Below are 57,671 nucleotides of genomic sequence, written 5' to 3' on the forward strand. Positions count from 1 at the left end.
ATTCTTTGGTCAGAACTATTTTGAGTGTAGCACAAATGGCTTTTTTAGTTGTCTAGCTTAATTTTACAATCGGCGAGGATAAAAAATTATTCTAAGCAATTTTTTTTACTGTGGTAATAATAAGAAGAAATTATTTTATTTATTGAAAAATAGCGAAAAGTGCTTAGGTATCCGCGGTGTAGCTTGTGAATATACTGAGAAATTTGATATGATTTAGTTATTTAGTTATTTTTGAACAAGTAAAAATGAAAAGCATTTAAGCTGAACATTTGGCAATTTATTTCATAAGGATTATAGTTATTGTAGAACGGAAATTATTCTAGTTTTGTTATTCACAAATAGTAGGGGAGGAATTAAAATGGATATAGTGACGTTGGCCCGTTTTCAGTTTGCCATGACAACGGTTTTTCACTTTTTCTTTGTGCCATTCTCAATCGGAATGGTCTTGGTTGTTGCCATTATGGAAACATTATATGTTAAAACGAAAAATGAAAAATACCGTCAAATGGCGAAATTTTGGGGCAATATTTTTCTATTAAGTTTTGCGGTGGGCGTCGTGACCGGAATCATCCAAGAGTTTCAATTTGGGATGAACTGGTCAGATTATTCTCGTTTTGTAGGGGATATTTTTGGCGCACCATTAGCTGTGGAGGCTTTATTGGCCTTCTTTATGGAGTCGACTTTCTTAGGACTCTGGATTTTTACATGGGATCGAGTAAAACCAGGACTGCATCTTGTTTTTATTTGGTTAGTAACGATCGCATCAATGTTATCGGCTTTCTGGATCTTAGCCGCCAACAGCTTCATGCAACATCCGGTAGGTTACGTACTTCGGAACGGTCGAGCAGAAATGACCGACTTTGCGGCGGTGATTGCTAATCCAAAAGTTTGGTATGAATTCGGTCATGTTATCGCAGCGGCCATTACAATGGGTGGGATGATCGCAGCAGGACTTGCGGCTTTCCAATTGTTAAAACGGAAAGAACCAAAAATGCGTGAGTTTTTCAAGAAATCGATGCGCATCGGTTTAGTGATCACGTTATTTGGTTCGGTTATGGTCTTAGGTGCAGGGGATGCCCAAATGAAGGCCTTGATTGAAGGCCAGCCAATGAAGTTTGCGGCAATGGAAGGAACTTATGAGGATACCGGTGACCCGGCTGCCTGGACCTTGATTGCTTGGGACAATGAGCGGGAGCATAAACAAGTCTTCGGTGTTCAAATTCCCTATATGTTAAGTATCCTGTCTTATAATAAACCATCTGGTTCAATCAAAGGGATGGATACCATCAATAAAGAGCTAGTCAAAAAATATGGCGATCGCAATTATTATCCACCAGTAAATGTCTTGTTTTGGAATTTTCGGATCATGGCCGGTTTTGGCATGCTAATGCTGTTAGTAGCGATTCTTGGCTTATTCTTTACACGTAAAAAGAATCCGATCTTGTATGAAAAACGTTGGATGCTGCGGGTAGTGGGACTTTGTACTTTCGCGCCTTTCATAGCAAATACTGCCGGTTGGCTAGTGACTGAATTGGGTCGCTATCCGTGGACAGTCTATGGCTTGTTCACCATCGAAGACAGTGTTTCACCAAACGTTTCGGTGACTTCTTTATTAATTTCAAATACGATTTACTTCTTGTTGTTCTCAGGTCTGGCTATTACAATGATTTATTTAGTGAAGCGCGAGTTAAACAAAGGACCAGAGTTAGACGAAGGGAAAAATATGGATCTAAAATCTGTCGATCCTTTTGATAAGGAGGCATTCACTCATGAGTAATCTACAATTATTATGGTTTGTCTTAATTGGTGTTCTATTTTCCGGCTTCTTCTTTTTTGAAGGCTTTGACTTTGGTGTGGGGATGTCTGTTCGTACTTTGGCTCATGATGAAGGGGAGCGGGATCAGATCGTCGAAACGATCGGACCGGTTTGGGACGGAAATGAAGTCTGGCTATTAACCGCCGGCGGAGCGATGTTTGCTTCATTCCCTTATTGGTATGCTTCATTGTTCAGTGGTTTCTATTTGATTCTGTTCATTATTTTGTTTGGGTTGATTATCCGCGGGGTTTCTTTTGAGTTCCGTAGTCATATGCCAAAAGAACGCAAACAATTGTGGAATTGGACTTTGGCCATAGGTAGTTTTATCGTACCATTTTTCTTTGGGGTGCTATTTATTAGCATGGTTCAAGGGATGCCATTGGATGCGGACCACAATATGATGGCAACTTTTACAGACTACATTAATTTATACTCGATTGTCGGAGGCGTAGCGTTGACTTTGTTGTGTTACTTGCATGGGTTGAACTATATCGCTTTGCGGACGGAAGGCCCCATTCGTTATCGGGCAAAAAACTACGCGAAGTTTTTATATGGCGTATTGTACGTGGGCCTAGTCATCTTCGCAATTTTAATGTATTTCAAAACGGATTTCTTCCAGAATAATTTTGCGGTGACGTTGGCCTTGTTGGCACTAATCGTTCTCTTGACGGTGATTGCCAATGTGTCAGTCTTTAGAGACAAAGAGCTTATCGCACTGATCGCTAGTGGTTTCACCTTGATCGCTTTAGTAGCATTATTATTCAGTGGTTTATTTCCACGGGTTTTAATTAGTTCAATTCCAGGAAATGATTTATTGATCGAGAATGCTTCTTCAAGTCCTTATACTTTGAAGATCATGTCTTATATTTCATTGACGATCTTACCATTTGTTTTGGCTTATACGGCTTGGACCTATTACATCTTCCGTAAACGGATTAAACACCCGCATGCCGTGGGGGTTGAACAATGATCGACAAGAAGTTATTACAACTTCCCGGGATCAAAAAAATTCTTGGATTGCTTGCAGGATCTGCTGTCCTGCAAGCAATCTTTATAATTGGGCAGGCATTCGGTTTAGCACTTACCATTACCCATTTATGGAACGGTGCCAAGCTGGAAGGACAAGTGGCGTGGATGGCGCTGTTTTTTATTTCTTTTGCCTTGCGTCATTTAATGACCTATTTACGGGAACGCGTATTAGAAGAATATGCCTATCAGCAAGCAAAAACATTACGTAGTCAACTACTGCAAAAGATTTTTCGGCTAGGACCACAAGTTGTTCAAAAACAAGGAACGGGCAGTCTGGTCACGACGACTTTAGATGGAATCAATCAAGTAGAGGAATACCTCCATTTGATTTTACCGAAGATGTTGAACATGATGATCATTCCGTGGATTTTATTGGTCGCAGTATTTGTCTTAGATTGGAAGTCGGGGGTTGTACTGCTCGTTGTTTTTCCTTTGATTATTATTTTTATGATCATCTTGGGCTATGCTGCCCAAAGTAAAGCTGATAAACAATACAAAAGTTTTCAATTGTTGTCGAATCACTTTATTGATTCCTTGCGGGGCATTGATACGTTGAAATTCTTTGGTATCAGCAAACAATATAGCAAAAGTATCTTCACCACCAGTGAACGTTTCCGCAAAGCGACGATGAGTACGCTGAAGGTTGCGATCCTTTCCACATTTGCTTTGGATTTCTTTACTACCCTTTCTGTGGCGGTAGTGGCGGTGTTGTTAGGTCTGCGTTTAATCAACGAAACGATCTTTTTATTCCCAGCGCTGACTGTTTTGATCTTAGCACCAGAATATTTTTTACCGATTCGTGATTTTTCTAGCGATTATCATGCCACTTTGGATGGAAAAAATGCAATGGATGATGTCCAACAGATTTTAGATTTAGAAGAAACACAAGATGAAGTGTTAGACTTAGCAACCTGGTCTGCCGATAGCCAACTAGCGGTCCATCTGACTCATCATTATGAGGGGAAATTAGGTGCAGCGGTAGATTTTAATGTAAAAGGCTATCAAAAAATCGGTGTAATTGGCATGAGTGGGTCAGGAAAATCCACGTTGATTAATTTACTTAGCGGATTTTTACGACCGGATGAAAGCCAAATTCAGCTTGATGATCAGCCTTTGAGAGCGTTTGATCAACCGAAGTGGCAGGAACAATTGATTTATATTCCGCAAAATCCCTATATTTTCCAGCGCTCTGTGCGAGAAAATATCGCCTTTTATCATCCTGATGCTAGCGAGGAAGAAATCTTGCAGGCTGTGGCGGTGACGGGGTTGAGGGAACTGTTAGCGGAATTACCAGAGGGGTTGGAGACAATATTGGGAGAAGGCGCTCGAACATTAAGCGGCGGGCAAGCACAGCGAATTGCTTTGGCACGGGCGTTTCTTGATCAAGAGCGGAAAATTTTGTTATTCGACGAACCGACTGCTCATTTAGATATTGAGACAGAGGTTGAGTTGAAGGAACGAATGTTGCCGTTGATGGAAAATCGTTTGGTTTTCTTCGCAACCCATCGTCTCCATTGGTTGGCTGAGATGGATTATTTATTAGTGATGGATCACGGCCAATTAGTCGAGCAAGGAACGTTAGAAGAATTGAAACAAAAAAATGGTGCCTTTACAAAATTAAGTCAGGCATTGCGAGGTGAAAAGGAATGAACCGAATCGGATTATTTACAGCATTAAAACATGACGAATGGGTCAAGCCTTTTTTCAAGCAATACAGAAAATCCTTAATCTTAGCTCTGACGTTAGGAGTCATTACCTTTTTCTGTGCGGGTGCGTTAATGTTTAATTCAGGCTATTTGATCAGTCGAGCGGCATCTTTACCAGAAAATATTTTGTTGATTTATATTCCTATTGTTTTGACACGGGCCTTTGGGATCGGTCGACCGGTCTTTCGCTATGTAGAACGCTTAGTCAGTCATAACTGGGTTTTGAAGATGACCTCGAATCTGCGGGTGAAGCTTTATGATTCGTTAGAGCAAGATGCCATTTTCTTTAAACAAAAACACCGGACGGGGGATATTCTAGGGTTGCTATCGGAAGATATCAATCATATCCAAAATTTGTATTTACGAACGATTTTTCCTACGATCATCGCTTGGTTATTGTATGGTTTGATCATTCTCGGCATCGGTTATTTCTCACCATTTTTTGCTTTAGGAATGCTGCTGCTTTTAGGTGTAGTTGTATTCTTGTTGCCCTTGTGGTCTGTCTTAGTTAATGGTGCTCGCCAAGAACAACAGAAGCAAATGAAAAATCAGTTGTATAGTGATTTGACGGATAATGTTTTAGGCGTGTCCGATTGGATCTTTAGTCAACGAGGGCAGGATTATGTGAACCACCACGAAGAATCTGAAGAAGCCTTACGAGGAATCAATCGTAAATTGCAAAGCTTTCAACGAAAACGCAATTTTCTATTGCAATTAATGTTTGGCGTGATTACACTGGCATTAATTCTTTGGACAAGTCAGCAATTTCCTGGCAATCACGGTGGAGCTGCAAACTGGATTGCTGCTTTTGTTTTGTCAGTCTTTCCATTAATCGATGCCTTTGCACCATTACCAGCGGCTGCTCAAGAAACAAATAGTTATCAAGATTCCATTGTTAACTTGAATCAGTTGCCAAAGGTTGAAAAAGAGCAAGGCGAAGCGCCTACTCTTGAAGGTCCAAAAACCTTGACGATAGAAAATGTTTCTTACTATTATCCTGATAGTCCCAAAGAAGTTTTAGCCGGGATTGATTTGACCCTTAAACCCGGTGAAAAAATCGCGATCCTTGGCCGTAGCGGGTCGGGGAAAAGCACATTAGCCAATTTGATTCGTGGTGATTTACGGACAACGAAAGGAAAAATTACTCTAAACGGTGTTGAGACCTATCGCTTTCAAGATGATATTAGTAATTACCTTGGCGTCATTCACCAAACGCCGTATCTTTTTCACACAACGATCATCAATAATTTACGAATCGGTCGGGAAACGGCGACGGAAGAGGAAGTCTGGCAAGTACTTCAGCGGGTCGGTTTGAAAGAATTGGTTGAGAGACTACCAGAAAGACTAGAAACGATGGTAGATGAAGCCGGTCTGCGGTTTTCTGGTGGTGAGCGGCAACGGATGGCCTTGGCACGGATTCTATTACAAGAAGTGCCAATTATTTTATTAGATGAGCCAACGGTTGGCCTCGATCCAGTGACAGAGCAAGCATTGATCGATACCTTCTTCAATCAACTACAAGATAAAACGATCATTTGGATTACCCATCACTTGCAAGGAATTGATGAAATGGACCAAGTTATTTTTATTGAAGATGGCAAATTAACGATGCAAGGCAGTCCTAATGAACTAAGAAAAACCAATAACCACTATCGAAAACTGCAACAAATCGATAAAGGAATCTTATAGACCATAGGGAAAAGGAAACTTCGCTAGTTAAATGCTAGGGGAGTTTTTTTTTTGTACTTAGATTAGCACTAACTAGCGAACTAAAAATATCGCATACGAAATTAGTGCATTTCTACTTCCCAGCAGCTAGAGCACTACTGCTTAAGTGCTTTTCTCAAGACGACTGTATGAAAAAGCCCGTTCTTCATGTAGCTGTACTCGGTGATGTATCACCCACAATTTATAAGCTTCAAAAAATGAAATTATCACCAACCAGTTGATTCCCCATTAGTATCGTACAGAAGTTTAGTAGATCAGAGTCATTTGGAAAAGCAGCTAACTTTCAATCAGTGGGAAACGCGTACTATATTAATGGTAAATCTGGAAGAATTAAATGATTGTCCAAAGAAATTTTGGCTCCAAAAGAGTTCCGCAAGCTGCTTGAAATCGTCTAGAAGATTGAAGTCTCATAAAAGTCTTTTTAAATAGTTAATAAAAAACTTTATAATGACTCTTTGGTTTTAAATTAGATGAAAATGTACCATCAAAAGGCAGATAAATTCTTAATCTGTCAGAAGATGTTAACGCTTAGGAGCTTTTAAAAAACCATTTAAAAACTTTATTTGAGTCGCTTATTCGGGATTTTTTTCGAACCACAAAATAGGTATCGATGAAGATAATTTGATTTCAACTAATTAAAAGTATCCAGATTCTATTAGATTGTTTCCACAAATTATTTGCTCACACAGAATTGTTTAGCTAAAGGAAAGTTATGATAAAAAGTCGCTACCCCTTATTTTAGACTTTCCTTATTCAAAAATAGATACTATTAGTTATTTAACGAGCAGTTTCTACTTAAACACTAGTTTTCCCCTTATTCTATAAATGAAAGAGAAAGTAGACCTACTTAAGGGGGAACACGAATGGGGACTTTTTTTAAATTGATGGTGGTTGTCACTTTGTTTCTAGCATCTAACGGAGCTTCGGTCTTCGGTTACTCAGAGCAAAGTAAGAAAGGAGAAACCAGCCAAGCAAAAGGGCAACAAACAATTTCGAAAAGTAGCGAGTATCATGAAACTAAAAAAGGCAGGCTGTCCAGGATAAAACAACTTCATCAGAATCTACCAGCTTACACATTGGATCAACTCAAGCAAAAACTATCACTGAAGAATCTACTGCTTCAACAACAACCCAGACAGTAGAAGAACCAGTAGCAGCAACTCAAGCAACGGAAACACAACAAGTTATGCAGTTAAAAATAAACGGACAATTCATCTCTTATACGAATGCAGGTCAGGAAAATGGGCAAGCAATCATTGACGCAAACCCAAATGAGGGAGCAACTTGGGGCGGTGTTCCCACTCAATCAGGCCAGGACAATGCCAACACGCATTTCATTGGTCATAATCCCGGTATTTTTAAGGTACTCTTTTCACTAAACCCAGGTGCAACCATCAGTGTAACTGACGTGACAGGTGTTATTACCCACTATCATGTCACACAAATCGTCACAGTTGACGATAGTGGGTATACATCCGCCGGTAAGGATTATTGGAATCAAATTACTGGTACTGACGGTGGTGAACGAATTACCTTGCAAACCTGTATCAATGCTGATTACAACTTGATAGTTTTTGCAAATGCTTAATTAAACCATGCTAGGCCTCTTTTGGCTTAGCATTTTTTGCACAAAAAAGAGCTAAGCATCGATGCCTTAGCTCATTAAAGTTATTGTTGCGCGGATAGTTAGGAATAATAAATTTCTTTTGCCGATTTTGATTTGATATTACCCAATTTGGTTAATTGTATTTGGGCAGCCCTTTTCTGCGTCACTACTATGAAGTTCCATAGGTTTTCACGATCGGAGGCCGAAAAGAAGTTGTTTACAATCAAGCAATTTTCGTTTTCATAGCCGTTGATGGGGTTATTACTAAGAACGATATCGTATTGAGTAAAATCAGTAAAGTCTTCAGCGCTTAAAGAAATAACCGACTCATTGTAAATTGAAAGAGTAACTCGTCCGTGGTAATTCGTACTTAAAAAGTCTTTTAACATTTCCGCATGCTTGCGCCCCAAATCGCTAACAATCAGAATTGAAACCTTGCGTCGTAAATGCTCCAAGTGGATCGGCAGATGAGCCCATTCCTTCATTAGTAGAAAGAAAACATTGTTTAGCCGAATATCCGTCCAAAGCTTCTGATTCTTTTTCTCAATATCCTCTAAATGACTTTTTACGATACTAGAGAAAATAGGGTAGACTAGCTGTATTTCGCGCGCGAACTTCTGATACTTATCAAACAGCAGATTCTGCTGATAGGGATAGAAATTGTATTCTACATACCATGACATCATCTCCTGAACGATTTTCCGGCGATCTTCCTCCATTAATGGGAAATCGATCGACTCAGACACGTTGTCTAAAAAAGTATTAATCTTCGCATCCATTCGCACGCTTTGTTGCGGGTTGTCCCAGTTATAGAATTCATGAAAAACAGTATGGCTGATCTCCTTATACCATTTTTTAGGTAGAGTGAAGGGCATTTCGTCTAACAAATGTTCTGCGAAGGGGCGACTATACTCTAGGACTTTTTCAATCGTGTCGTATTCCTCTTGATAAATCTTATCCGGCAAATAAAAGCCTTGCTGCATTCGATTCAGCGTAACCAAAAGCAGATAAGCAGACTCCTGAATCTCGCGATCGTCGAGGGACACATCAAAATCAGTTGATGTCCGCATAATAAAGCAGGTGGCGGCTTCATGGTCTACAGTAAAGGGCCACTGGTTGACACCATAGGCTTCTGTAAAATATTCTTGATAAAAAAAACGAACCCATCGTTCATCTTTTGCAGTAATTCGAAAAGGTGCTCGTTCTAACTTTAAGCCTCGACGTTCCAAAAATTCCTCTAATGCATTGATCATTCTGTAAAAAGAAGCCTCGCTGATAAACAGTTCATTGATCCAATATTCTGCATCTTGATGGGCTTCATAGAGCATTTTTTCGACAAATTGAAACTCCAACGATTCATGAAAAATCAACCCATAGACATTCCCTAATTTATTTGAAGTTAGATTATTTAAACGTACGCCTTGAAACTTTGAATATTCGATGTAAATAAAATCGCCCCAAAAATCATTGATAAAATCAATGTCAGATAATAAGGTTTTCACAGAGCAGTCCGCGTGTTTGGCTGCTTCTTTGACATCACACCAAGAGGGGAGCTGATCGAGGAATTCAACAAATTCAATTCGACGGTAGGTAGAAGAATTAAGTAATTTTTTCATACGGCTCTCCTTTTAAATAAAATGAAGTTATTACCATAATTTTACCGATTATTTAATGAAAAAGCGAGTCATTTAACGAACGATCGAAAAATAAATTTTTTCGGTTTTTGTAAAAGAGAGAATCTATTGATTGCTGGGACAGAATGAAGTGCCGTCCTAAAATACGAACGCTTTCTGACTGGAAGGTGTTTGTTTAAGGTTTTAGAATAATGTTAGTTTTTCTTAAACCATAAAGGAGTCGGATTCCAACGTGCTACAGAACGTCAGCAATCCGTAGTTTTAGTCAAACGTAGTTGAGCACAAAAAAAATAAGTTGCAGTTAGTTGAGAAAAATCTTTAGGTGCATAATGACTAATAGCAACTAGCGAATGAAGCATTTTAAAATAGATTCAACCAGTTAGTTGCTCTTCATTTGCATCATTAGATGTCTAAAGAGCTCGTTAATTTACTTAGACAATCAACACTGAATGACTCAAACACAACTATAGTGGTTGCTGCTAAGAAATTTACAAAGCTGCCTGATTAGTAGAACTAGTAGACAACTGATTAAGCAGTTAGGAAAGTTAAAAACGTGAAATCATGTTTTCGTAACAATATACATTTTCCCGAAAGCATGATTTTTTTGCGTTACTTAATCCAAACAGCACGGGCTTTTTAACTGTTTTATAGGTTGATCCTATGGTTTGCTACAAGGTTCTTTCAAGCTAAATTTGCTCGATCACGCTGAATTCATTTGATTAAAAGCGATCATATCAACAAATTCGTATCAAGTTGTAGAGATTTATACCGAAATTTCAACTTTATAAGCACTTAACATGAAATTTTTAACTACTAGCACGCATAAATTTTTTTTACAGTTATTCTCTTCTTTCTCTAATAAACGTTATTTTAAAATAATAGAATATTGGCTAAAGCTTTATGGAAAGAACCATTTTTCAATAATAGTTGATTTTATTGTTTATCCCCTTCTTCTACAAATTTATAAATAATCGTTATTTTATAATTGACAAAAAGGTATATACCAATTATACTGTTTGTAGAGAGTTGCTCCCCTCTCCTATTAAAAAATGAAAGGACTGAATCGAATGAGCCGTGAACTATTAAGAGAACGTTACGAAAAAGAATTTGAAAAACTTCCGGACTTCGTGCAAAAATATTTGCTCTATTTAGAAGCGATCCCCCGTTCTACCAATACGCTATACGAGTATTCAAAAGAATATCGCCGCTTCCTCACCTGGCTTTTATCCGAGGGAATTGTGCACGCAAAAGGTATTTCAGACATTAGATTAGCTGATTTTGAACGATTGAATAAGGATAAAATCGTCTTGTACAAGTCCTTTTTAAATCAATCACCAAAAAGAACCTTTGAAGGAAAAACTGAAAGAGATCTGTCCCAAGCTTCTTTAGATGAACGCAATACCCACCGTTTGAAAGTGACCGTTCAGCGGAGTATTACAGCGCTGCGCTCTCTTTTTAAATATTTAGCAAATGAGGAAGTTGAGGAATATGATGAACAAATCGGTGACTATATTATTCGTCCAATGCTAAGAAGAAATATCATGGTTAATATTGAAAACGGCGGTGTGGATGCTTCCGGTGAAGTCCGAAAAGATAAAATTGAAAAAATGCTTTATTTGGATTCTGAGGCGATTGATTTTGTTGAATACGTTTATAGTGGATATGGCAACACGCTGACTTCTCGCCAAGCCAAGACGGCGTATGAAAAAAATCGGGTTCGAGACACCGCAATCTTAGCGCTGTTTCTGGGTTCCGGGATCCGTTTGTCCGAACTCGTCAATACTAATCTCAGTGACCTCAACTATGAAGGCCTTTATGTTCAAGTCCAGCGAAAAGGCGATACCTTGGATCACGCGATGATCTCCCCCATTTTTATCGACTATCTCCAAGAATATGTAGAACAGCGGGAAAGTTTATACAACGCGGATGATTCCGTTTCTGCGCTATTCTTAACCAAACACAAGAATGTCGCAAAACGCATGGAAGGCGGCTCGATTGAAAAGATGATTGATAAGTACTCTACCGCGTTTGGGAAACGTACGACTCCCCACAAGCTACGTCATAGTGTTGGTACAATGGCTTTTCGAAAGACAAAAAATTTGAAAACCGTTAGTGAAATCCTAGGTCAGCGTGGCACTTCAGCAACAGAAATCTATACTCATATCGTAAAAAAAGAAAAACGTTCGGTGATCAATGATTTATGGACGTAAATAGATAAAAAAAAAGACCATTGAAACGATAATCCCTTATCATTTCAATGGTCTTTTCAACTTTCTATTTAAAAGAATACCTGCAACACTATGCTTTACTTTCTTGTTGAAGTGCCTTTAGCCCTGCCATATTAAGTAAATTCCAAGGCGTATCGAATTCTGGCTGGAAGAAGAAATCGGCATAAGCTAATTGTTCAATGGTAAATTTTGTCTGAATCGCGATTGAAATCGCATTGATATTGGCTGTTAAATCTGTTTTTGACATAATTTGTGCCCCTAAAATAGCTAACGTCGCTGGGTCATAAACTAATTTAAACAGCATCCGAGTCTTCATATCCGCTGGAACAAAATCCATCAAAGTCTCTTGATCCAATAAAACTGACTTCGTTTGGATTTCTAAACGGCTGGCCATTTGATCGTTTAAACCGGTGGAAGCAAATTTATAGTCAAACACCCGTAAAGCGGATGAGCCTTGGACACCAGGAAATGGATGATTGGCTTCCGTTAGATTTTTCGCCGCATAACGTCCTTGCCGGCGTGCGTTGGTCGCTAGTGCAATATTGACTGCTGTTTGCCCCGGATTATACTGGATCAAGGTAGCGTCTCCGACTGCGAAGACATCCGCTGCACTTGTACGCATATATTCGTCTGTTTTGATCAGCCCATTTGGATGTAAGTCCAGCGCATCTTTTAACCACATGGTATTGGGCCGGATGCCGGCAGACATCACAACTAGTTCGGCTGGATATTCACCTTTATCTGTTATAACCTTGCTGACTTTTCCATTTTCACCGACGAATTCCACGACTTTTTCTTCCATTGCCAAGTTCATGCCATTGTCGGTCATTTCTTTATCCAAAATATCTGTGAATTCTTCATCAAGATACACACCTAATGGACGAGTGATGACATCTACCACGGTCACATTTTTTCCGGCTTTCACAAAGGCTTCTGCTGCTTCGATGCCGATATACCCGCCACCAACAACAACGACATTTTTGATATTTGGGTTAACCGTATCCATTTTCAGGTCAACGGTATCTTGGCGCCCACGCATCGTTTCAATGTTTTCCAGATCATGGCCTGGAACGGGTAAGATGAATGGATTAGCTCCCGGACTTAGAATCAATTTGTCATACGTTTCAGTTCGAGTTTTCCCAGTGACGTGATCTAAGACTTCAACTTCATGTTTGTCAGGTATTACTTTGGTGATTTCAGTGTTAGTAAAAACGCGAACCCCGCGTTTTTCCATCCCTTCGGCAGTCATGTAACGAATTGAATCCACGTTTTTCACGACTCCTTCAAGATACATTTGCGTGCCTCAACCCATAAATGAGATAAAGTCGCCTTTTTCATACCACTGTACTTTTGCATCAGGATGCGTCAACAGTAGTTCTTCGACTGCTTCATAGCCGCCGTGTGAAGATCCTAAAACAATAACCTTCATAAATAATCCCTCCTAATTTGTTCGTTACGCTTTCATTGTAGCGTAGATTGATTGGAAAAAGATAGCTATCGGCTCATGAAAGAAGTAGATCTAGGTGTATTGGCTCTCAAACGAGTCAAAAGATGCGAATGACTAAAAAAGCTATTTTAATGCATTCATCCCAGGCCTCTATGAGGATTTACTAAAATCGGAGAACCCGCAACAATCGAAGACGAAACGATACCCGAAAGGCCTTTCGAAGTGGTCACAGAAGATATCGACGATGAAAGCCGTGGCTGCTTTTATCACTACTTATTTTCCTAGATAGGAGTCGATGGGTGATTGTCTTGTTCTTTTCGGTTCAAATTAAAAAATCAAATCCACTACTCTTTTCTTCATTCTTTAAAAACAGGCAATTATCAGCGGATTTCCACTGAAAGCTGAGTGTTTTATTTGTTTAAGCCCTCACGATAAAGAAGTATACTTAGGTAAAAGAAATTTGGAACGAGAACGGGGCTGGTATACTCTGGAATAGAGTACAAAAACCTATTGAAGCGTTCGTTCCAATTTAGAAAATTGGCATTATCAGTAAACGATAGCATTGGTATCATACAAAGGGTTGCGGATTTTTCCCCCGCTCATTGAACGATAGTCCAAATTACGATTAGAAGAAGGAGTGAATAAAATGGAAAATGCTAATGAAGAAAAAGTCCTACTGTTACTTCAAGGAATTGAAGAAAATTTAGCTAAAAACGCTACTGTTACTGAAGGCTATTCTATTTTAAAGTCTGCCATCACCGAACTTTCTGCCCCAAAGACTCATGGGTTGCAATTTAAAGCTTTATTGCATGATTTACTTCAAAAAATAAATATAGAAATTGGATTAAACGGACTGAAACTAGATGACGATTCGCAAAATAAATGGAATGAATTGGAGAACATTTATTTTAATGGATTAGGCTCTTGGTCCAAAAGCACTACTTTAGCAAGAATGTTTGGAAGTAAGCAATAAAAAGGAGCAGTGATAGGCTTTTTACCCTTTCATTCAAAAAAATCCGTTAAGGTAGCTTATGCCTATTTTTGATTTAGAATTGGAATACTGATCCGAGGACCATTTATTTTATCCTTTAGCTTCCGTCTTCATTAAACGAGACTGGGATTTTATAAAATTCTGCTTCCTTAAAAACGTATCTCTTAATAATCTTTTTAAAGCACCTGTATTTTTTTGTAACAAATGGCTCACGTTTTTTTATACTCAGAATCTTCAGTAATAAATTCAGCAATCTGTGACGGCCTGATCGTTTTTTATTTCACTGTAATCGAATTTCTTCATTGCCACCGCCCTCTTTTATCAATCCTTCCACCTCGTTTGGCACAGAAAATGACCAGAATACTTGATGGGCTTCCTATTCAGACCCTCATTAGAAACGCAACTGAAAGACAGAAATTTCCGGCGGCACACAAAAACGAGCATGAATTGAAGTGGTACCTAAACCGGTATTGACGTACAATTTTGTCTGATCCCTTAATTCATATAATCCACGAACATATTTTTCAGCCAGTACATTTTTTACTTGATAAAAGGGTAAGCGGACTTGGCCCCCATGGCTGTGTCCAGCTAAAACCAATTGAGTATTGGTTCCGATAAATTTATCGGCTACATCTGGTTCGTGAGTCAAAAGAATTGAATAATTATATTTTCCCCTGTACGCCAATGTTTCCGTTACCGAGGGATTTCCTAACAGCGAATCATCCAGACCACCGATAAAGACTCTTTTGCCGTTGTTCAGTGTGATCGTCTCCCCTGTATTTTTCAATACCTCAAAGTTCGCAGCGTTCATGACTCGTTCATAAACAGTCGCAGCGCCGCCTCCATAATCGTGGTTGCCCCAAACCGCAAATTTCCCAATGGTGGCCTTCATGGCTTTAAGCTTGTCGATGATTTCTTGTTCGTGTTGGTACTTAGCGTAATTATCAAAAAGATCGCCAGTGAAAACAATCATATCTGGTTTTTCGTCATTGACTTTACGGATCACCTTGTCTAAACGATTTGTAGCGTAACTATCAGAAACTTGAATATCTGATAATTGTAGCACCGTTAATTCTTGTGGTTGCGAGGATTCCCCCAACTGCAAGCGGTGAACGATCGCCAAATTTGGTTCGATCTTAAAGGCGTACAGTGGAACAGCCGACAGCAGTAAAAACACGCCAATCATAATTTTCTTGATCATACACCTTCCCCTTTCTGTTCCTGTTTGATTTTAAAATCTGTTCGATAAATCTGCAGGTGATTTTGGATAGCCACTATAGCCAGCGCGCTACCCGATAGCAGTAACGCCATTGCCAAGCTGACAATAATGACTGTTCGTTTTTTCTTGTTATTCATCTATTTCGCCTCCATGAAACAAAGAATATCGAAAAATGATGCAAAACTTGTGCAAAATAAAAAACAGCACTTGAATAGGTACTGTTTTTTCTTAATTAGGTAGATTAATCACCACTCGAAAGCATCCATCAGTAGCTTGCAAAGTCAGCTTTCCACCTAAGAGTTGGAGACTTTGTTCCACAATAGAAAGTCCTAAGCCAGTGCCTGACAACTGATTGTTTCGCGAAGATTCGCCGACAACGAAAGGATGAGTTAACTGATCAAGCTGTTTTTTCGACATTTCTGATGCCTGATTTTCAAAAATTAGCTGGTAATACTGGTGTTTTTTTTCTCCAGTAATACGCATATGTTGATCCAAGCTATATTTCACCCCATTCGTCACTAAATTCAAGACAATCATCCGCAGCATCGGTTCATTTGTCTGAAGGAAGCAGGGCTCTATTGCCGAATCAACCTGAAATTTCGGATCAATGATCCGTTGCTGCTGCAATTCCTTAGCTATAAGTTCTTGAATAGCAATCGGTTCAAAGGTCAGCTCTGCTTTTAACTGTCGGCTATAGGCTAAAATATTTGCGACCAACGAATTTATATCGGTCAGTTGCTGATTGATATCAGCTAAAAAAGCAGGATTCTCCAGTCCCATTTCTTCCCCATCAACGAGCAACTGAATAATGGACAAGGGGGTTTTTAGCTCGTGAGCAAGATTGGCTGAAAAAGCCTTCAAGCGATCATTTCGTTCTAATAACTCCAGCTCGTGTTGTTGCACCGAATCTTTCATCTGACTGATAGACTGGCTTAAGCTGCTAAGCTCATTTTCTTCTTGGATGTCAGAATCAGTGAAATCCAAAGCCGATATTTGCCTGGTTGCCTGTTCCAAACGTGTGATAGGCTTGATGATCTGATTCCGCACCAATAGAATAACTAAACCAAACAACAAAATCAAAAAGATCAGTGTTGCAACGATTAAGATCGGCAGCAGCGTGTGGATCGCGGCCTTAAAATCAGGAATACTCGTACCGATTAAATACAAGTGATCTCCATGAGTAAGAAAAATCGTATAAAAATCACTTTTCTGTTTAGTCTGATTGTACAACCGCTGGACTGTGCGACCAGCCTGTGCTTGTTTAAGTGTTGACTGATCGACCCAGAAACGATTGAGTGAGATGCCTGCGCGGGTCAAGCGAAAAGAAAGCTCATCTGTCAATTCTTCGGAGCTGGTTGTTTGATCGTCAACAGTGAGTACCACCACATCTTTTGGATAATGAGGACTACCTTGCTGAATTAATTTTTGGGTTGCTTTGACTGGTTGTTCCATTTTCCAATAATAATAAGTCGGAAAGATCCAGCGATAAAAAAGTGCCACAAACAAAACCAGCAGAATAAAAATGATTCCCGTCCTTCGGATAAAGGAGCCAGTTAAGCTATTTTTGCGGAATTTCAAAACGATACCCCGTGCCGTAGACAGTTTGAATATAAGCTTTGCCGATCTTGTCTCGCAAGATACGGATAAAACTATCGACCGTTCTTTCATCATTTTCGTTATCGGCCCCCCAGACAGAGAGAAGAATCTTTTCACGGGTCAACGCCAAGCCTTGATTTTGATAAAGATAGTACAGCAGTTCATATTCTCTTTTAGTCAAGCTTAGAGCCACGCTATTTAATAAGACGCGTGGTTCATTAGGGATAAAAACTAACGGCTGGCTAAGATCTTGCTGGATCACCCCTAGTAATTTTGCCGCTCGCGCTAGCAGAACTTTCGCATGAAACGGCTTGGCTAAATAATCATCGACACCTGTCACCAAAGCTTGTACTTCATCTTCCGGTAAATTTTTTGCAGTAAGCATCAAAATCTTGACGGCACGCTCTCGTTTCATTTGCCGAGCCACTTCGATTCCGCTGAACTTTGGCATCATCCAGTCCAGCACTACTAGATCAAATTTTTCAGTATAAAAAGCCTCCAGCGCCTCTTCGCCATCTCGAGCTTCAGTGACGAAATAGCCCGCTTTTTCAAAAAACTTACGCAATAACTCCCGCATTTTATCTTCATCTTCACACAGTAAAATTCTCATTGTTAAATCCCTTTCCATTGACTATCGCCTCCTATTATAAATTTTGGATTGGGAAAACCAATGGTTAGTGACGAGATTTACGATTTATTTTCTATATTCTTATAGTTCACGCAAACGTTCACCAACAAAAGCCGATCCCGTCAGATCGACCTTCACTACGATTTCCATTTTAAGGAAGTGCCTTGATAACTTTACAAGGCGTGCCGTAAGCAAGAACATTAGACGAAATATCCTTAGTTACAAGGCTCTCTGCCCCAATCACGGAATTTTCACCGATTGTGACCCCTGGTAAAACGATGGATCCTCTTCTTATGAACAAAATCAACGGTTCTTTTCAAACAGGATGCTTCTCAAGAAAGCAAAATAAAAACTGGCGGTGCCCATTTTGGGAGACCCTTTTTTTATTGCTGTTAAACTTGTTTGTGAGTGAACTCCATTAATTTCATATGCGATATTTTTAGTCCGTTAAGTCTGTTTAATTTACCGCCCTTCATCTGCTATAATTATTGTAATAAGCAGATGTAAAAGCTTTTTTACTCCTAAGTGAAGCCTTTTTTACGTGAGCGGAAACGCTTTTTGATTTCTTTTCAGGTAATATTCGATGAAAATGGAGGTGTACCAAATGGAAGTCGGTGAACGCTTAAAAGCTCGACGAAATGAATTAAATTTAACGCAAGATCAAGTGGCTGAGTCGTTGGGAATTACGCGTCAAACCATGTCTAATTGGGAAAATGGACGCAGCTATCCTGATATCGAGCGAGTGATTCGTTTATCAGAGCTTTATGCCTTGTCATTGGACGAATTATTGAAAGGAGATCAAAAGATGGTTAGACATTTACAAGAAAATACGGTGGTGAATCACTTTCTCAAACTCTTTATTGGCATGTTGCTGGTGAATGTTGCGTTGATGGTGGTCTTAATGCTAGTTCAATCAATGAGTGAGACCTTTTTATTTATGATTTTTGCGCTGATTGGGCTAAATACGTTGTCACTGTTTTATTTGATCATTAAGAAAATTTAGGAGCTGATCGTATGAATATAATGGCTATCATGATTTTTCTCATGCTCGGCTTTATCATCGCAGCCGTGTTGATGTGTTACTACATCTACTCTTTGGTTTTAATTGACGCAAAAAGCCGCGGGATCAAAAATCCCAAATTTTGGTCACTCATTGCAGCCGGTGGACAAAGAGTCGAAGGCCTGCTGCTCTATCTATTCTCCCGTAGAAAAACAATCAGTAATCTGTCTTCAGCAGAAATAGAACACGTCGATAGCTTGAAAAGGAAAATATATTGCGTGATGGCGGTCCTTTTCTTTCTCTTTTTGTTAGCTGTCCTACTGATCTTTCAATCTACTTAAAAAGGAGTTGGCTTTTTTAGCCAACTCCTTTACTGTTTGTTGTGAGAAACTACTTGTGCTTTTTCCAGCTCAAGCAAATAGTGTTTTCTCTCCAAGCCGCCCGCATAACCGGTCAAATTACCATCTCGGCCAATCACCCGATGACAAGGGATCACGATAGCGATTTTGTTCAAGCCATTGGCTCGCCCCACCGCACGAACTTTATTTTTATCCCCTAAACGCAGTGCGACATCTTGATAACTCAAGGTTTTCCCCATGGGAATCGTCTCTAAAATTTTCCAGACTTCTTTTTGAAAGGGTGAACCATCGTAAAACAGCGGTAATGAAAATTCGGTCCGCTCGCCTTTAAAATATTCACCTATTTGTGCTTCCACACGCTGATTTAATTCCGTTTGACCATAGATGATACGGAAATTGTATTTCTTCCGCAAGCTTTCGATTTCACGTTCTAATCCTCTCCGATCCTCAAACTCCAATAAATATAAATGAGCATCATCGGTCAGACACAGCATTCTTCCTAGCGGCGTTGCGATAAACGATGCATTCAAGGTATGTACTGCAGTTTTCTTTGCAGAATTTCCCATGATTTTCGTAAATGCATCATTGAATCCGCTGGAGGACTCATAGCCTGTTTCCAATTGTTGGTCGATTACTTTACTGCCGTGACTGATCTCCTTGAAGGCCAGTCCCATCCGCCGAGCACGAGCATATTGAACAAAGGTCATATTATAAATGGACTTAAACTTTCTGCGAGCAGTCGTCGAGTTCAAGCCCAGTGACGTAAAATCCGAATCCCGCCAGCATTTTTCTGGCTGTTCCTCAACCGCTTTGACTAGTAGTTGAACCTCCTCAGGAATCGCCTGGGGAAAAGACAGTGGCTGACAAATTTTACAAGGGCGATACCCTGCCAATAACGCTTCTTCCGCCGTTTGATAAAATTCACAGTTTTCCATTTTAGGTTTTCGTGCGCGACATGTCGGATGACAAAAGATTCCTGTCGTCTTGATCCCAGCAAAGAAAATACCATCGTAATTTCGATCTTTTTCAATCAAGGCTTGGTAATATTCCTGTTGTTTTTCTTTCGCAGTTATCATATCTATCCCTCCTTAGATTCTTAGTATAGCTTGATTCCACCCGCATTTCTCTCGAAAAATGGACAACTATTTTTTTCTGATTTATACTTTTCATACAAAGGAGCTGTCGGAAATGAATCAACAAGAAGCCAATCGCCGAATGGAGGAGGAAATTCAATTTTTCCCTTGGTTCATCCAAAATTATTTCCGTAAAAAAAGCGGAGACCAGTACTCTTCCATCACGTTGTATGAATACGCCAAAGAATATCGACGCTTTTTAACTTGGCTGATTCAAGAAGTTTTTTCTTCAGCCACCGAATTGTCAGAAGTCACGCTAGCTGAATTCGCGGCGTTATGGCCGGAGGATTTGGAATTTTATAAAGCTCATTTAGTTAAAGCCCCGAAAATTTTAAAAGAATCCACCCAGAAACGCTTAGAAGAAAGTGAACAGTCGCTGCCTTTACGACAAAACGCCACCGTTCAACGCGGTATCACCGCCGTCCGCTCACTTTTTAATTACTTAGCTGACGCAGTTGATCGCACGGCAAACCTTATCTTGAACACAATATGATGCGAAAAGTCGCAAATGTCAAGGATAATAAAACGATGGCCGAACGAGGCGCGGCCATTGAGAAGAAACTTTTTTTAGATGAAGAAGCGCTGGATTTTCTTGATTTTGTTGAACATCGCTACCTGGATACCCTTAAAAGTCGTCAAGCGATTACGGCTTTTAAAAAGAATCAAATCCGTGATTTGGCGATCATTGGACTCTTTTTAGGAACGGGCATGCGCCTATCTGAATTAGTCAATATGAATGTCCAAGATTTAGATTTAGCTGCTGGGAAAGCCCGCGTCTATCGTAAAGGCGGAAAATGGGACATGGTGGTGATTTCTTCAGTCGCGATCGAGTTTTTGACAGAATACCTAGCTCAGCGTACGATTCTTTATCAGCCTGATGAAAACGAGCCTGCCTTATTTTTGACCCGTTACCGAGGCAAAGCCAAACGGATCGCTAGCGGAGCTGTCGAGGCCATGGTGGGAAAATATTCTGAAGCCTTTAAAATCAAAATCTCGCCCCATAAATTACGTCACTCGGTTGCGACCCAGCTCTATACAAAAACCAATTCTTTAGTTCAAGTTGCTGAACAATTAGGCCAATCAGGCACTTCTGCGACAACCGTTTACACCCACATCGCCGGCAAGAAAAAACGCGATGCCATGAATGATTTGTGGACGTGATGCATTTAGTTTAAAAGGACTAACAGAACCAGGACTCCTTCTATGTTAGGGAAGCATCCTGGTTCTGTTTTATTACTAGACTTTACTATTAAAGAACTATAAGCACTCGTTGCCTTATTTTTTATTGTAGACGGGGAAATTACTTGAATCTCCATAATTGTCTATCGCTTTGATGTTCATCAACTGCTCCATGTCTTCTTTAGAAAGATGAAAATCAAGTTCACTATTCGATTTAATATGCTGCTTGTTTGCTGATTTTGGTAAAGGGACTAAGCCAAGTTCTAAGCAATAGCCAATTGCTAGTTGCGGAACCGAAACCCTATATTTTTTGCTCATTTCTGTTACTTCCTCATTTTTCATTAATTCCCCGTGTCCTACAGGAGAATACGCCTCGACTAAAATATCATTTTCTTTACAAAAATTAAGGAGCCCAAAAGGCGTATTGGAAATATGTGCCAAAATTTGGTTAATTACCGGTTTAATTGTTGCGTGTTTCAAAATATTTTCAACATCGCGTTGATTAAAGTTCGATAAGCCAATCGTACGGATTTTTCCTTGCTTTACCGCATCTTCTAATGCATGCCACACTTCAATATTTCCTTGGTCGTAATTCGCTTCTCTGAATTCGGCCCAAGGTTGAGGTGCATGAATGAGCATTAGATAAATGGTTTCTAACCCGAGTTTTTCTAATGATTCATCAATCGATTTTGCGGCCGTCTCATAGGTTTTATATTCCGCGGCTACTTTACTCGTTAAAAAAATATCTGACCGATCCACTCCAGAAGTGCGAATGGCTTCTCCTACACCATTTTCATTTCCATAAGCTTGTGCCGTATCAATATGACGATAACCGATTTCTAAAGCATCTCTAACCGCTTGAACTACCGCTTCATCATCAATCATCCAAGTACCAAATCCAACTTTAGGAATGGTTAGTCCATTCGTTAACGGATATTTTTCTTGTACGATCATTGCGAATTCTCCTTTAAGTTATAATTTTTAAAACACAATCACTCGTTTCTGAAGTTAGCCTTCAAATATTTCTTTAGCTATTGAAAAGGCACTCCAGGCTTTAGGCCAGCCTGCATAAAACGCTAAGTGAGTAATCAGAGCAGTGATTTCTTCTTTTGTTACACCATTTTCTTTGGCGATTCTTAAATGCGCTTCAAGCTGAGGAGCACCCATTGCTAAAAGGGCAGAACAAGTGATTAAACTGCGATCATGAGCAGACAATTCATTTTCTCTTGACCAAACGTCCCCAAAAAGCACATCATCATTTAACGCCGCAAATTGTGGTGCAAATTCTCCTAACTGCTCTCTTCCTGCTGTTTGTTTTTTCATAAACAAATTCCTCCTTTATTTCACTAAACTTCCATACCATTGGTCATCGACAGGTTCTAACCATTCTGGCGTACCCGCAGTTATCGCAATATGTTCAAACCAACTATCTTTTGTTGCACCATGCCAATGTTTGACACCGTCATGCGTCGTGATGACGTCCCCTACTGTTAAAAATTGCGCAGGTTTTCCCTCTTCTTGGTACCAGCCTTCTCCACCGGTTACAAGCAATAATTGAAAGCCGTCATGATGAATATGCCAATTATTACGGCAACCCGGTTCAAAGGTCACGTTTCCTACACCCACACTAATTTCTGGATCCGAAACCATTCCTTGTAAGTAGCTTTGCCCGATAAAATATTGGGCATAAGCCTCATTTTTTTCTCCACTTGGAAAAATTACGCCATTTTTTACTTCTTCATGTTTTGCCATTGTGAATCCTCCCTTTTTCTATTTGTAAGCAAGCAACCAGTTCTCTACCGCTACCTCCGCTCGTTCCACCCGTGAGCCACGAACGGGAAGCCCGCAATGAACAATTGCATGTGGGCATTGCATCTTTAGTTCATGTAAGCTATTACCAAACGCACTTCCCTCATGAGTACAAAAAGGATAAATCCCTAACCCTTCCGTTGGAAAATCTTCCAAGAAACTTCCAATAATCTTTGGATAGCTACCCCACCAATTGGGATAGCCAAGAAAGAGTGTATCTATTTTTGTACGATCAATCTCTATCTTATGGTACGCGACCCGTTTGTTTTCCTTCTTTTCATACTCTGCTCGCGTAACCGTTTCTTCATAGTTTTCTGGGTATACCTCCATTTCTTCTAATCGAATAAGAGGGCAGTTAAGTTTTTTGGCAATGTTATGGGCCAACACTTCCGTATTACCAATGGGAATTTTTTGAGAAACCCCATTAATAAAATTTTCTCCGGCATGAGAAAAAAACACTACAACTGGATTCAATGAACTCCCTCCTTCTAAACAAAAATGAGTTGTACGATTGATATACTCATCGTACAACCCATGATTGCTTACGTCTAATGCTTATTTCATATACCACTATGCGCCAAAAGCATGCTTAAATCGAGAAATAAATTCTTGAATAACGGGTGTCTGAATGCGCTCCTTCCACACCAATACACAGTGTGTCTTCACTTCTGGTTCCATAGGAATAAAGATCAATCTTTCAAGTTGCCGTTTGGAAACAGCCCCCTCAATAGTAAGCGCCGCTCCTACCTTATTTTCAACTAGTGAAAAGACATTAAAGATTAAGTTGAAATTTCCAACAATGTTTAACTGCTCCAACGACAGCCCACTCCACGCAGCCAATAGTTTCTGAACCTCTACTCGATTCGAACATAAAATTGGTAAACCTGTAATATCCTCTGGTGTGAGTTTTTCCTTGTTAGAAATAAATAATTCTTTTGAAACCAGAAAGCCCCACTTTTCCTCTCTCGGCAATTTCAAAAGGTTTATACTCTTTAGTGTGATTGGCTCTAATAAAACCGCTAAATCAAGCAGCCCCTTTTCCAAGCGGTCGCTAATATCATCACTGGTTCCTGTAACGAGATTAAAACGGACATTGGGGTAATCACTGACCATTTCTTCTAACATCATCGCCACCGTATCAGAATTGTCCGCTTCGACACAGCCAATTCCGATGATTCCTTCTAGTTGTTTCTTTTTTTTGTTGGAAAAGGCTTGTTCTAATTTGTCATTTAACTGAAGAATTTCTTCTGCTCGTTCTTTTAAAAAAATCCCCTCAGGCAACAAATAGAGCTGATTTTTTTCTCGGTGAAATAAAGGAGTTCCAACCTGCTCTTCCAATTCTCGAATCTGACGACTTAACGTGGGCTGGGTAATATGTAATAGTTTTGCCGCTCTAGATATATTCCCTTCTTGCGCTACTGTCCAAAAATACTTTAATAGTCTGATTTCCATAGTCGCTTTGATGCCCACCTCTTTCTCTTTAATATATCTAATTACAAGTATAACCCAATAGTTGTTTTTAAGAGGCAAAAAATGGTCACCCATACATTCAATTTAAAAACGCTACAAGCAAATTTACTTTTCCTTCACAAAAATTGCGACTATGACAATTGAAATCATTGTGAACACAGCCATCATCCATATCTCTACCTGAAAATTATTCGTAGCAGAGACAATGAAGGACAAACCGATCGGACCACCGATTTGATGCATGGTATTCGTTAATCCACTTGCAACTCCCGCCAATTCATTTGGCGCATCATGGACACCCGCAGCTGTAACGGGGGCCAAAATCATGCCCTGACCGACACCGAGTATCAACATGGGTATAAAAATAGCTGCCCAATATCCATTAGCCGTATTAGAAAAGGCCAATAGAAGCAATCCCGCAGCTAGGACAATTTCACCTATAAGTAAAATCCTATTATTACCCAATTTAGCCGACAAGCGAGGCAACTGCATCGCCACAATAAAATTAACCACTGTTAATGGCAAAAAGGCCATTCCAGATTGGAATGCAGAAAATCCATACTGCATTTGCATCATTTGCGGCAAGAAAAACCAGAATGGTAGCATCGCCATCATGAACAACAGTCTGGCTACATACGCTCCAGAACGAATCCGATTGTTAAATAAAGACAGTGGCAAAATAGGAAAAGCAATGCTGCGTTCTCGTAGGATGAACAATCCTAAAACAGTGAATCCCATAAGTACAACTAGCCCTTTTCTCTCGGTAAAGCCATAGATAATTCCAATCAGTCCGATAATTGATAACAAACTCCCGATGTAATCAATTCTTTCACGTTTTCTCTCGGATTTTTTTACAAAGCGTAGTGTTAGTAGAAATAGAATAATCGTAAAAGGAACATTTATAAGGAACCCAGCGCGCCAAGAAATGATACTCGTTAATCCTCCCCCCACCAGTAAACCGACACTCGAGCCGATTCCTGCTGTTGCACCATAATAAGAAATAGCTCGTTGACGCATATTATTTTTGTAATTATCCATAATTAAAGCAAGGGTGGTCGGTGCAATAATCGAACTACCAATTCCTTGAACAGCCCGCATGGCAATAACCATTTCTGGTGTCCTTGACAAGCCAATGATGAGCGAACTAAAACCAAAAATAACTAAACCTAGTAAAAAGATTCTTTTTCGTCCCAAAAGGTCAGAAAAGCGCCCACTTAATAGTAAAAATCCTCCAAAGGTAAGTGTATATGCACTGGATACCCATGACAGAGCTGTGGCAGAAAGTCCAAGACTCTGCCCAATCTGAACGGAACTAGTAAATAGTATCGAATTATCCATTAAAATTAAAAAATATGATAGTAACGTAATTGGTAAGATGATTCCAAATTTTTGTTTATTCAAATGCCTAGCTTCTTTCTAATCCTTTATTGACCAATTTTTTTTAGCCATGTCTCTAATTCTCTCGATACCTCCACTTTTCTTCCATCTTTGATGGCAAGTAACCTACCGTTTGTTTCTTCTCCTCCGTGTACAGCAAACCCTTCAAGTACGGTTGAACCTTTAGCACCAGCCTCTATTTGGTCAAAGGTTGAGCCAATACCATATCCACCATTTGTATTGAACGGGATGACCGTTTTCCCATTAAACTCATGGTTGTTCAAGAATGTGACCACCGCTTGTGGAAGAGCCATGTTCCACGTCGGAGCACCAATAAAAATCCGATCATTTTGTTCAAAATCAGAAACAGAAACAGTTGTTTTTAACTCAGGCTTTATATTATTATTCTGTTCTTGCTCATTTTGCGCGACTTCTTTTCGATAGCTTGAAGGGCGTTTAGCCTTGGTTTCAAGTTGAATTAACTGTCCTCCGACTTTTTCTTGAATCAGCTCTGCAACAGCCTTTGTATTTCCTGTTCTTGAATAGTAAACAATCACTGTTTTCGAATACGCCATATTCGACCCTTCTTTCTCATTACTAGATAGACTCAACCTGATTAAAACGAAAAGTACTGTAAATATACTTAATATACGCCACACTAAAATGCGTTTTTTTCATCATATGTAGTCCATTCCCTCCTTCAAAATTTAAAAAAGAGGACTGCTCTATCGCGTAAAACGATTGACTCGCAGCCCTAATTTATAAAATTGAGAGACGAATTAATAGAAATCAGGTTTTGCCTTATTTTCGGATCCTGGTTCCCATAAACCAATACTTGCTTTTATGTCATTACGTTTTTCTTGCACAGTGTCCAAAATATATTGGGCAATTGCACGTCTTGTGATTTGAGCACCTAAAAATGGTTCTCCTTTAGGACTTACGACATAATCCGTTCGATCGTCATCATAAAGCCAAGTCATCCGCATATAGGTATAGTCCAAATCACTGGCTTCAAGCGCTTCAATCCCTCGATTATGCGCAATACTACCACCCATCATCCGACTATTCCACGCCGCAAATGGTTCAGCTACCTCGCCATATACACTCAATACGCCGGCTTGGATGATTCGTTTTACACCAGCTTTATGCATCGCTCGGATTACTTTCTCTGTTATTTTTTTGTTGTCAAAATTCATATAAACGATGTCTTGGTCCTGCATTGCTCTAACCAAGTCAGACTCATTTCCAGCATTCCCACTAATCTTTGTTGCCTTTTCATAAGGCAAATTAGCCGCATTTCGACCAAATAAGGTCAGTTTTACGTCCGCTTGTTGTTGTAAAAGCGGGATCAAAACTGCTGGTATTTGTCCTCCAGCTCCAATAATAAGTACATTTACCATACTTGTTCCTCCTGTATCGCCTGACTTATTTCTCCGTATCCAACATCCGATTCATAAACCATTCCACTTGTTGTGGTGCATCATGATCAAAGAAGGCCGATTCCTTCATATCTAATGCTGCAATTTTTTCGAAATCTTCTTTTGATAATTCAAAATCAAAGATGTCGATATTTTCTGCCATACGTTCTGGACGAACGGATTTTGCCAAAGCGACGATTCCTCGTTGCATTAACCAACGTAGGACTACTTGTCCCACCGATTTTCCGTATTGTTCGCCAATTTCAGCTAAAACTGGATTAGTAAACAAGTCATGATGCCCTTCTGCAAATGGTGCCCATGCTTCGATTTGGACATTGTATTTTTCATGCCATTCTTGGTCTTCGGTTCGCTGGTTCCATGGATTGACTTCGATTTGATTGATTTGTGGTTTCACCTCATTTAAACCGACAAACTCGATCATTTTTGCTGATTTGAAATTTGAGATCCCTATCGCACGCAATTTGTTGGCTTTTTGTGCAGCAACCATTGCTCGCCACGCACCATATACATCACCATAAGGTTGATGAATCAAATAAAGATCCAAATATTCAAGTCCCATTACATCAAGTGACTGATCAATCGTTTCAGAAGCCTTTGCTTCCGGTGCTTGCAAAATAAACAATTTTGACGTGACAAAAAGTTCTTTCCGTGTAACCAAACCTTCATCAATCGCGCGTTTGATTCCTTGACCGGTTTCTTTCTCGTTCCCATAAACAGAAGCTGTATCAATCAAACGATAGCCTGCTTTGATTGCTTGGTACACGGCTTCAGCCGTTTCATCTAATGGGATTTGATAAACCCCAAACCCAAGTTGTGGCATTTCTACACCATTGTTTAATTTAATTGTTTGCATATCAATTTCCTCCTTATAGTTGATTACAAAATCGATTCTAAACCTTGAAGTGAACTCCATAGCAAGCGAAAAAACTTACTTTTTTCTTTCCCATAATTTTTCAACTTTGTCTGGAGTCATTTCACCGGCTTTAAATTTAGCTATATGGTCATCATAGGTCGCCACTTTATAAGCCAACAGATCGCGAACCTCTTCCATCTCAGATATTTTTTGTTCGATTTCTTCTAGTTGATCCGCTAAGATTTGCTTCTGCGCCTCTTCCACATTTTGTGTTTCTCTTAATTGTGCTAAACTAGCAAACTCAATGAGTGATTCAACTGATAACCCAGCATTGCGGAGATGCTTAGCCAAATAGATCCAATTTAAATCATTCGTTGTGTATTCTCGATAGCCACTTTCATTTCGATGGACTGGTGGAATCACGCCGACGCGTTCATAATAGCGCAAGGTATCCGGTGTTAAATCAAACATTTCAGCTGCTTTTTTAATATTCATAACCATTTCCTCCTTCTATCCATACCCATCATAAACCATGGAGTTCACTCAAAGGCAAGAACTTTCATTCAAAAATCGGCCTGTTCATAATCTTTCCGTTTAATGCTGGTTGAAAAAAGAGGGAATACTAAACAAGCACCTCTATTCCTACTAGAAGTGCTTGTTGAAACGACCTTTTATTTCATTTCTCTTATAATGGTCATCCCTTTTTAGGACCGTGATTCTTCAACAAATCAAATCATTGAAAAATCATGGTTAATTATTTCTAATAATTCAAAACGATTATTTTCATATCCAAATTTGAGAATGCAGCAGTTTCCCAGTCGCTCTTTTTGATCTACCTGACTAGTATGAGACCAATTTCTCATAAATTGTCTACAAGATGCCCCGTGGGAAACCATTAATATGTGTTGATTCGTCTCATGTGCCATTAAATCTTGAATGGTAGTGGCTACTCGTTGCCTGAAATCCAGCTCCTTTTCTCCACCGAATGCAGCAAAAAAATCACCATAAGGCAGTTTTGGATTTAAAAATTCAGCTTCTCCCTCAAATCGTCCGAAATGCCATTCTTTCAATCCTTTTATTCGTTTATAGGGAATATCCGTAATTTGCTCCAATGTCTCACTGGCTCTTTCAGAAGTGGAGCTGTAAGCAGAGTCAAGTGTAATTTTTTCCCTTGTAAAATACTCTTTTGCTATCTTTGCCTGTTTGATTCCTTTTTCGGTTAGTGGTGAATCACACCACCCTTGAATTTTCTTGTATTGGTTAAATAATGTCTCGCCATGTCTCATCAAATATAACTGTTTCATCAAAAGGTCCGCCTCCTTATAATGTTAATTTTTTCCTGATCTTCCTCTGTGCTATACCCCTTATCCAGCGCTAGAAAAATTACCTTTTTCACTCATTTCAAATTGCTCTTTAAATGGCTCCCACTACACGATGTGGCTGATAAATTTCTTCTAAATAATGAACTTCTTCTTTTGTTAATTTGAGTTCCAGTGCTGGCAACGCATCTATTAAATGACTTTCTTTGGTTGCTCCAATAATCGGTGCTACAACCTGTTTCTTTTGTAAAAGCCATGCTAGAGAAACCTGTGCACGTGTGACTTGGCATTTCTCTGCAACCTCCGCTACTCGCTCGACAATCAATCGATCTTGATTTTCAGTTGTGTCATATTTTGATTGTGCTGTTTTATCCGTCAAAAAGCGTTTGGTTGTAGCCGTCCAATCACGCGTCAAACGACCAGCAGCTAGGGGACTATACGGAGTTACAGCAATTTTTTGATCTTCACATAGTGGCAGCATTTCTCGTTCTTCTTCCCGATACAATAGGTTTAAGTGATTTTGCATCGAAACAAATTTTGTCCACCCATATTTTTCGGCTACCGCTTGCGCCTTGGCAAATTGCCACGCGTACATGGCGGAAGCACCGATATATCGAACTTTTCCCGATTTGACTAACTCGTGCAGAGCCTCCATTGTCTCCTCGATCGGTGTGTTGTAGTCCCAGCGATGAATAATATAAAGATCAATATAATCCATTTGTAACCGCTTCAAACTTTGCTCAACCTGATAAAACAAAGCTTTTCTAGACAAGCCACCACTATTAGGAGCTTGTTTCATTTTCATATACGCTTTCGTTGCCACCACAATTTCTTCTCGCTTTGCGTATTCTTTCAGTGCCTTCCCAAGAATTTTCTCACTAGCACCATAAGAATAGATATTCGCTGTATCAAAGAAATTAATCCCTACGTCTATCGCTCGTTTAATCACAGGAATACTTTCTGCTTCTTCTAAAACCCACTCATGAAACCCACTGTTTGGATCACCAAAGCCCATCGTTCCAAGGCACAGTTGTGATACTTCCATTCCAGTATTGCCAAATCTTACATAATCCATTCTTTTTCCTCCCATTCTTTAAATACATAGTTACCCATTTCCTCCATTTAAAGAGAACATCGCCTATCAAGTACCACTATTAATGTACACTATAGAGTCCACTCCAAGGCAAGAAGAGTTATATTTGTAGTTGTTGAGTCCGCGATGATTGATTAACGATAATCCTTTCTTCTTTAAACTCGCTCAGATCTTCTTTCGCTTACGGTAGAAAAAAATTTTTGTTCACATTCTTTGATCATCCGATCATAATTGTCCAGTTTTTGTTCTAAACGGGCGACCGTTCCATCTATTAATCGTTGTTTTTCTAGTAATTTTTGATACTCTTCGATCAATATTTTTTTCCGTTCAATCAATGTATCCTCACCAATTTGATATAACTCTGAGTAGCGGGTCAAAGAATTGATGGAAAGTCCTGAGTCACGCATACATTTAATAAATTCGACCCAGTTCAAATCCTCGTCTTGAAAATCTCGCACTCCTGAACTATTTCTAGTAATTGGCGGGATCAAACCTTGTTTCTCATAATAACGAATAGTTGCCGGTGTCATGTCAAACTTTTCGGCCACTTCGGAAATATTCATATGTCGCTCTCCTTTACTCTAGACTGTCCTAGTCATGTCCAATAACTTTGTGAGGAATATACGGTTCTTCTAAATAGAAGACATCTTCTTGGGACAATTTGAAATCAACTACCCCTACCGCTGTTTCGATATGACTCATTTTTGTTGCTCCAATAACTGGAGCCACTATCGGATTCTTTTGCAGCAACCAGCCCAAAGCAATATTTACTCGGTTTGTATCATATTTTAATGCTAATTCAGCGACCCGATCAATAATAATTTGATCCCGATCCGCCGTCTCATCATATTTTGCTTTTTGTGCTACATCAGAGGTACTTCGCTTAGTAGACTCTGTCCGATCGCGAATCAATCTTCCTGAAGCCATCGGACTGTATGGCGTTAAAGCAATTTTTTCGGAACGACAATAGGGCAGCATTTCTCTTTCCTCTTCACGGTAGATTAGATTCAAATGATTCTGCATCGAGATAAATTTAGCCCAACCATTTTTTTCAGCAATGTTGTTTGCTTTTTGGAATTGATAAGTATACATCGCAGAGGCCCCGATATAGCGTGCTTTGCCCGCTTTCACTACATCATTCAACGCTTCCATCGTTTCTTCGATGGGCGTATCGTAATCCCAGCGATGTATAATGTATAAATCTACATAATCCGTCTGTAGCCGCTGTAAACTTTGATCAATCTGGGACATGATAGCTTTTCTCGAAAGCCCCTGACCGTTTGGTCCATCAAACATTTTTTGATGCACCTTTGTCGCTAAGACGATTTCATCTCTTTTAGCGTAGTCTTTCAAAGCTTTTCCTAAAATTTCTTCGCTCCGTCCTAAAGAATACACATTTGCGGTATCAAAAAAATTGATTCCTAATTCAAGCGACCTCTTTATTAAAGGACGGCTTTCCTCTTCCTCAAGCACCCATTTATGAATCCAATTTTTAGGGTCACCAAAGCTCATTGAACCAAGACAGATTCTTGAAACGTCCAGTCCTGTATTTCCTAGTTTCGCATATTCCAAATCGATCATCCTTTCTTTTTGAAGCTGCTCTCATTACTTAACATGTTACACCTTAAAGTTCACTTTAAGGCAAGTGTATTTAAAAAAAATCAGAATAGAATGTATCTGATCTTCGGTTGTTAATTGATTTTCAAAAAAAGGTATGCAAAAAACGAATGCTGTAAATAATTTTCATTCCACACAAACAAGCAGCCCTAAGCTCTATACTGCTCAAGGCTGCTTATTTTTAACAAACATTTTTACGCCACACTCAACCGTTTCATCCTAAAATAAGTAACACTATCAAAAACTATTTTTAATACAAACATAACTCCTACAATCAAGGTGATGTTGGCAAGAAATGTATGGAAGAAGAAGAGATTATCGCGACTCATCCAAAACATAACTTTATCAATTGCCATGGTATTGATGGGAAACAGATAAAGAATTTTATTAGGGATACCTTCCAAAAAGACATTGGTTAACACTTGTGGCAGAAAGAAGATTCCTAAAGAAATCGCTAATGCACTAAATGGTGAGCCGCTCAAGCTTGAGATGAACATCGTGATTCCCGCAATGAAAAGCAAACCGATCAAATGAAAAATTAGCCCAAACAAGTAAGCATGCAAATTCGTCCAACCTAATGGAAAATCAAAAATCTTCCAATCCAGATTGGCTTGAACACTGACGTCCCAACCACTGAATCCATAATAACTGCCAAAGACTACTAAAATAATTCCCTGTACCAGTAGAAACATTCCAATTGTTAACAGAGTTCCTACTAAAAGCTTCGAAGAAATCATTTTCGTCCGCCCATATCTCGTCGAAAGAAGCAGTGGCAGAATATTTTTAGTCGTATCATTGGCAAATAGCAAGGAACAAAAAAGGATCACGAAAAGAGCGACGGGAATAAAGGCTCCCGCTGTGACTTTAAATAAATCAGACCAAGTCTTAAAGTTCCCGATCTTAATCGAAAAATCCGTATTTTTGAAACCGACCTCTTTCATGGACAATAGATTAACCCGATCAATCGTGTAAGGCTCCCTTTTTTCTATTGACTCCAACATTTTATTATAAATATTTTCATCTCTGGAAGGGACGGTGAAAGTATCCACGACTGCCCATTGAAAATAATCAAAATAATCTTTTTTGGCCAGTGTTTTTTCCCGATAAATATCTAAGTAATCAGAAACAATCGTCTTTACTTTGCCGTCAGTTAATTCTCCTTGATACTCCTTTGAAAAATTCAGATTTCTTTCAATCGAACTGCGGCTGTCTAAGGATGAGTGACTACCAGTCAATTGAGAATTAAAGAATTGGATATAAAATAGGGCAAAAAGACTCATTAGAACGATCATTCCCGCGCCAATAAATGATTTGTTTTTAAACATTTTGATAAACTCAAATTTAAGGATTCCCATTAATTTCCCTCCTCCTTACGAAAATAATAGAGGTATAGATCTTCCAAACTAGCTTGGACCGCGATCGCATTTTCAGCTGGTTTTTCAGCTGAGATGATTCGTAAGACAACCTGATCTCCCTCGTATTTTTGATTGCTGATGGGATAGCTTTCGTAAAAGAAAGAGCTATCCGATTGGGTCGTTTTGACTTCCCAGACACTAGCTTGGACATTTGTTAATAATTTCTCGACGGTTCCCCGATCTTGGATTACGCCTTGATTCAACACTAGCACCTCGTCCGAAATGTACTCCACATCAGAAACAATATGAGTCGATAAAAAAATGATTTTATTTTCCGATAATGAACTGATCAGATTTCGAAAGCGAACCCGCTCTTTCGGATCTAAGCCCACAGTTGGTTCATCAAGAATCAGGACCTCTGGATCGTTGATCAGTGCTTGAGCGATCCCTAAGCGCTGCTTCATTCCGCCAGAATATTTTTTGATTTCTTTGTTTTTTTCCTTTGCTAACCCTACTAAATCTAGTAATTCTTGACATCTGCGCTGAGCGACTTTTCCTCTTAATCCCTTTAACGCTGCGACGTAAAGCATAAATTTCAGTCCTGAAAACTCCGCGTAGTAACTAAAATCTTGAGGCAAAAAACCGAGAATTGAGCGAAAGCTTTCGCTATTTACTGAAATATCCTGATCGTTATAGGTTATCTCTCCTTCATCCGGCTTAATCACACCACAGATCACTCTGAATAAGGTCGTCTTGCCAGATCCATTTGCCCCAAGTAAACCATACACGCCAGGAGTCAACGTCAGATTGATAGTATCTAATGCTATTTTTCCGTCAAAACTTTTAGTAATCCCTTTAATTTTCAACTTCATAAAATGATCCCTCCCGTGTGATCTCCAGCATTTTTTTTATTAATCCGATTAATCCTATCAGTGTTAAACTGTAGACGATCCCCCAATACAACAGCGGTACTTGATAAATATTAACCAGACTAGAAACGATGATCGCAGCTGCTACCAGAATCCCCGATGCACTCCACAGCACCATATTCGTTAGTCGATTCCTAAAGAGCGTAAAAACTGAAAACAATACAATACAAAAAACATTATATGGAGCTAGTAAAAACAGCGCGAATTGAAAAAATGAACCGGAAAAAAAGTGTCCCGCTGTGAGAGCTAAAAAGAAAATAAATAGCAAATCAAAGATACCAAAAGCCAGCAGTTTCATCGCCGTATGCTGCTTTAAATCATATTTAAAAGTCTGTTCCAGCTCCCACATTCTGGTTGTATAGCTTTTAAAAACTTCATCTGCAAAAAAGATCACTGAAAAAAGAACCAATCCAGTCAAGCCCTTCAATACTAGCTCGAAGTCCATTCTTTTTGAGATCAAAACACCCAACGAAAGCCCGACTAAGACAAATTGCACACACCATAATTTCCAGCTGATAAATCGTATCGAAGAAAAAAACAAACGACTATACGAAACTTGCTTAACTTGATTCTCCAACATTTTTTTGGTGCCTTGAATGATAATCTTTTCGCGATTTGAGTATTCATCCTTCGGTTTGATCTGTTTATTCAAAAGAAATGTCCTCCTTTTCCAGTTCTTGTTTCATTTTTACTAAGCCTTGATAAATTCGAGATTGAGCCGTCGCTACACTGGCATTGGTAATCTTGGCAATTTCCTTCACCTTCAACTCATGGTAGTACTTTAATATGACAGCTTCTCGTTGGTATTCCGGCAAATGATCCAATGCCTGCTGAATCAGCTGGGCTTTGTCACCTAAGATCATCGGTTCATTGGTTTGGTCGTTTGGCAATAAATCATAAGCTTCATCAAAACTAAATTCATCTAATTTGTGCCGCTTGCTAAAGTTATTGCAAGTATTCACGGCCACTGTGTATAGATAATTGAAAAAGCTACCTGAGAACTGATAAGAATCAATCTTACTGATCACTTTCATAAAGGTGTCTTGCGTCAGATCCTCTGCTAGCACATGATTACCAAAAAAGCGCCGCTTGCAATACTGATAAATTGGGTCATAATATTTCTCAACTAGCTGCTCCCATGCTTCCACGTCTCCTCTTTTGATTCTTAGGACAATTAGATAATCTTTGATTCTTCTCACCCGCTTACTTTTCCACTTTTTACAACACACTAAAACTCACTCTATTATAAGCTTAATTCTTTGTTGATTTTCTTAAACACTCAAGAAAAAAAGCAGAGAATATTCGTTGCATTTCTTGGTTACTCCTTTCTGAATTATTTGTTCTTTCACTATGGATTAACAACGGAAAGAAGAAAATAATTTAAAGATTAGAAAAATCTAATGAAGTTATTCTAAATAAAGAAGACGTTAAAAATGGACAACGGCCCAATTTTAACGTCTTTCTACATTTATTATTGTATTTATTTAAATTCTTCTACATTTGATAGAGACAACAAACGCTCGTCTACGAGTGAGCGATACCAATAAGCAGATTTTTTTAGACTTCGTGTTCGTTTTTCGTCTAACTCAATTCGTACCAAACCGTACCTATTTTTAAACGCATTCATCGGGGAAACACAATCTGTAAATGCCCATAGCATATAGCCTTCGCAAGTTGATCCGTCTTCAATCCCACGAAGCAACTGATACAGATGCTTTGAAATATACTCTATGCGATAATCGTCTTGCACGATGCCATCTTTATTTTTATACCGTTCCTCTTGTTCCCTTCCCATCCCATTCTCTGTGATCAGCCAAGGGATTGGGGGATAATTGGTCTTTAAGTACATTGATATATCGTACATGATTTCTGGATATATTTCCCATCCTCGGGAATTATTCATTTGTTTTCCAGGTAAATCAAATGATTCATAATAGCGTTCAGGATGGAATGGTGTTTCCTCATTCCATTGATAACGTGGGGCGCGAACACGTTTTGGATAGTACTGATTGATTCCTAAAAAATCGACTGTATTTGCTTTAATTGTCGCTAACTCTTTTTCTGTTGGATCAAAATAAATATCATGCTTTTGGCATAGTGCGATCAACTCTTTAGAATAAACACCTGTGATCATTGGATCAAAAAAGACTTTATTGAAAAATAAATCATAGATTTCCGCAGCTTTCTGATCTTCTGCCGAGCTTGATCGTGGATAAACCATTTCTGGATTCAAGATACAACCGATTCGTCCTGGCAAATCGAGCTGATGGTAGACTTCAACGGCTCTGGCAGTTGCCAACGCTTTATGGTAATTCCAGAGCATCCATTTTTTTGTATTTTGCTCATGCGGCCACCGTAACGCATCTAAGTAACAACGCGTCTGTACGACGATCGGTTCATTGAAGGTAAACCAGTGTTTCACTCGATCACCATAGCGTTCAAAAGCTATCTTGGCATACTTTACATACAATTCTAGGACTTTCTTAGAGGACCAACCATCATATTTATCCATCAAATATTTGGGAACTTCGTAATGTTCCAAACAAATCATTGGCTCAACACCAGCTTGGATTTGTTCATTGATCATATCATCAATATGTTTCGCATACTCTTCATCAACGTTCAATTCTTCGTAATCAGTGAAAAAACGTGACCAATTGATGGATGTTCGATAATGAGTTAAGTGAATCTCCTTCATCAATGCGATATCCTGAGTATAATTTTCATAGAAATTGGTTGCGACAGCTGGTCCATATCCTTCATGCCAAACAAATTTCTCATTTTTATACCAACTATCAATAAAGGAATCTTGACCTTCTTTTTTTCCCTTCCACCCTTCAGTCTGCCAAGCAGAAGACGCGGCTCCTATCACAAAATTCTCTGGAATAGCTATTTTCATTATTATCCTCCTAAAATTAAGCAACCTCGTTTGTTGCGCGATTTGAAACTTTTACAAATGGTAAATAAATCAAAATTGAAACAATGATACAAACGATTTGCGTAATCACAGCTCCTATGTCCCCCGCGGTCGCTAAGTATGCATTTACGATCGGCGGCATCGGCCATGGCACCATGACGACGGCCTTTGCAGCAAATCCTAATGACGTTGCAATATAGCCGATCGTTCCGGTAATCAAAGGAGTAAGGATGAATGGAATGGCCAAAATTGGATTGAGCATAATCGGCATTCCAAAAATAACCGGTTCATTGATGTTAAAAAGGCCTGGTGCAAATGACAGCTTGGTAATTTCCCGCATATCGTCCCTTTTTCCGACAAGAAAAATCGCAATCAAAAGTCCGATTGTAACACCTGATCCTCCCATACTCATATACATATCCCAAAAAGGCATGGTAATAATATTGGGAATCTCTTTTCCTGCTTCAAATGCCTCAGTGTTCACTGCAATAGCTGCTAACAGTAAGGGTTCGCGAACCGGCTTGACCATTTGATTTCCATGGATACCGATCACCCAAAAAACTTGAGCAATGAACATTAACAATAAGATTCCGGGAAGTCCTTGGACGATCCCTTCTAACGGACGTTGAACAATATTGTAAATAATATCATAGGCGTACATGCCGGTTAATGCTTTGATAATAAAGCCAACCGTCGTAATAATAGAAACTGTCAAGATTGTTGGGAACAAAGCCGAAAAACTTTCAGACACATTGGACGGCACAGTATCCGGCATTTTTAATTTCAGACGCTCTTGCCTACCCAGCCAGCAATAAAGCTCAATAGATGCAATCGCAACGAACATCCCTAAGAAAAGCCCTTTAGTATCGGTATATTGCTTAGCTAAAACATTCTCAGCAATAACCTTAACATTTTCCGTATTTACAAATTCATAGACGAAAGGGTTAACTGATAGATAACTCATTACTGCAATAATACCGGGAAATATGCCTTTTACATGATTTAACTTGGCTAACTCGATACCGATCAAAAATACTGCGTAAATGGTCAAAAAGCTCAAAGTCACATAACTAATTGCCGATGAGATTGGTTTGAGTTCAGCAAGAAAGCTCAATGCCGATATCTTGGCTAAACCATTTTCATTATCGAAAACCATCGCTGAAAATAAGGTGCCAAATGCTCCTGTGATGATGACTGGTATCAGCGATGCGAAAGCGTTCTTAATAACCATAATGTAACGAAGTGAATTGACTTTTGTCGCAAATCTTCCAAGAACATCAGTCAGTTTACCCATGAATCCATTATTCATAATACTCCTCCTCTTAAATCAAATAAGCTGCTAACACTAGTTTCCAAATATGATATAATTCTTATACAAATTGCTTATAACCACAGATAAAACCTTTTCAGCAACCGGTTATATTGCTAATTTAAAACAATTTATAGAATTTGTAAACCTGACTGAATTTTTCAACAAAAATTGGAAACTTTGACCTTTTCAAATTTTTTAACTGATAAGGAGAATAAAAAAATGGCCTATTATCAAGAAATCGCAAGCGATTTGAAGAAAAAGATTATTGATGGCATCTATCCTAAGGAAACTCGCTTACCCAATCAGGCAGACTTAGCTGAAATATATGGCACTAGCCGCGTCACTATCCAAAAAGCCCTAAAACATTTACAGATTGAAGGATTCATCGAAAGCAGACAAGGTTCAGGCTCTTATGTAAAAGGTCCTGAATCCCTCTATGATTATGACGCCAGTATTTATGGTGGTATGACCAAAAAATTGGGACATCTGGGACAACTCGATAGTAAAATTATTTCTTTTAGCGTTGGATTTCCTAATGAAAAGGAACAAGAAAAGCTTAGAATTAATAAAAATGAACCTATTTATGATATTATTCGCCTTCGAATGTTAGATGGCGAACCGTTAGCGCTAGAGTATACAATCATGCCTGTCTTGTTAATTCCAAGACTTACTGAAGAAATCCTAAAAAAATCTATTTATCAATATATTCAAGAAAAACTCCATTTGAATTTTGGTCAATCGCATCGCCGAATCAAAGCCGATAAACCCGATCACTACGATGTTGAATATCTCGAATGTCAAAAAGACGATCCCGTGTTGGAGATTGAACAGACCGTCTATTTAGAAAATGATCTACCCTTTGAATATTCACAGACTCGTCACCGCTATGACAAAGGAGATATCACTGTCGTAAATAAATCCAGTAGACATAATTATCAGTTGTAAAGATTTTTCTTAACAACTTGGTTTCTGCAGCAAAAAAACTGTCTTCTTGCTTAGTTCGCATGAAAGACAGATCTTCTTATTTTTTGACTATTATTTTAATGATAAACATTACTGGTTCGATTGTTCTATCAATTCTAAGATGACTCCGTTTGGCAATTCCAGCCAGTTCATCCCTTTTGACAATCCTTTAAGATTAAAAAACATGCATCTTTTTTAAAATCGTTGGTACATATCGGACGGCAATGCCAATGTGAGCCATCCGGCTTTGGCTATTTCTTTGTTCATGAATAAGCTGAATAACCCCATCTAACCAAAGTTGTTTTAGTTCTCCTTTGATTTCTTGGCGCTTCTGCTTCTGTGATACCACCGGTCAATAGAACCGTTATGATTTGATCGAATGGATCGCCACACAAAGCTGAAGTAAAGAAGTCATCTCTTCTTTACAGATCACTCGTGTTTCGTTATAATCTGGGAATTGATCACTACTTGAAAGAAGGATTTAAAAATGAAACTGATCGAATACGGATTATTGCTGTTTCTAGCATTTCGTTTGTCGATGCATGCGTTTGAATTTAAAAAAAGCTCACGCCTAGAATTATTGAGTATTCCCGTCTACTCACTGATCATGTTCTTAGTGACTATGACTTGGACGCAAGAAAACCTTATTACCGCGATTATTTTGATCTTAGTCGCTGGTTGGATTGGTTGGTTTCAAGCGTCAAAATCAGAGATCAAAGTCACAGAAGAACTCGATCGCTATCAACGCCCGATTATCCTGATTAAAAAGGGGCTGCCTTACCTCTTAGGCTGGCTAGCGATTTTTATTTTAGGGATCGTGATGCATGGGCTTCATCACTCAGCTATTACGGTTAGTGCTATTTTTTCTGAATTTGGTCATGAACTCTTAAAAGACATCTCACTTTTCAGTCGCTTCAATAGTAAAGATAGTTGGTATATCTGGGCAATTTCTGGTGTTTCCAGCATGACCTTCACCTATTGTCTTGAACAGAAGGAAGACAGACTAAAAGAAATCTTGCATCAAAAGCCAAAAAGACGACAAAAATAAAGCAGCTTATCAGAAATCGTCCAATGACGTCTGATAAGCTGCTTTCTCTTTATTCATTATTTCTTCTTTGCTAAGATCCGATCGATTGCTGCTAATTCATCGGCAGTAAATTCCAAGTTATCCAGTGCTTTGATATTATTTTCCAACTGACTTAACTTAGACGCACCAACTAAAACACTAATGACGGCTTTTTGCTGTTGATTCCAAGCAATCGCCATTTGGGCTAAAGACTGTCCCCGTTTTTGTGCAATCTCATTTAATTCACGGACGATCGACAACGTTCCTTCAACATTTTCTTCATTCAAGAATTGAATCTCTGAACGATGGGCCCGAGAATCTTCTGGGATGCCGTCTAAATAACGATCTGTCAACAAGCCTTGAGCCAAAGGACTGAAAACAATCGCACCAAGTTTTTCTTCTTCTAATACGTCAGTCAAGCCATCTTCAATCCAACGATCAAACATATTATAACGCGGCTGATGGATAATGAACGGTGTTTTTAATTCCTTGAAGATTTTCGAGATTTCAGCTGTCCGCTGTGCATCGTAATTTGAAATCCCAATGTATAACGCTTTGCCTTGACGCACCAGCAAATCCAAAGCTCCCGCCGTTTCTTCTAACGGTGTATCATAATCTGGACGGTGATGATAAAAAATATCCACGTATTCCAAGCCCATCCGTTTCAGACTTTGATCGCAACTGGCGATAATATTTTTCTTTGAACCCCATTCGCCATAAGGCCCCGGCCACATATAATAACCTGCTTTGGAAGAAATAATCAATTCATCGCGATACGGTTTCAAATCTTGTGCCATGATCCGACCAAAATTTTCTTCCGCGGCTCCGGCGGGCGGACCATAATTATTCGCCAAATCAATGTGAGTAATCCCACGATCAAAGGCTCCTAAAACAATCTCCCGTTGTTTTTCAAAATAATCGTATCCGCCAAAATTATTCCACAATCCTAGAGAAATTGCTGGTAATTTTAAGCCAGAATTCCCTACACGGTTGTACTTCATTGTTTCATATCTTTTTTCATCTGCTACGTACATCATAACCCTTCTCTCTTATCAGTTTTTACTTTAAAAGGTGAAATGAGAACCCTTTCTTAAGTTTACAACCGATTCCTTTTTCAAACAAGCGTTAGTCCCTTAGAAAAAAGTTCATCTCAGAATTTTATGTCCATTACAGATTGATTCGGTGCTTAAAATTATTGTACTTCCATCTCCAACCACTTCACCAAACATTCTGCCACTTGCCTATTTTGATCAGTGATCGTCGATTTCCCATCGCCTTTTTGCGCACCGTAAGAACCAAACCCGGCATGATTCCCCCCACGAATTTCTTGATATTCAGTATCTGTTGGCAAATACTGCTTCGCCTTTCGATAGGCTTCAGGATTCAATACGTGATCGTTTCCAGCAGTCAGTGACAGGACCGGTACTTTTGTATCTTTCAAACTGCCCTTCTCATCAGGATAACTAGCTAAAAAGAAAACCCCAGCTAATTTTTTCGGATGCTCCTCGGCAAAACGACTAGCCATAACACCACCTAATGAATGCCCGCCAATCACATACGGCCGATCGGGGTGATCAGTCAAAATTTGACTGCCGCGATTCGGTGCCAAGAGCGCCAAATCCAACGGCATTTTCACGATATAGACCGGATAACCCGCTTCAGAAATTTCCTCCGCCCAAGGGCTGTAACTGCCGGAATCAACTAAAGCGCCGGGATAAAAAATAATCATTGGTTTGGTTTTGTCATTGGACGGAAAATAAAGCCAATCACTAGTACTTTCCGCTTTTTTTGCAATTTGTTGAGCATTTTCAGTTGGCACATGGCTCTGGGTTTTCAGATAAATGATTCCTCCAAAGATGACCAATACTATCGCAACCATTATCGCTAGCAGAAGCTTTTTCCACTTTTTCAGAGCCATCATTCCTTTCTATTGTTTAATAGATCATTTCTAACCACAGACTGCCTTTTGAGGAACGCCAAGAGCAAATCAATCAGTTTATACTGTTTGTTTCATCAAGTAGTCAGCTTACAAAACTGGCTTAACCCGTGTCCTATTTGCACTATTTAGGGAGTCTAATCCCATTTTTTGACTCACAAATACCACTCGGATACTTGCCTATACTCATCTATGATATCCTATCGTCACACGGATAATGAACCTTGTAGAATACTTCAAACAACTTCCATTTTCTGTAATGCCGTGGTTGTTGATTCTACATCTCAAAAAGGACTCTTATTCTGCCAAGAGTCGCAATCTGGCAGTATTACACTTCATAGATTTCTACTGAATTGGCAATCATCCCGGTGTTTTCTCCCTTCAATTGCAATCGCATATAATTAGAATCAAAAATTAGGCGGGTATGTTCGTCTAAGTACCTCTTCGAACTTTCTTTCAAATAAATATCCCCTATCGATGTATTTAGGATCGCTTGATAATTAGAAAAATCTACTGTTGCTTCTTCCGCTTCGTGCAATAAAAATAAGCGGAAGGAAACATCGAGGGCACAACTTACTGCATTCAATTCCAGAGGACTATCACCATCTTCAAAATCTAGCACTATTTTTTGAACATTAGGGACCTTCTTCTCTATGTATTCCTTCGCTTCTTTTGAAATAATTAGTTCCATCGTTGATCACTTCTTTTCTAAAACTTCAAATTAAATTTTGCCCGTCAATATAAAAAAGCATATAAAAATTACGTGTTTTAAGCAATGAATTGAGCTGAATAGTCTACTTAATGAAAAATCGTTCATCCCTTCAAACAAAAAACCAGGACAATAGTCGATACTATCCTCCTGGTTTCCTGTTTGCCTAAGTATTCAAACATTTTAAATGAAGACCGAGCTACTTTATTGGACTTCTGGTTTTGACTCATCTTTCAGTTTATCTGCTTGGTTGCTCATCGCAGCTTTTGCTTTGTCAGTCTGCTTAGAGGCGAACTCTCCTGTTGTTTTAGCGGCGTCCGTCACTTTGTCTTGAACAGTTTCGCTATCTTTCTCGAATTCTTCTTTGGTTTTGATGTCTGTAACATTGACATTTACCTCAATAACATCTAGGTGAGTCATGTCTGCGACTTCTTTGCTAGCAATCTGCTTAATTTGGCTAAAGATTTTCTCAATATCTTTCCCATATTCCGCGACAATATTCATGTCAACAGCCACTTGTTTCTTTCCGACTTCTGTTTCGATACCGGCTGAATCATTGTCTGTATTCACTAGTTTTTCAGCAGTATTTGAGAAGAAGCCCCCATCGATCGTCAACAAGCCCTCAACATCTTCCAAAGCGATCCCAATAATTTTTTGAATTACTTTGTCATCATAAGTCACTTCACCATTGGTCGTATCCTTGTTTTCGTGATCTTCTGTCTTTGCCTCTTGTTTGTGATTGTCCGCTGAGTTGTTAGTGGGCTGCTGGTGGTCCGCTTTCACTTTTTCCTCCGCATTCGGTGCAACCGGGTCGAGATGTGCGCTGGTGGACGTTTTGTTTTTGTCATTGTTATTTTCCATGATAGAGCCTCCTATTGTTTTAACATAATCACTTTGTTGGTCCTAAAAAGCTGTTAAGTTCGTCTTAAAAAAATTTGACTTTTAAACGACTTGTTTCTTAGAAAAAGTAGCTTTTTCAAACCTCCTATATATTAAGGATAGGACGCATTGTTTTTTTAAGCAAAAAATATGCTTAAAATAATTAAAATAAATTACGAAAACAGACAATAACCTTTATCCCATTTAAAACAAGCGCATCAATCAATTTATGGCCTACTCATTTTATTAAGACAACAGATTCGCTCGGTTGTTTTTTTATTGGCAGCTAGTTCAATACTGAAAAGACCCTCGTTTTCAATACCATCGTCTCCTTTTGACAGCCTCTACTTATTCAACTTTTGCATTAATCTCGTTTTTGTCGCTCCGGACTTTTCCATGTTCCACTACCAAATCCTAAGATCGTCTTCACCGCTGGTATAAAAGTGGTGACAATCGTCAAGGCGTTCAGCATCCAATAAAACAGCATGTACAATGGTGCGAACAAGATGTATTTGAGTTTTCTGGCCCGATCGTCAGCGATTAATGAAGCCACTAACTGAAATGTCCCGGAGATCATTTCAAAGCAAACAAACAAGAAGGATAGCGTGATCATGTGGTAGATCCGTTCATAATTTCCCTCAATTAGGAATCGAATAAGCGCCCCTGCGAACAAAATGGAAGAAATCCAAAAAAAGAAGGACCAAATGATACTGAAGGTCTGATCGATAAACATGATCGTTCGTCCAATATTTCGAAAAGGGTGCAAAAAAACCTTTTTAAAATTGGTCAGCCAAACTTCTGTCCCACCTTTTGCCCAACGTTTTCTTTGACGATACAACATTTTCAAATTCTCTGGAACTTCCATAAAGAACATGATTCGCGGAGCAAATAACGAAGCCCAGCCATCCAACTGGTGGTCCCAGGCAATACTTATATCTTCTGTTGCTCGATCTTGGCGAAACAATCCCACATCAATCAACGCGTCTTTGCGGTACATCGTATTGGCACCACTGTACGCATAGATTCCGCCAAGTACGCCCATTTGGGTTCGTTTAATAATGCCTACAATACTGGAAAACTCCACCGTCTGAGACTTTGCGATCAGCTTTGTCCGGTTTTGCACATCCATATTGGCAGTGACCGCTGAAATATTCCGCGCATCTTTTCGAATAAAGAAATTCACGTAATAATTCAAGGCCTCTGGTTCGGGAACGGTATCTGCATCGTTGCTAAGGATTAATTCTCCTTTTGCAAAGGCTACGCCGATATCAAAAGCATGGGCCTTGCCCTTATTTTTTTCAATCCGGATAACTCGCAAATTTTCATATTGATTGGACAAACGGCGCAAAATTGCTGGTGTTTCATCTGTGGAACCATCGTCCGTTACCAATACTTCATAATTCGAGTAATTCAGTTGATTCATTAAATAATCGATCGTCTTTTCAATCACAATTTCCTCATTATGGGCAGGAACCATAATCGTGATAAAGGGTTCGATTTCTTCGGGGATCTCGATCCACTCTTTTTGACGATAATTGAACAGCAGTGAGTAGCACAGTTCCCCGATAAACCAAGCAAAACCACCTAAGATTGGATAGGCAATCAAGATTAGGAACAGAATTGAGAGAATCATATCCAGCGTGGTGTTGCCCGTGTGCGTAAATTGAATCATAGCGACACCTCATTTTTTTTATACAATTCCTTGAAAAAATCCTTATCAAGATTCTGTTCTTCAGAAACAGAATAATAGTTTACGGTGTGCCGAATTTCTTTGGAAGCAAAACGTTCATCATAGGCTTCGTTCAACAGTTTTCGCCGTTTTTCCAGCCTTTCTTCATCAAAGAGTACATTCTTTTGGAGAAAATTTTTGAATCGGTAATTGTTCCAAATGGTCAAGCCACTATATAAAATCAAAATCAAAACAAAACTTATTGATAAAAAAATCAGCAGAAACCTTAACGTCTGAAATTCCTCTACATAGGTATAGAAAGAATACTTTTGGGCAAATTCTGGAAAAACAAGAGGCAGTAAGAGCCATGCAAACGGCAACATGACACCCATCCAGCCAAGTATAGCAACCAATGTTTGGCGAAGCTTAAGGAAAAAATGTCCCTTCGTAAAATAATCATCCGAAATCAATAATTTGGAAACGTCGGCTCGCTTTATCTGCTTTTTCATTCGATTTATTCCTCTCTGGTTTACGTTAAGCATACTGAAGATCCCGTTAAAAATGGACCAAATAGATCTTTTTTTATAAATTATTCAGTTAATCATAACGATAATTTCGTTTTGTGTACATAATTTGGCATAAAAAAACTGACAAACTAAACCTCATAGGCAGTCAGGATTTACTTATTCATATTTAACGGCTTAGCCAGCAGCCACCTCTGGCCTTTTTCTTGCCGAGGCGTTCCATTTCAACGCCGAAGAGAGGGGCTAGATTTATTCCTAACTTGAAAAAATGAACAAAAAAATACCCCAGCAAAAAATTTGCTAAGGGTAGTTAACATGTATTATATACTTTGATCATATGCCTTCATCAGGACCTAAAATCTGGGGACTGCGCCTTGTTCACATCCGTGTTTCCTTAAACACTCAGAAAATCTATTGAAAAGTACTGATCCAGTGAGCTACTCGCATCTTCTCTCACCAAACAAGGATCTTCTTAAACTTAGTATAATTACTTTTTTCATTGTGTTTCATTTTCAAAGTCTTAGTAAGCTTTAAAACGCTTGGCAACCAAGAGTTGTTATTAATAGGTTCTCGCGTAAAAATAGGATTCCTATACTGAGGTAGAAAAATACTTTTTAACAGCTTCCTTGAGTCCCAATTTCGATCATTACTCCTCGCGATAACAGATCGTCAAGCCTTTTAAGAAATTACGAGCATATTTATCCCCACACGGTTTGAAATTACGATGACCTTCTTTTCTGAGAATAGCACCCAGCTCACCTTTTGAAGGATAGACCCCCGCTTCTGCCATGATATCCAGCATATCATCACTAGTTAATTGCAAGGCGATCTTGACCTTTTTCAACAAAAGATTGTTAATATGGCGGATTTGATTGCTTTTTAATTGGGGCGCTTCGGTCGGTTTATTTTTTTGTGGACCGCGTTTCAAAATGATAAAGCCGTTCAAAAAGCTATCGAAGACTTGATTATTGATTGGTTTTACGTACGTATTTTTTTCGAATTCGTCTTTCTCTTCTACTTGATTCGTGATTTTTTTCAACATGTCTTTTTCTTCTTCTTTGGTAACAGTCACTCCGCCTAATTCAAAAGCTTTAACGATATCGGTATCTTTGATATCTAAGGCGTAGCGCAGACGTAGTAATAGATCGTTATTATTCATAGATTCCTCCACTTTTCTGATTGTTCTACTATAACACAAAAACAGACTAGCACCTCATTCTTTCAAAGGTCGGAGCTAGTCTTTATTATTATTGTGGCGCATTGGATAAGGTCCAACGCAGAGTCGCTTGATAAGCGCCCGTTTCTACTTGCTTAGCGTCGGTGATACTCAACTTTGTCTCAGATGCTAGGCTTTCACTGACTGAATGATTCAAATTAGGCTTGTCAGTTTTATCGAACGTCAACTTACCATCAGAAGTTACGGTGCCATTCAAAAGCCCTTGTGCTCCTTGAGCGGAAACAAAGCTGATTTTCCCAGCGATCGGCTTTTTACCATTCGAAAAATCACTTAGAGCAACCGATAAACTCCATGGTGTTTTGCCATCCGTCGGAAAGCGCTCATCGGTAATCTTGAGGCGTTCATTGTTTTCACTGACCAACTGAAAGGTTGGATCTTGACTAAATTGTGACAGGCCTTTATTTCCAAAGTGTAGATTGGGCACTTGATCCAGTGTTAAGTAGCCACTAACGGTCACCGCTATTTTGGTGAAAATTTCTTTCTGCCCTGGGATTCTGATTGTAATCACATGTTTCCCAACGGATAAGTCTTGTAAATCCAAGCCTTCCAAAATAGGAATTTCACTAAAAACGCCTTGATCATTGTCTACTTCAACATCCGTTCCATCATAGTCAGTGGTGACAATCATTAATCTGATCGGTTGGCCTTTAAAGATCTTCATTTCATCGCCGACTGTATTCCCATCCTCTGTAGTTAAATGAATCGTAGGCACATGAGGTGTTTCAGGTCCTGGAGGTCTAGTTCCCGGCCAATTACTTATATCAAATTGATTCTCATTCGCCATATTTATGTTCAGCTCTGATTGAATCTCCATGTCGCCCCCAGCCACGTAGCTAGAGTGCATCACATCCGGTCCAGCATTGCTTACGAGAATATTGCCTGTAGGAACAAGCAGTGACCCATAAAACTTTGAGGCGATGATTGATACTTGGCTCGCCTTTGGAAAGGAGTGAATGATATGATTTCCTAACTCCTTGATTGTCGTATCTCCAGTCACAGTTAAGTGGTTGTTCCATCCCCAAGTAAAAGTTCCTGTAGTCTGCCAATTGAAAATTAAATACGGCAATGGCCGAGAAGCTGCACCTTTGTACGTGATTTCAAGTTCATCGTCTGCTTGTACGAGATTCATATCCAAGAGAATGACTGGCACCGTCGAACCCGTGTAACCGCTAAGGTCGAGGGTAATTTGGTGGATCGTCTTGGCTCTGGTTGGATCTTTGACGATCTTTTGACTCGCTTTAATCGTTGCATCCGAAACGGCGACACCTTTATCACGAGTGAGACGTTGATAACTAGAACTGATGCTGGTCAAATTATTTTGCGTTGCTAGCTGCCAATGTTCAGCAGTAATTCCATTAGCTTGGAAAGCTTGTAGTTGATCAGCAGTATGAACTGCTTTTTTCGAACTAGGAATTTTTGCTGCACCATTTTTCGCAATCAGTTTTTGATTCGGAAATGTATTCGTTTGGGCGAGATTATTAGCTAATATTTCATTGATTGTATTGGCCACCACTGTCACATTTTCCTTCGGCTCACTCGTTAATTTTAAACCACCCGTTGTTAAATTACTGCCGAAATAGGTCGGCCAACTATTTTTTCCATTAATCGAATTGGCGCCCATATAACCAGTCACATTTTGCTGACCAATCGTCAAAGTCCCCCCAGCAAATGCTGTAAACTCGGTCCCGACGCCTAAAGGATAGCTGGATAATTCTTGGGGATTAAAGACGCTTGCTTCATTAGCTACTGCTTTTGGGGCAGAATTAATCGCTTTTTTTGGTTTATTCACGGCAGAATCCGTATCAGTTTGGCTCGACGACTGGCTTATGTCCACCGAATCAGACTGTGAGAGTTCCTGCGACGGACTGCTTTGCGTGGAGGAAGACATGGCTGCCGTCGTTTGAACTGTCTTTTCATCACTAGAAATTGCTTGAGCCGTAGACGCAAGTAGATTGCCACCTAGTATTAGGAAAAGCAAGAGGGCGACCGTATGCTTTCTATTCATTACGCCTCATCCTTTTCTTGTTTGCCTTTTTTACGACCTAATAAGAAAACGAATAGGAATAAAATAATTAAGACCAAAATGCCAATAATGACATATAACCACAGATTGCTTGATTGTTTCGACGTATCAACCGCTTTTTCATTTACTGCTTGAGCTTCCAATTTCGCAATACTGAAATCTCGTTCGAACTTCCATTCTTGTGTGCCAGAAGTTGCCACTAAAGACAAGTGATATTCCCCAGCTTCAAGCTGCTCCTTCTGCCAATCAATGGCGAAATCATAATTAGAGTTTGGTGCCATTTCTTGATTGTCCCTCTTCGTTTCTTTAAAAACGTTGTCGTCACCTTTTTTATAAATTTTGGCATCCACTGTCATAGAACCAAAAGCTTGTGGTTCGATATTTTGCAAATTAGCCAAGACCGCAGTGTGTTCATTCGACAAGCCAGCTCTGACAGCATTTAATTTTAATTTTGGTGTAATATTTTGATCAGGATTTTCGGTCAAAGCTACTCCTAAAACTAACGAGTAGTTATTTTTCACCGTCAGCATTTGTCCTTCATTAGATGACGAATCAGCGCTATCATCAGATCGTTTCTCTGCATAAAAACCGCCCATGATCGTCCCAGAAAAAGCTTCCTTAGGTGCCGTTAGAGTAAATTTGACATCTTTCGTTTCATTGGCTGCCAACGCTACGTCTTGCGGACTGGAAACAAGTTCGGTTATTACATACTTGGCCGTGGTGTCCCGTTTTGCATCATGGTCACTATAATCAATTTGACCATTAGCATTAGTCACTGCCGGATTGGGTGAAATCCTGATTTTAATGGCTTGATTTTCTAAATTCTTCACTCGTAATGTAAGTTCTTGGCTTTGATCAGGGGCAATCTTAAGATTAAAATAGCTAGCATCACCAATTTGGTTTTCTGGTTGAACGGCATCCATCGTAAAACCAGCGCCGGCTGCTTCAGCTGAAACAGTTGACCAGAGCCCGATTATTATCAAAAAAGCAGTGGCGATGACAAATCCTATTTTTTTCATACACTTTTCTCCCCTTTATCCATTCGCTCATTTTTTATCTTAGTAAATAATAATCCATTTTACAAAAAAACGAACGCCTAAAGCGTTCGATTCCTGAAACTTTTTACAAGCTTCTACCACTTATTTGGCTGGATCAGTATCTGGTGTATTTGCTAAAGTCCAGTTCACATCTGCTTGGTAAGTGCCTGCAACGATCGTTTTATTTGATCCGGCCGCAATGGTTAATTTACCATTGGTAACACCAAAATTATTCGTAAACGTCCCAGTACCGGTAGCCGCATTAATCAACGTAGTCCCCTGATCATTCACAACTGTTTCCTTAGGTGCACTCGTCGCGACTCCATCTGTTTCATCCCCAGAAGGTGCTAACGTCATCGTCACGCCGGCGATTTTTTTACTGCTATCAGCCAAGTTGGTGAAATCACTTCTTGATACAGATAATTTCCAACCAGCATTTGTTCCGCGGTAGTCAGAAACAGTAATTTTTTGATTGGCATTTCCATCTTTAGAGGTATTTGAAAGTTTTCCATTGAATAACTTCAATTTAACTTCTTTTGAAAAGTCAGCAACCTTTGGATTTGTACCGTTATCGTTAGTAAAATGCAAATCAGGCACTTGGTCTAACCGTAATTGACCAGGATCAATAGCAAATTCAGCTTTTGAATTGGCAGAAACGGGATTTTCCGTTGCGTCATAACCCGCCCCCGGGGTCCCTGCGCTGATCGTTTCAGCGGCAAAACTATGGGTACTTGCTAAACCTAGTGAAGCTAGGACAATAGTTGAAGTCATAAGAGTGGCTAACATTTTTTTCATAAAAAACTCCTCCTTAACATTTCATGTATTGATTTATCATTTTCATGAAATGCCTATGTAAATTATCTTTAATACATACTGATTATAAGTTTTCTACCACCAATATCAATGGAATAGCTCGCTGTCTTTATCCTTCAAAAAACCTATCGTATTGCGGTATCAACCTTCTTTCATATTTATAAAATGGATTTATCTAAATATGAAACTAAAATTATCTTTTCACTTTAATAACGTCCTTTGTTATACTCAAAACAGCAGAAATACTCGTCACGGAGGAGTCACTAGTGAAAAAAATATTTTTTTTAGTGCTGAGTTTCATTCTTTTATTTATTTCCTCATCAAGCATCCAAGCGGCGACCGTTGGATTTGGTGCATCGCCAGTTTTTCCTGAGAACCAAATTAGCGATGCTTCTTACTTTGATTTGCACGTACAAAAAGGCCAGCAGCAAACCCTCTATATAATAGTAGAAAACCTTGAAAATCAGCCGAAAACGTTAGAGATCACCCCAACCACCGCCTTCACGAATGCGACCGGGCAGATCGAATACAGCCCTAGTAATCATAAGCCCACCAGCGGTCCAAACTTTAAAGCGCTCGTCTCTGGACCTCAGACTATTCACTTACAAGGCAAGGAGAAAAAGCAAGTTGCTTTTCAATTAACGATCCCTAAAAAAAGATTTTCCGGCAGTTTATTGGGCGGCTTTCAAATTCTGGATCAGAATGCCCATACCAGCGACGGCCTCCAACAGGAATTGGCCTACGTCATCGGTGCGATCCTGCAAGAGGATAAGGCATTACCCGCTCCCCAACTGAATGTAAAAAGCGTCACGTCAGTTAAGGAACATTTAGCTGTAAAACTAGTCAACACTTCCGGTCGATTGATTAGTCATTACCAATTAGCAGGCGACCTTCGCTCCATAGCGGGATCCAAAAAAAACCTGATAGATCAGATCATCAGCATTGCACCTCATGATTCATTTACGTTGCAGCTACCAACCAAAAAAAAGCCCACCAGTGGACTTTATGCCCTCAAGCTGACAATCAAAGGAGATAAAGATTTCTCTTTTGATCACTGGGTCTATCTGCATCAGCAGAATGATCAGCTGAAAATTTACGAGCTCGCACGTTGGCCATTTATCTTAATATCGGCCTTGATACTCGGGCTATTGATTCTTTTTATTGGAAAAAAAAAGGAGAAGCGTCATGTTTGAAGAAATCGTCTTTGATTCAGTCACTCAAATAAAATTTAGGATTTTTAAAAATCTCGCGGGACAAACGACTGGAATCTATTCTTACCGTGACCTCGCCACCCAGACTCAGCTTTCCTATCAACAGTATTACAAGCTCTTGCAGGAACTAGATCATGATTTATTAGCGTCGAGACTGATCGAAACTTCCTTAATCATACCGAATATCGGAATCTCCACTGAAAAACTGACACTTTCGATTGATAAGTACCGACTTCATCTATTAAAATCAAGTCTTCCTTTCCAATTTATGCAAGCATTACTTTTGAAACCGACACTTGGTTTGGAAAATTTCTTGCAGCAAAATTATAGTAGCCGTGCTACTATCAGCCGCAAAATGCAGCCGATGATCCACTACTTAGCCAAATACCAGCTCAAGATCAACTTTCAAAAATTCCGACTAGAAGGGAATGAGATTGCCATCCGTCTGGCTTTCTTTTATCTTTTTTGGTTAGGCTACCGCAATTTGTTTTGGCCCTTCACTGTTACCGAAGAAAGAGCAGCAACTTATGGCGAGCTTTTCTTACAGGATTCACCTTTGAATCGGGACTTTGTCAGTCGTTTGGAAACATCGATTTATTCCGGTGTGGCTCTCACCCGCATGTTCCAACAGCAATTTGCTAAGTACGAGCCAGACTTAAATTTTATGTTGGAAGACAATCCTGAATACGATCTGCATGTATTTGAAAATACCTTTGACCTTTCACCAGAACATTCTAAGGGGGAGCTGGCCTCGATTTATTTTCTGATGAATTTTATTCCGATCTACGAAGATCCTACCGATCCCGCACTAGAAAAAAGCATTCAGACCTTTACTAGAAAAGCCAATCCAGTCTGGAATTTAGTAGAAAGTTTCCGCTGTTTTGTTATCGATGAATTGCATGTGCGTATGAACACTGGAACAAAAAAAATAATGATGGCCAATTTAGCCAACATCATTCTCGCCTTCTACATTTTTCGTGGTCCGTTTCCAAATTTACCCGCTTTAGTCAAGTATCCTGAAGCAAAATCAACGGAGAGCTTACAACTTGAAGAGAAGATCAAGCAATTCTTAAAGGCACTTTTGAAACGAGAAGAATTTTCAGCCTTTCGTCCATCAGAAAAATACTTAGTCCAGATCTTGCGTTCTGGCATCTCACCTTTTTATTATCAGGTAACTAAGAATCACCCACTGAAAGTCGGCGTTATGGTGGAGTCTAATCAATTACTCGTCAAACGGTTGATGGACTTTTTAGCGGATATCAATTTTGTGGAAGTAGCGCTTTATCGCAGTGAGACCACCTATGATTTTCTGATCACTACCTTTTCCGAACCAGCCGCTGAAATTCCGGTCTACTATTGGGACTTTCACGTCGGCTATCAAAACCTTTCTTCATTATATGTAGCTTTACGTAATATGTATACCGAAAAAAATCGGTAGCTTCACTATAGTAATAAAAAAAACAGGTACCATCTTCGATTCTTGAAGGTAGCACTTGTTTGTTTTTTATCTCACCTACTAGGCAAGGCTTTGTTTTTCTAAATCTAAATAAATCAAAATCTTAGACATCTCTTTAGAAGTCAGACGTCTGACCTCACGAGGAATAAATTGATGAATCTCATCTTGATTGTACCCTACTTGTAAATGACGCTCGTCTAAAATAATTGGCCTGCGTAATAACGTTGGGTGTTTTTCAATCAACTCAACCAGCTCATTGAAAGATAATTCATCAAAATCAATATTAAGTTTTTCATAGACCTTAGAACGAGTCGAGATAATCTCATCCGTCCCTGTCTCCGTCAAGCAAAGGATTTCCTTGATTTCTTCTTTATTCAAGGGACGAGAAAAAATATTTCTTTCCTCAAATGGAAGTTCTTGTTCGATTAACCATGATTTTGCTTTACGGCAAGAAGTACAACTCGGAGAAGTATACAATTTAATCATCTGCTAAACACCTTTCTTTAACTTTTTATTTTTTGTTAATCTCAGCTAACTTATATATCAACCATACAACATTCTTTCCTTTTTGTTAAATGGATCCAGATCAAAAATGACTAAAAAAATACTTTTTAGCGACAATTGTAATTTTTTATATAACTTTCCAACAGAATCATTCTAAACAAAGAATTGAACTACATTTAACGTCAATATACTGATTAACGCAATTTTTACACTTTGATCTATACCAGTTAGATAACAATTTGTATCCTGTCAGTTGTTTTTTAATCAATAAAGTCTTTACTAGTGTAAAAAATGATTGAATACTATTTTTAAGCTATTTTCGTAAATTAGTCTCAGGAATACCGCTAAAAAATGTGTGTTAAAAAGGAAAGTTAGCCCTTTTAAAAATAGCCATCACTAGTTGATGAGTGAAACTTGAACATAAAAATGCTCAATCACTTTTGATGATTGAGCGAAAAACTTGCTTTCTCCAATTGTTGCAACAAACGTCTTTAAATCAAGTTCGGCTGGATAAATTATACGAAAATCTTCTGGTGCAAATCCATCAAAATCAAAATAGCTCCTACTTCTTAAATGTTATTTTACCCAGTATGAGCAGCTGACCAAAGAATTCCTAAATTGCCGTCATATTGACTATTAAAATAGTCAAAAGGCCGCTGGAAGATCGATCAATTGCCACCGATAAGGCCTTTTCTAAACCCTTCGTTGTTTCTGCTAATTATTACAAAAACAGCCTGCTACTCTATTTTCAACAACAGTTACTTTAATCTTTCGCTAAACCATGACCGCATGTTTTGATCATTCCAGCAATCTCATAGGTACTCAAAAAAAGCACTCTGAAACTGACGATTTCGCCCTTCAGAGTACTACTTTCATGTTTCCACATTCAGTTTTGAAGCGTTAATGGCCGCTTTTTGATACTTCCGCAAAAAGAAAAATGAAACAAATAACGTAAGTCCTTCAGTTATCGGCAAGCTGATCCAAGCTCCTGTCAGACCCCAAAGCGCGGCTAAAATAATCACCAACGGAACCAACAAAAAATAGCCGCGGAACAAAGACAGCGCAAAGGCTTGTTTAGCGTGACCAATCGCCGAAAAGAAGATACTGAATACCACATTTAACGATGAACCAAACAACGAGATAAAAAAGATTGGAATCCCGTAAGCAGCTAATTGAATCAGCTGCGGGTCATTTTCACTATTGAAGGCAGCAATGATTGGGTATTTTAGGAAAAATAGAATCAAATAGAATATTACTGCCATAATGAAACTAGTTTTTAAACCAAAGATCAAATTTTTTTGAATCGTCAAGGGTTCCTTTTTATTCGCGGCACGACTAATCACTGGCTGAATTCCTTGAGCTACTCCGGTAAATAACGACAAGGCAACAACTAGAATATTCGCCAGCACTCCATAAGCCGCGATCACGATATCCCCGCCTAATCCAAGCAACACTTGATTGAAAACTAAGATGCTGACACCAGTGCTCATCTCCGCCAAAAACGAAGATAGCCCTAATTGAATACTCTTAGTCACTGTTTTTAGTTGTGGTTTCACCCAGCTCAACGACAACTGCCGCTTTGAAAAATTGCGATGAGTACTTAAAATAGCCAGACTAAGAACCGGGGACAACACCGTAGCAAGTGCAGCACCTGCCATGCCCATATCCAATGGGAAAATGAAAATATAATCAAAGATAATATTAAAAATACTAGATAAAAGCATTGCTTTCATTGCTAGTTGCGGATTTTGATCATTTCGAACAAAGGCCAGACACAAATTATTCAAGATAAAAAAGGGTGCCATTGTCAAAATAAAGCGCATATAAAGCGTCGTCAAGTCCACGGTTGCACCGCTAGCTCCTAATGCGAGCGCAAACGGACGACTGAAAAAGATTCCCAGCGCTGTAAAAAGCAGCCCAATGAAGCCCCCAACAATCACTAACTGTGAAAAGTAGTTGACGCTTCGTCCTTTCAACGCAAACAAGGTTGCGCCCCCCATTCCTAACAGTAAACCAATCCCTGTCAACAAATTAAACAGTGGTAGGGCGATATTTAGCGCCGCCAATCCTAAAACCCCAACACCATTGGCGATAAAAAAAGTATCCGCCAAAATATACAGCGACAATCCCAACGTACTTAAGACACTTTTCGTCACATAACCTTTGATTTCATCCATACAAATTCCTCCAAAAAAAAGAGCATCCTACCCTCCAATGGCCTATGGGGTAGGCTGCTGCTCAAAACAAAACCCGGCGATTTTGTTAAAAGTTCTTCATAATTTTATTTCATTCTAGCAACAAATAGATAAAAAGGCAATCCTCAAGAATTAACTCTCTAAATACAGGATTCGTTCGCCGTTTTCCGGATCATCTTGCTGACTGTCAATGAATCCGAAACGTTGATAATAAGGAATAATTTTTTTGTTTTCATCATGAACACTCAAATAAATTCGTGCAATCTGGTATTGTTGCTTCATATGCGTGATCAGTATAGGCAAAAACAAACTGCCATATCCCTCGCCTTGAAATTCAGCCCCGATCATAAATCGATCCAGCCACATTTCTTTGCCTTTCTTCGCGCCAATCATCGCAAACCCAACGATCGTTCTTTCGTGATAAAGTGCTAAGGGATGCCATTGAAGCGAGGAATCATAGGCCGCTTCTAATAACGATTGGTCATTACTTTCGATGAAGCTATGTTGGTTTGGTGAAACAGAAAGCGCGACGACTTCCCGCCAATTTGATTCGTCTACCGCTTTGATAGATACGTTCACTGCTTGCCCCTCCATTCATGGTTTCTTACTCACCCTATCAAACGCCACTATAATTTTCAATAATTAAACGATTCCACTGAT

56 protein-coding genes and 1 pseudogene are annotated in these 57,671 nt (G+C 39.2%); 16 read left to right on the forward strand and 41 right to left on the reverse strand.

Going from position 1 to position 57,671, the window contains the following annotated elements:
- Positions 1 to 358 precede the first annotated feature (358 nt).
- From FFM67_RS07185 to FFM67_RS07210, 6 genes are all read left to right on the forward strand, one after another.
- On the forward strand, positions 359 to 1,777 hold the full coding sequence (locus tag FFM67_RS07185; protein ID WP_137613898.1) for a cytochrome ubiquinol oxidase subunit I: 1,419 nt from the start codon (positions 359 to 361) through the stop codon (positions 1,775 to 1,777).
- Positions 1,770 to 2,786 carry a cytochrome d ubiquinol oxidase subunit II gene (gene cydB / locus FFM67_RS07190; RefSeq protein WP_137613899.1) on the forward strand — a complete coding sequence of 339 codons (1,017 nt, stop codon included), beginning with the start codon at positions 1,770 to 1,772 and terminating at the stop codon, positions 2,784 to 2,786. Before FFM67_RS07185 ends, cydB begins: the two co-directional genes overlap by 8 nt.
- On the forward strand, positions 2,783 to 4,495 hold the full coding sequence (cydD, locus tag FFM67_RS07195) for a thiol reductant ABC exporter subunit CydD (protein WP_137613900.1): 1,713 nt from the start codon (positions 2,783 to 2,785) through the stop codon (positions 4,493 to 4,495). Before cydB ends, cydD begins: the two co-directional genes overlap by 4 nt.
- A complete protein-coding gene (gene cydC / locus FFM67_RS07200; RefSeq protein ID WP_137613901.1) occupies positions 4,492 to 6,240 on the forward strand; it encodes a thiol reductant ABC exporter subunit CydC in 1,749 nt (582 codons plus the stop codon). Before cydD ends, cydC begins: the two co-directional genes overlap by 4 nt.
- Before the next feature lie 902 nt (positions 6,241 to 7,142).
- Positions 7,143 to 7,421 (forward strand): hypothetical protein, encoded by a 279-nt coding sequence (locus tag FFM67_RS07205; protein WP_137613902.1) that lies wholly within the window; start codon positions 7,143 to 7,145, stop codon positions 7,419 to 7,421.
- 44 nt (positions 7,422 to 7,465) lie between these two features.
- On the forward strand, positions 7,466 to 7,867 hold the full coding sequence (locus FFM67_RS07210; RefSeq protein WP_137613903.1) for a class F sortase: 402 nt from the start codon (positions 7,466 to 7,468) through the stop codon (positions 7,865 to 7,867).
- 98 nt (positions 7,868 to 7,965) lie between these two features.
- On the opposite strand, the gene FFM67_RS07215 is transcribed toward FFM67_RS07210, so the two are convergent.
- Entirely contained in the window at positions 7,966 to 9,501 is a 1,536-nt protein-coding gene (locus FFM67_RS07215; RefSeq protein WP_137613904.1) for an AcpB/EbpR/MafR family transcriptional regulator, read from the reverse strand.
- A 1,085-nt stretch (positions 9,502 to 10,586) separates the two neighbouring features.
- On the opposite strand from FFM67_RS07215, the gene xerS reads away from it, so the two are divergent.
- The gene (gene xerS / locus FFM67_RS07220) at positions 10,587 to 11,729 is read left to right on the forward strand and encodes a tyrosine recombinase XerS (protein ID WP_137613905.1); all 1,143 of its coding nucleotides are present in this window, start codon (positions 10,587 to 10,589) and stop codon (positions 11,727 to 11,729) included.
- An 88-nt stretch (positions 11,730 to 11,817) separates the two neighbouring features.
- On the opposite strand, the gene FFM67_RS07225 is transcribed toward xerS, so the two are convergent.
- Positions 11,818 to 13,176 (reverse strand): FAD-dependent oxidoreductase, encoded by a 1,359-nt coding sequence (locus FFM67_RS07225; protein WP_246042947.1) that lies wholly within the window; start codon positions 13,174 to 13,176, stop codon positions 11,818 to 11,820.
- A 664-nt stretch (positions 13,177 to 13,840) separates the two neighbouring features.
- On the opposite strand from FFM67_RS07225, the gene FFM67_RS07235 reads away from it, so the two are divergent.
- A complete protein-coding gene (locus tag FFM67_RS07235) occupies positions 13,841 to 14,167 on the forward strand; it encodes a hypothetical protein (protein ID WP_137613908.1) in 327 nt (108 codons plus the stop codon).
- 409 nt (positions 14,168 to 14,576) lie between these two features.
- Here FFM67_RS07235 and FFM67_RS07240 read toward each other — a convergent pair whose 3' ends face one another.
- The 5 genes and pseudogenes from FFM67_RS07240 to FFM67_RS07255 all read right to left on the reverse strand — a co-directional run.
- On the reverse strand, positions 14,577 to 15,386 hold the full coding sequence (locus FFM67_RS07240; RefSeq protein ID WP_137613909.1) for a metallophosphoesterase: 810 nt from the start codon (positions 15,384 to 15,386) through the stop codon (positions 14,577 to 14,579).
- Positions 15,383 to 15,541: a hypothetical protein gene (locus FFM67_RS12255; RefSeq protein WP_170178005.1), complete on the reverse strand. Its 159-nt coding sequence runs from the start codon at positions 15,539 to 15,541 to the stop codon at positions 15,383 to 15,385. The genes FFM67_RS07240 and FFM67_RS12255 overlap by 4 nt, the downstream gene beginning before the upstream one ends.
- A gap of 91 nt (positions 15,542 to 15,632) precedes the next feature.
- Positions 15,633 to 16,982 (reverse strand): HAMP domain-containing sensor histidine kinase, encoded by a 1,350-nt coding sequence (locus FFM67_RS07245; protein WP_246042948.1) that lies wholly within the window; start codon positions 16,980 to 16,982, stop codon positions 15,633 to 15,635.
- Positions 16,963 to 17,628, reverse strand: a complete 666-nt coding sequence (locus tag FFM67_RS07250; protein WP_246042949.1) for a response regulator transcription factor — start codon at positions 17,626 to 17,628, stop codon at positions 16,963 to 16,965. Before FFM67_RS07250 ends, FFM67_RS07245 begins: the two co-directional genes overlap by 20 nt.
- 151 nt (positions 17,629 to 17,779) lie before the next feature.
- A pseudogene (locus FFM67_RS07255) lies at positions 17,780 to 17,914 on the reverse strand (sugar O-acetyltransferase); the annotation flags it as partial.
- Positions 17,915 to 18,232: 318 nt separating this feature from the next.
- Between FFM67_RS07255 and FFM67_RS07260 the strand changes: the two are divergent.
- Together FFM67_RS07260 and FFM67_RS07265 are read left to right on the forward strand one after the other, a co-directional pair.
- On the forward strand, positions 18,233 to 18,631 hold the full coding sequence (locus FFM67_RS07260; RefSeq protein WP_071861896.1) for a helix-turn-helix domain-containing protein: 399 nt from the start codon (positions 18,233 to 18,235) through the stop codon (positions 18,629 to 18,631).
- A gap of 11 nt (positions 18,632 to 18,642) precedes the next feature.
- Positions 18,643 to 18,969 (forward strand): hypothetical protein, encoded by a 327-nt coding sequence (locus FFM67_RS07265; protein WP_137613911.1) that lies wholly within the window; start codon positions 18,643 to 18,645, stop codon positions 18,967 to 18,969.
- Between the two features lie 29 nt (positions 18,970 to 18,998).
- Here FFM67_RS07265 and FFM67_RS07270 read toward each other — a convergent pair whose 3' ends face one another.
- The gene (locus FFM67_RS07270) at positions 18,999 to 20,063 is read right to left on the reverse strand and encodes a bifunctional transcriptional activator/DNA repair enzyme AdaA (RefSeq protein WP_137613912.1); all 1,065 of its coding nucleotides are present in this window, start codon (positions 20,061 to 20,063) and stop codon (positions 18,999 to 19,001) included.
- 112 nt (positions 20,064 to 20,175) lie between these two features.
- Here FFM67_RS07270 and FFM67_RS12390 point away from each other — a divergent pair, with 112 nt between their 5' ends.
- Positions 20,176 to 20,613, forward strand: a complete 438-nt coding sequence (locus FFM67_RS12390; RefSeq protein ID WP_246042950.1) for a site-specific integrase — start codon at positions 20,176 to 20,178, stop codon at positions 20,611 to 20,613.
- Complete coding sequence (locus FFM67_RS12395; protein ID WP_246042951.1) at positions 20,613 to 21,281, forward strand: tyrosine-type recombinase/integrase; 669 nt, start codon at positions 20,613 to 20,615, stop codon at positions 21,279 to 21,281. The genes FFM67_RS12390 and FFM67_RS12395 overlap by 1 nt, the downstream gene beginning before the upstream one ends.
- Positions 21,282 to 21,395: 114 nt before the next feature.
- On the opposite strand, the gene FFM67_RS07280 is transcribed toward FFM67_RS12395, so the two are convergent.
- The 20 genes from FFM67_RS07280 to FFM67_RS07375 form a co-directional block, all read right to left on the reverse strand.
- Complete coding sequence (locus FFM67_RS07280) at positions 21,396 to 22,253, reverse strand: aldo/keto reductase (protein WP_137613913.1); 858 nt, start codon at positions 22,251 to 22,253, stop codon at positions 21,396 to 21,398.
- 54 nt (positions 22,254 to 22,307) lie between these two features.
- Complete coding sequence (locus tag FFM67_RS07285) at positions 22,308 to 22,622, reverse strand: carboxymuconolactone decarboxylase family protein (RefSeq protein WP_137613914.1); 315 nt, start codon at positions 22,620 to 22,622, stop codon at positions 22,308 to 22,310.
- Between the two features lie 15 nt (positions 22,623 to 22,637).
- Complete coding sequence (locus tag FFM67_RS07290) at positions 22,638 to 23,051, reverse strand: cupin domain-containing protein (protein ID WP_137613915.1); 414 nt, start codon at positions 23,049 to 23,051, stop codon at positions 22,638 to 22,640.
- Positions 23,052 to 23,069: 18 nt separating this feature from the next.
- On the reverse strand, positions 23,070 to 23,582 hold the full coding sequence (locus FFM67_RS07295; RefSeq protein ID WP_137613916.1) for a flavodoxin: 513 nt from the start codon (positions 23,580 to 23,582) through the stop codon (positions 23,070 to 23,072).
- 96 nt (positions 23,583 to 23,678) lie between these two features.
- A complete protein-coding gene (locus tag FFM67_RS07300; RefSeq protein WP_137613981.1) occupies positions 23,679 to 24,560 on the reverse strand; it encodes a LysR family transcriptional regulator in 882 nt (293 codons plus the stop codon).
- Positions 24,561 to 24,683: 123 nt separating this feature from the next.
- Entirely contained in the window at positions 24,684 to 25,979 is a 1,296-nt protein-coding gene (locus FFM67_RS07305) for an MFS transporter (protein ID WP_137613917.1), read from the reverse strand.
- Between the two features lie 23 nt (positions 25,980 to 26,002).
- Entirely contained in the window at positions 26,003 to 26,530 is a 528-nt protein-coding gene (locus FFM67_RS07310) for a flavodoxin family protein (protein ID WP_137613918.1), read from the reverse strand.
- Between the two features lie 204 nt (positions 26,531 to 26,734).
- Positions 26,735 to 27,355 carry an NAD(P)H-binding protein gene (locus FFM67_RS07315; RefSeq protein WP_137613919.1) on the reverse strand — a complete coding sequence of 207 codons (621 nt, stop codon included), beginning with the start codon at positions 27,353 to 27,355 and terminating at the stop codon, positions 26,735 to 26,737.
- Positions 27,356 to 27,380: 25 nt separating this feature from the next.
- Positions 27,381 to 28,247, reverse strand: a complete 867-nt coding sequence (locus FFM67_RS07320; protein WP_137613920.1) for an aldo/keto reductase — start codon at positions 28,245 to 28,247, stop codon at positions 27,381 to 27,383.
- 75 nt (positions 28,248 to 28,322) lie between these two features.
- Positions 28,323 to 28,742 carry a MerR family transcriptional regulator gene (locus tag FFM67_RS07325; protein ID WP_137613921.1) on the reverse strand — a complete coding sequence of 140 codons (420 nt, stop codon included), beginning with the start codon at positions 28,740 to 28,742 and terminating at the stop codon, positions 28,323 to 28,325.
- 233 nt (positions 28,743 to 28,975) lie between these two features.
- Positions 28,976 to 29,554: a histidine phosphatase family protein gene (locus FFM67_RS07330; protein ID WP_174784467.1), complete on the reverse strand. Its 579-nt coding sequence runs from the start codon at positions 29,552 to 29,554 to the stop codon at positions 28,976 to 28,978.
- Between the two features lie 106 nt (positions 29,555 to 29,660).
- Positions 29,661 to 30,641, reverse strand: coding sequence for an aldo/keto reductase (locus tag FFM67_RS07335; protein WP_137613922.1), 981 nt, complete (start codon positions 30,639 to 30,641; stop codon positions 29,661 to 29,663).
- 173 nt (positions 30,642 to 30,814) lie between these two features.
- Entirely contained in the window at positions 30,815 to 31,222 is a 408-nt protein-coding gene (locus tag FFM67_RS07340) for a MerR family transcriptional regulator (RefSeq protein ID WP_137613923.1), read from the reverse strand.
- 28 nt (positions 31,223 to 31,250) lie between these two features.
- Positions 31,251 to 32,231: an aldo/keto reductase gene (locus FFM67_RS07345; RefSeq protein ID WP_137613924.1), complete on the reverse strand. Its 981-nt coding sequence runs from the start codon at positions 32,229 to 32,231 to the stop codon at positions 31,251 to 31,253.
- A gap of 239 nt (positions 32,232 to 32,470) precedes the next feature.
- The gene (locus tag FFM67_RS07350) at positions 32,471 to 33,631 is read right to left on the reverse strand and encodes an ABC transporter permease subunit (protein ID WP_137613925.1); all 1,161 of its coding nucleotides are present in this window, start codon (positions 33,629 to 33,631) and stop codon (positions 32,471 to 32,473) included.
- Positions 33,631 to 34,503 carry an ABC transporter ATP-binding protein gene (locus FFM67_RS07355; protein ID WP_137613926.1) on the reverse strand — a complete coding sequence of 291 codons (873 nt, stop codon included), beginning with the start codon at positions 34,501 to 34,503 and terminating at the stop codon, positions 33,631 to 33,633. Before FFM67_RS07355 ends, FFM67_RS07350 begins: the two co-directional genes overlap by 1 nt.
- Positions 34,487 to 35,212: a hypothetical protein gene (locus FFM67_RS07360; RefSeq protein WP_137613927.1), complete on the reverse strand. Its 726-nt coding sequence runs from the start codon at positions 35,210 to 35,212 to the stop codon at positions 34,487 to 34,489. Before FFM67_RS07360 ends, FFM67_RS07355 begins: the two co-directional genes overlap by 17 nt.
- Complete coding sequence (locus FFM67_RS07365; protein WP_307723248.1) at positions 35,205 to 35,789, reverse strand: RNA polymerase sigma factor; 585 nt, start codon at positions 35,787 to 35,789, stop codon at positions 35,205 to 35,207. The genes FFM67_RS07360 and FFM67_RS07365 overlap by 8 nt, the downstream gene beginning before the upstream one ends.
- 251 nt (positions 35,790 to 36,040) lie before the next feature.
- The gene (locus FFM67_RS07370; protein WP_137613929.1) at positions 36,041 to 37,459 is read right to left on the reverse strand and encodes a glycoside hydrolase family 1 protein; all 1,419 of its coding nucleotides are present in this window, start codon (positions 37,457 to 37,459) and stop codon (positions 36,041 to 36,043) included.
- Between the two features lie 16 nt (positions 37,460 to 37,475).
- Positions 37,476 to 38,786 (reverse strand): PTS sugar transporter subunit IIC, encoded by a 1,311-nt coding sequence (locus tag FFM67_RS07375; RefSeq protein WP_137613930.1) that lies wholly within the window; start codon positions 38,784 to 38,786, stop codon positions 37,476 to 37,478.
- A 222-nt stretch (positions 38,787 to 39,008) separates the two neighbouring features.
- On the opposite strand from FFM67_RS07375, the gene FFM67_RS07380 reads away from it, so the two are divergent.
- Entirely contained in the window at positions 39,009 to 39,734 is a 726-nt protein-coding gene (locus tag FFM67_RS07380) for a GntR family transcriptional regulator (RefSeq protein ID WP_137613931.1), read from the forward strand.
- A 505-nt stretch (positions 39,735 to 40,239) separates the two neighbouring features.
- Positions 40,240 to 40,800 carry a hypothetical protein gene (locus FFM67_RS07385; RefSeq protein ID WP_137613932.1) on the forward strand — a complete coding sequence of 187 codons (561 nt, stop codon included), beginning with the start codon at positions 40,240 to 40,242 and terminating at the stop codon, positions 40,798 to 40,800.
- Between the two features lie 56 nt (positions 40,801 to 40,856).
- Here FFM67_RS07385 and FFM67_RS07390 read toward each other — a convergent pair whose 3' ends face one another.
- From FFM67_RS07390 to FFM67_RS07435, 10 genes are all read right to left on the reverse strand, one after another.
- Complete coding sequence (locus tag FFM67_RS07390; RefSeq protein WP_137613933.1) at positions 40,857 to 41,852, reverse strand: aldo/keto reductase; 996 nt, start codon at positions 41,850 to 41,852, stop codon at positions 40,857 to 40,859.
- Positions 41,853 to 42,010: 158 nt separating this feature from the next.
- Complete coding sequence (locus FFM67_RS07395) at positions 42,011 to 42,730, reverse strand: alpha/beta hydrolase (protein ID WP_137613983.1); 720 nt, start codon at positions 42,728 to 42,730, stop codon at positions 42,011 to 42,013.
- Positions 42,731 to 43,082: 352 nt separating this feature from the next.
- Positions 43,083 to 43,445: an iron-sulfur cluster biosynthesis family protein gene (locus tag FFM67_RS07400; protein WP_137613934.1), complete on the reverse strand. Its 363-nt coding sequence runs from the start codon at positions 43,443 to 43,445 to the stop codon at positions 43,083 to 43,085.
- Between the two features lie 222 nt (positions 43,446 to 43,667).
- Complete coding sequence (locus FFM67_RS07405; RefSeq protein ID WP_137613935.1) at positions 43,668 to 44,324, reverse strand: Asp23/Gls24 family envelope stress response protein; 657 nt, start codon at positions 44,322 to 44,324, stop codon at positions 43,668 to 43,670.
- A gap of 382 nt (positions 44,325 to 44,706) precedes the next feature.
- Positions 44,707 to 46,014, reverse strand: a complete 1,308-nt coding sequence (locus FFM67_RS07410; RefSeq protein WP_137613936.1) for a glycosyltransferase family 2 protein — start codon at positions 46,012 to 46,014, stop codon at positions 44,707 to 44,709.
- Positions 46,011 to 46,520, reverse strand: a complete 510-nt coding sequence (locus FFM67_RS07415) for a cell division protein (protein ID WP_137613937.1) — start codon at positions 46,518 to 46,520, stop codon at positions 46,011 to 46,013. Before FFM67_RS07415 ends, FFM67_RS07410 begins: the two co-directional genes overlap by 4 nt.
- Positions 46,521 to 47,181: 661 nt before the next feature.
- Positions 47,182 to 47,694 (reverse strand): YehS family protein, encoded by a 513-nt coding sequence (locus FFM67_RS07420; protein ID WP_137613938.1) that lies wholly within the window; start codon positions 47,692 to 47,694, stop codon positions 47,182 to 47,184.
- A gap of 88 nt (positions 47,695 to 47,782) precedes the next feature.
- Positions 47,783 to 49,777 carry a WxL domain-containing protein gene (locus tag FFM67_RS07425; protein ID WP_137613939.1) on the reverse strand — a complete coding sequence of 665 codons (1,995 nt, stop codon included), beginning with the start codon at positions 49,775 to 49,777 and terminating at the stop codon, positions 47,783 to 47,785.
- A complete protein-coding gene (locus FFM67_RS07430) occupies positions 49,777 to 50,814 on the reverse strand; it encodes a WxLIP family cell surface protein (RefSeq protein WP_137613940.1) in 1,038 nt (345 codons plus the stop codon). The genes FFM67_RS07425 and FFM67_RS07430 overlap by 1 nt, the downstream gene beginning before the upstream one ends.
- A gap of 120 nt (positions 50,815 to 50,934) precedes the next feature.
- Positions 50,935 to 51,627 (reverse strand): WxL domain-containing protein, encoded by a 693-nt coding sequence (locus tag FFM67_RS07435; RefSeq protein ID WP_137613941.1) that lies wholly within the window; start codon positions 51,625 to 51,627, stop codon positions 50,935 to 50,937.
- Positions 51,628 to 51,911: 284 nt separating this feature from the next.
- Between FFM67_RS07435 and FFM67_RS07440 the strand changes: the two genes are divergently transcribed.
- A complete protein-coding gene (locus tag FFM67_RS07440; protein WP_137613942.1) occupies positions 51,912 to 52,838 on the forward strand; it encodes a DUF916 domain-containing protein in 927 nt (308 codons plus the stop codon).
- Complete coding sequence (locus tag FFM67_RS07445) at positions 52,831 to 54,294, forward strand: helix-turn-helix domain-containing protein (protein ID WP_137613943.1); 1,464 nt, start codon at positions 52,831 to 52,833, stop codon at positions 54,292 to 54,294. Before FFM67_RS07440 ends, FFM67_RS07445 begins: the two co-directional genes overlap by 8 nt.
- A 78-nt stretch (positions 54,295 to 54,372) precedes the next feature.
- Here FFM67_RS07445 and spx read toward each other — a convergent pair whose 3' ends face one another.
- The 3 genes from spx to FFM67_RS07460 all read right to left on the reverse strand — a co-directional run bounded on the left by spx (position 54,373) and on the right by FFM67_RS07460 (position 57,590).
- On the reverse strand, positions 54,373 to 54,798 hold the full coding sequence (gene spx / locus FFM67_RS07450; RefSeq protein ID WP_137613944.1) for a transcriptional regulator Spx: 426 nt from the start codon (positions 54,796 to 54,798) through the stop codon (positions 54,373 to 54,375).
- Between the two features lie 890 nt (positions 54,799 to 55,688).
- Positions 55,689 to 56,993: an MATE family efflux transporter gene (locus FFM67_RS07455; RefSeq protein ID WP_137613945.1), complete on the reverse strand. Its 1,305-nt coding sequence runs from the start codon at positions 56,991 to 56,993 to the stop codon at positions 55,689 to 55,691.
- A 150-nt stretch (positions 56,994 to 57,143) separates the two neighbouring features.
- Positions 57,144 to 57,590 carry a GNAT family N-acetyltransferase gene (locus FFM67_RS07460; RefSeq protein ID WP_137613946.1) on the reverse strand — a complete coding sequence of 149 codons (447 nt, stop codon included), beginning with the start codon at positions 57,588 to 57,590 and terminating at the stop codon, positions 57,144 to 57,146.
- Between the last annotated feature and the right edge of the window lie 81 nt (positions 57,591 to 57,671).

The sequence above is a fragment of the Enterococcus viikkiensis genome, assembly GCF_005405345.1.
GTDB classification, from domain to species: Bacteria; Bacillota; Bacilli; order Lactobacillales; family Enterococcaceae; genus Enterococcus_A; species Enterococcus_A viikkiensis.

Bases quoted from the DNA above. Each gene is read 5' to 3' on its own strand.
- FFM67_RS07290 (WP_137613915.1), bottom strand. From the start codon at position 23,051: ATGGCAAAACATGAAGAAGTAAAAAATGGCGTAATTTTTCCAAGTGGA.
- FFM67_RS07430 (WP_137613940.1), bottom strand. From the start codon at position 50,814: ATGAAAAAAATAGGATTTGTCATCGCCACTGCTTTTTTGATAATAATC.
- FFM67_RS07405 (WP_137613935.1), bottom strand. From the start codon at position 44,324: ATGGAAAATAACAATGACAAAAACAAAACGTCCACCAGCGCACATCTC.
- FFM67_RS07350 (WP_137613925.1), bottom strand. From the start codon at position 33,631: ATGGGAATCCTTAAATTTGAGTTTATCAAAATGTTTAAAAACAAATCA.
- FFM67_RS07380 (WP_137613931.1), top strand. From the start codon at position 39,009: ATGGCCTATTATCAAGAAATCGCAAGCGATTTGAAGAAAAAGATTATT.
- FFM67_RS07320 (WP_137613920.1), bottom strand. From the start codon at position 28,247: ATGCAAACAATTAAATTAAACAATGGTGTAGAAATGCCACAACTTGGG.
- cydB (WP_137613899.1), top strand. From the start codon at position 1,770: ATGAGTAATCTACAATTATTATGGTTTGTCTTAATTGGTGTTCTATTT.
- FFM67_RS07250 (WP_246042949.1), bottom strand. From the start codon at position 17,628: ATGGAAAGGGATTTAACAATGAGAATTTTACTGTGTGAAGATGAAGAT.
- FFM67_RS12390 (WP_246042950.1), top strand. From the start codon at position 20,176: ATGAATCAACAAGAAGCCAATCGCCGAATGGAGGAGGAAATTCAATTT.
- FFM67_RS07235 (WP_137613908.1), top strand. From the start codon at position 13,841: ATGGAAAATGCTAATGAAGAAAAAGTCCTACTGTTACTTCAAGGAATT.
- FFM67_RS07355 (WP_137613926.1), bottom strand. From the start codon at position 34,503: ATGAAGTTGAAAATTAAAGGGATTACTAAAAGTTTTGACGGAAAAATA.
- FFM67_RS07240 (WP_137613909.1), bottom strand. From the start codon at position 15,386: ATGATCAAGAAAATTATGATTGGCGTGTTTTTACTGCTGTCGGCTGTT.
- FFM67_RS07315 (WP_137613919.1), bottom strand. From the start codon at position 27,355: ATGGTAAATGTACTTATTATTGGAGCTGGAGGACAAATACCAGCAGTT.
- FFM67_RS07335 (WP_137613922.1), bottom strand. From the start codon at position 30,641: ATGGATTATGTAAGATTTGGCAATACTGGAATGGAAGTATCACAACTG.
- FFM67_RS07375 (WP_137613930.1), bottom strand. From the start codon at position 38,786: ATGAATAATGGATTCATGGGTAAACTGACTGATGTTCTTGGAAGATTT.
- FFM67_RS07435 (WP_137613941.1), bottom strand. From the start codon at position 51,627: ATGAAAAAAATGTTAGCCACTCTTATGACTTCAACTATTGTCCTAGCT.
- FFM67_RS07455 (WP_137613945.1), bottom strand. From the start codon at position 56,993: ATGGATGAAATCAAAGGTTATGTGACGAAAAGTGTCTTAAGTACGTTG.
- FFM67_RS07340 (WP_137613923.1), bottom strand. From the start codon at position 31,222: ATGAATATTTCCGAAGTGGCCGAAAAGTTTGACATGACACCGGCAACT.
- FFM67_RS07400 (WP_137613934.1), bottom strand. From the start codon at position 43,445: ATGGAACTAATTATTTCAAAAGAAGCGAAGGAATACATAGAGAAGAAG.
- spx (WP_137613944.1), bottom strand. From the start codon at position 54,798: ATGATTAAATTGTATACTTCTCCGAGTTGTACTTCTTGCCGTAAAGCA.
- FFM67_RS07260 (WP_071861896.1), top strand. From the start codon at position 18,233: ATGGAAGTCGGTGAACGCTTAAAAGCTCGACGAAATGAATTAAATTTA.
- FFM67_RS07280 (WP_137613913.1), bottom strand. From the start codon at position 22,253: ATGATCGTACAAGAAAAATATCCGTTAACGAATGGACTAACCATTCCT.
- FFM67_RS07270 (WP_137613912.1), bottom strand. From the start codon at position 20,063: ATGATAACTGCGAAAGAAAAACAACAGGAATATTACCAAGCCTTGATT.
- FFM67_RS07445 (WP_137613943.1), top strand. From the start codon at position 52,831: ATGTTTGAAGAAATCGTCTTTGATTCAGTCACTCAAATAAAATTTAGG.
- FFM67_RS07425 (WP_137613939.1), bottom strand. From the start codon at position 49,777: ATGAATAGAAAGCATACGGTCGCCCTCTTGCTTTTCCTAATACTAGGT.
- FFM67_RS12255 (WP_170178005.1), bottom strand. From the start codon at position 15,541: ATGAATAACAAGAAAAAACGAACAGTCATTATTGTCAGCTTGGCAATG.
- FFM67_RS07300 (WP_137613981.1), bottom strand. From the start codon at position 24,560: ATGGAAATCAGACTATTAAAGTATTTTTGGACAGTAGCGCAAGAAGGG.
- FFM67_RS07415 (WP_137613937.1), bottom strand. From the start codon at position 46,520: ATGAAAAAGCAGATAAAGCGAGCCGACGTTTCCAAATTATTGATTTCG.
- FFM67_RS07285 (WP_137613914.1), bottom strand. From the start codon at position 22,622: ATGAAAAAACAAACAGCAGGAAGAGAGCAGTTAGGAGAATTTGCACCA.
- xerS (WP_137613905.1), top strand. From the start codon at position 10,587: ATGAGCCGTGAACTATTAAGAGAACGTTACGAAAAAGAATTTGAAAAA.
- FFM67_RS07390 (WP_137613933.1), bottom strand. From the start codon at position 41,852: ATGTACGTAGCAGATGAAAAAAGATATGAAACAATGAAGTACAACCGT.
- FFM67_RS07210 (WP_137613903.1), top strand. From the start codon at position 7,466: ATGCAGTTAAAAATAAACGGACAATTCATCTCTTATACGAATGCAGGT.
- FFM67_RS07185 (WP_137613898.1), top strand. From the start codon at position 359: ATGGATATAGTGACGTTGGCCCGTTTTCAGTTTGCCATGACAACGGTT.
- cydD (WP_137613900.1), top strand. From the start codon at position 2,783: ATGATCGACAAGAAGTTATTACAACTTCCCGGGATCAAAAAAATTCTT.
- FFM67_RS07370 (WP_137613929.1), bottom strand. From the start codon at position 37,459: ATGAAAATAGCTATTCCAGAGAATTTTGTGATAGGAGCCGCGTCTTCT.
- FFM67_RS07410 (WP_137613936.1), bottom strand. From the start codon at position 46,014: ATGATTCAATTTACGCACACGGGCAACACCACGCTGGATATGATTCTC.
- FFM67_RS07325 (WP_137613921.1), bottom strand. From the start codon at position 28,742: ATGAATATTAAAAAAGCAGCTGAAATGTTTGATTTAACACCGGATACC.
- FFM67_RS12395 (WP_246042951.1), top strand. From the start codon at position 20,613: ATGCGAAAAGTCGCAAATGTCAAGGATAATAAAACGATGGCCGAACGA.
- FFM67_RS07205 (WP_137613902.1), top strand. From the start codon at position 7,143: ATGGGGACTTTTTTTAAATTGATGGTGGTTGTCACTTTGTTTCTAGCA.
- FFM67_RS07385 (WP_137613932.1), top strand. From the start codon at position 40,240: ATGAAACTGATCGAATACGGATTATTGCTGTTTCTAGCATTTCGTTTG.
- FFM67_RS07310 (WP_137613918.1), bottom strand. From the start codon at position 26,530: ATGGCGTATTCGAAAACAGTGATTGTTTACTATTCAAGAACAGGAAAT.
- cydC (WP_137613901.1), top strand. From the start codon at position 4,492: ATGAACCGAATCGGATTATTTACAGCATTAAAACATGACGAATGGGTC.
- FFM67_RS07215 (WP_137613904.1), bottom strand. From the start codon at position 9,501: ATGAAAAAATTACTTAATTCTTCTACCTACCGTCGAATTGAATTTGTT.
- FFM67_RS07265 (WP_137613911.1), top strand. From the start codon at position 18,643: ATGAATATAATGGCTATCATGATTTTTCTCATGCTCGGCTTTATCATC.
- FFM67_RS07420 (WP_137613938.1), bottom strand. From the start codon at position 47,694: ATGAATAATAACGATCTATTACTACGTCTGCGCTACGCCTTAGATATC.